The organism is Flavobacterium suzhouense, assembly GCF_042684765.1.
Classification (GTDB): domain Bacteria; phylum Bacteroidota; class Bacteroidia; order Flavobacteriales; family Flavobacteriaceae; genus Flavobacterium; species Flavobacterium suzhouense.
This window is the reverse complement of record NZ_JBHUMD010000007.1, coordinates 115,343-173,013: the sequence shown is the minus strand read 5'-3', so window position 1 is coordinate 173,013 and position 57,671 is coordinate 115,343. Positions and strand designations below refer to the sequence as shown.

The following is a 57,671-nucleotide window of genomic DNA, read 5'->3' as shown; positions in this document are numbered from 1 at the left end:
CTCGCAACGCCTTGCGGTAACCGTAAATCTTATCTTAGGCAATGACGATTTCATTTTTAATGGACTGCGTTATTATCCTAATCCTGCCAACAATGTATTGAATATTGAAAATGCCGTGGAAATAAATTCGGTTTCTATAGTGAATGCTTTAGGGCAAAAAGTAATTACCAAAACTGTAAATGGTAACGCAGTACAGATTGATGTTACCTCTCTTAGCAAGGGTATTTACTTTGTAACTGTAAATTCAGGTAGTGCATCTAAAACAATAAAGATTATAACAGAATAACACCAATACCTCTAAAAGGCCCTTCATGGGGCTTTTTTTATTTTAACACGCAACCATCGGGCAGTTTACACATCTAATAATAAACTACTAAATTTTACCACCTTACTTTTTATCTGCCGCAAGGCATCTATATATTGAAAACCCTGATGTTTGGCATCAGGGTTTTCGCTTTTATACTATTTCATAATTTTAATCCCGGTAGGGTATTTAAAAAGTAAATTGTTTCAATAGAGCATGCAAATTCATAATGAACATAAACTAACTTATATCTTACAATCATGAAAAGGAAAATATTACTCTTGCCTGCACTTTTACTTTTCGCGTTTTTCAGTGCCTGCGATTATGAACCTGTAGACATAGTTACCCCTGAAGAAAACATTCCCGAAAATCCATCAAACCCTAATCCGGAAGTTCCTGAAACTCCCGAAGCACCAACTGCAGCCGAATTTAACGCACTGCACCAGGAAGCTCTTGAAAACCTGAAACAGGAATTTACTTTCGATGCTTCTCAAAGCGTTGTGACATTTACATCTGAAAAAGGTGTTCAGATATCCCTATATCCGGCTTGCCTGACTAAAAACGGAGTAGCTGTTACCGGAAGCGTAGATCTTGAATATATAGAAGTTTTTAACCGCGGTAACATGCTTACAGCAAGCAAACCCACTATGGGACTTATGCCAAATGGCGAAAAAGGCCTGCTTATCTCCGGAGGTGAATTTTATATCAATGCCACACAAGATGGTGTTCAGCTTGAAATGGGTTGCGGAATGCAGCTGATGGTTCCCACAAACCTTACCGGAGGACAGGATAATGACATGACGATTTGGTTTGGTGCTGAAGATGAGAATGGCAACGTTGTATGGGATGAAGTTAATCCGGACAACCCGCAGGGACAACAGGAAGCCGGTGTAGGTGCCGAAGGCGGTAACTACTATTGTTACTTTAACCATTTTGGATGGACCAATATCGACCGTTTCTATAGCGACCCAAGACCAAAAACCACCATATATGTAGATGTCCCTGAGGGGTATGATGATACAAACAGCAAGGTTTTTGTTGCCTATGTAGGCGAAACCAATGCACTTGCCCTATTAGACGTATATGATGAAGATACCGAACTTTTCAGTGAGCATTATGGACAAATCCCTATCGGGCTGGAATGTTATGTGATCTTTGTATCCGAACAGGACGGAGAATGGGTATATGCCATTAAACCTGTAACCATTGTTGCCGATCAGATTATTGTTATAGACGATACTGAGCTCGACACTATTACCGAAGCTGAACTTATTGCCCTCATAGATGCATTACCTTAAAAAAATGATTTCTATTATTAATTGAGAGTAGCAAATCCCTGTACCCCAATACAGGGATTTTGTTTTTAAAGCACTGTAGATTTTATCTTACCGATAATCAACCACAAAAACTTTTCCTTAAATTGATTTTAATAAAACTTTAACGACTCATTTTCCTTACGCCGATAAAAAGAACCTTCTTAAAGAATATTTAGCTCTCCGTTTCATTACTTAACTACATTCGTTTCACAATTATTTAGTAAAATGCTAGCTACCTGCTATTTAATTGATCAATCATCCTAAAACTAAATTATTATGAAACACAATTTGTTCTTTAAAGCTGCTGCGGCAGCGATTCTTTTTGCTGCGTGCAGCACGGAAGAAAACGCAACATCAAACTCTACTACAAACTTAAAAGCTAAAGAAAACGGTCTTTCGGCTTTGCAGGCTAAAGCTGTAAACAAACTTACACAGCACTTTACGGTAAGTACAAATCAGGAACGTGCCGCAATTAAAACGAACAATGGCGTAATCATCAATTTCAATCCTCAGCAGCTAACTGTAAACGGACACCCTGTTAGTGGTAATGTGAACATTGAGTATGTTGAGATATTCAGCCTTGGAGACATGGTTACGGCCAACAAGACCACAATGGGCTTTATAGGAGAGAATAACCCTGACGATCCGCAAATGAACCGCTTGTTTTCAGGAGGTGAATTCTACATCAACGTAACAACAGAAGAAGGCCAGCAGGTAGACGAGGGGACTCCTGTAGTACTTGAGGTACCAAAAGACCTTACAAGTAACGAGGGAAGCGAAAACGACCCGGGACAAGACGGCATGACTACATGGGAGTCTGACGGAGAAGACACCAATGGTGATGGCGCACCCGATCCTGAAGGCGATACCAAATGGGACGAAAAAGAAGACGAGCAGGGCAATCCTGATCCGGTAGAAGAAAATGGCGACAAATACATCTTCCAAGTACTTAGCTGGGGCTGGTGCAACATCGATAAGCTAGATGCACTGCCGGGACAAAGAACTACTATCCAGATACAGGTCCCTACGGCTTATAACCCGTCAAACTCTAAATGTTATCTTGCTTATCAGGGAATCAGCAATTCAATATCTCCAATGGATACGTTCGACTACCCTAATAACAGGTTTAACGAACACTATGGACAGGTAATTGTAGGCATGAATGCTTATGCAATCTTTGTAACGCATGACCCTGTAACCGGAAACTGGAAATATGCTATAAAACCTGCTGTAATTGCTCCTAACGGATTAATAAACATTACAAATGCCGATATTTCAACAACAACTGATGCAGCTCTTATTTCCGCATTGAATGCGCTGCCATAACAACATACAAACCAATCAACCCTTAAACCCTGCTTGTAAAGCAGGGTTTATTTTATTACTAAATCAGGTACTTTTACCTGATTATCTGCTAATCGTTCTGGTTATATTGCACTCAACCCAAAAACCAATAACAAGTGGTTTAAAAGTAAACTGATTCCCCAATATCCCCATCAACGAAAACCCCCGCTCATTGAGCGGGGGTTTCTTTTTTTATAATGAGCTTAGAACTATAGTTCAAGCGCTTTTTTAGGATTGTTGTCCATAAGTAGTTCAACCGGATTCTCAAGAGCTTCTTTAACCGCTACAAGGAAACCAACTGACTCACGTCCGTCGATGATTCTGTGGTCGTAAGAAAGTGCCACATACATCATTGGGTGGATCTCAACTTTACCGTTTACAGCGATAGGGCGCTCGATAATGTTGTGCATTCCAAGGATACCTGACTGTGGAGGGTTAATGATTGGTGTAGAAAGCATACTTCCGAATACACCACCGTTAGTGATCGTAAATGTACCACCTGTCATATCATCTACAGTGATCTGACCATCACGTGCACGTAGTGCAAGACGTTTGATCTCTGCCTCAATACCACGGAATGTAAGTGTTTCAGCATTTCTTACTACAGGCACCATAAGTCCTTTAGGACCAGATACAGCAATAGAGATATCAGCAAAATCATAAGTCGTTTTAAAGTCACCGTCAATCATTGAGTTAACATCCGGGAACAATTGAAGTGCTCTTACAACCGCTTTTGTAAAGAATGACATGTAACCAAGGCTCACACCATTGTGTTTTGCTTTGAATGCATCTTTAAACTCGTTACGAACATTGTTTATAGGTGTCATGTTTACCTCATTGAACGTGGTAAGCATAGCTGTTTCATTTTTAGCAGCAACCAAACGCTCAGCTACCTTACGGCGAAGCATAGAAAGCTTAGTACGCTCAGAACCACGGTTACCACCTGTAGGAGTACCCATAGATGCTTTACCTGTAGCGTTTACAGCATCGTCTTTAGTTATTCTTCCGCCTTTACCTGTACCGGTAACATCAGCAGCAGGAATGTTTTTCTCGTCTAATATTTTTTTAGCAGCCGGAGATGGAGTACCTGCCGCATAGCTTGCAGGTGCAGCCGGAGCCGGAGCAGCAGCTTTAGGTTCTTCTTTTTTCTCTTCAGCTTTAGGAGCCTCAGGTGCTTTTGCAGCAGCCGGAGCAGCATCACCGCTTGGCTTACCATCAGTATCGATAAGGCAAACTACCTGCCCTACTTTTACTGCATCACCTTCTTCAGCTTTAAGGGTAATAATACCGCTAACCTCAGCAGGAAGCTCTAGTGTTGCTTTATCTGAATCAACTTCGGCAATTGCCTGATCTTTCTCTACATAATCTCCGTCTTTTACAAGCCATGTTGCGATCTCAACCTCTGTAATCGACTCCCCCGGTGAAGGGACTTTCATTTCTAAAATCATGTCAGTATAATTTTATTGGTGTTTCCTATCTTTTTTGAAAATCAAAAGTACGATAATTAATTAAATAAGTTTTTGTCAAAAACCATAGCGATAGCTGCTGCATGACGTTTTTTAGAACGTGTGTAGCTACCTGCCGCAGGTGCACTGTATGCTTTTGGAGCCGCAAGCCTGAACTTAACTTCGTTAAAGTTCATAAGCATGTAGCTGTAAGCACCCATGTTTCTTGGCTCTTCCTGTGCCCACACATAATCATTGGCATTAGGATACTGTGCTATGATTTCTTTGATCTGCTCTACCGGAAGCGGGAACAGTTGCTCTATCCTTACAAAGGCTACATCGTCACGCTTAAGGTTTTCTCTTTCAGCAATAAGGTCATAGTAGAACTTACCTGTACAGAACACAAGCGTTTTTACTTTCTTAGCGTCTGCTGCAGGGTCGTTTATCACTTCCTGGAAGCTGCCGTTTGCAAACTCATCAGCAGAAGAAACCACTAACGGGTGACGTAGTAAGCTCTTAGGTGTAAACACGATAAGTGGCTTACGGAATGTAGTTTTCATTTGTCTTCTTAACAAGTGGAAGAAGTTAGCCGGCGTTGTACAGTCTGCCACATACATATTGTGGTTTGCACAAAGCTGAAGGTAACGCTCCATACGCGCCGAAGAGTGCTCAGCACCCTGGCCTTCGTAACCGTGAGGCAATAGCATCACAAGTCCGTTTTGGTTGTTCCATTTATCTTCGGCAGCAGAGATATACTGGTCAAGCATGATCTGCGCACCGTTAGAAAAGTCACCAAACTGCGCTTCCCAGATGGTAAGTGTTTTAGGGCTTGCAAGGGCATAACCGTAATCAAAACCTACAACACCATATTCTGAAAGCAGCGAGTTAAATATGTGGAATTTACCTTTCTGGTCTTTCAGGTGGTTAAGAAGAATTACTTCTTCTTCTGAATCTTCAACTTTTACTACCGCATGACGGTGAGAGAAAGTACCCCTCTCTACGTCCTGTCCTGAGATACGAACATCATATCCTTCTGTCATCAATGAACCGTAAGCAAGCAATTCGGCCATAGCCCAATCCAGCTTATCGGTATCAAAATACATCGTCTTTCTGTCGTTGATAAGCTTTTGTATCTTATTAATGAATTTTTTATCAGAAGGAAGTTCTGTAATCACTTTTGCGATATCGGTAAGCATGTCTTTAGAGAAAGTCGTGTTTACCTTTTTAAGCATTTCCTGCTCGTCAGCCTGAGCATAACCTTCCCACTCGTTCTGCATGAATGGAGTGATGATAGTAAGCTCTTTCTTTCTTGAAGCCTCAAGATTCTCTTCAAGAACTGCTTTGTATTCTTTTTCAAGACCACCTACATAATCCGCAGCGATAATGCCGTCAGCTATAAGCTTCTCAGCATAGATATCTCTTGGGTTTTTATGTTTAGCAATGATCTTGTATAGTTTAGGCTGTGTAAAACGAGGCTCATCACCTTCGTTGTGGCCATATTTTCTGTATCCTAAAAGATCGATAAATACATCACTGCCAAATTCCATTCTGTAATCAAGCGCAAACAACATAGCATGTACAACAGCTTCTGCATCATCTGCATTTACGTGAAGTACCGGCGAAAGCGTTACTTTAGCGATATCTGTACAGTAGGTTGACGAACGTGCATCAAGATAGTTGGTTGTAAAACCAACCTGGTTGTTTACCACAACGTGGATTGTTCCTCCTGTTTTGTAACCATCAAGCTTAGCCATCTGAACGATCTCATAAACGATACCCTGACCCGCTACGGCAGCATCACCGTGTAACGCGATAGGAAGCACTTTAGAGAAATCGTCGGCATAATGCCTGTCTTGTTTTGCTCTTGCGATACCTTCTATAACCGCACCTACAGTTTCAAGGTGCGAAGGGTTTGGCGCAAGGTTGATATTTATCTGTTTACCGTTTCTTGTTTTCTTGTCAGCTGTAAGACCAAGGTGGTATTTTACGTCACCATCAAAAAGGGCGTCGTCATCATAGTCTTTACCATCAAACTCACTGAAGATATCTGAAGTCGACTTACCAAATACGTTAGCAAGAACGTTAAGGCGACCACGGTGAGCCATACCCATTACAAACTGCTCAACGCCTTTGTCTGCCGCACCTTCAATAAGTGCATCAAGAGCAGGGATAAGCGACTCACATCCCTCAAGAGAGAAACGTTTCTGACCTACATATTTAGTATGAAGGAAGTTCTCGAAAGAAACTGCCTCATTTAATTTACCAAGGATATTTTTTTTCTGATCAGCAGAGAAAGAAGGCTGGTTAGCGTTAACTGTAAGCCTGTTTTGAATCCACTGTCTTACCTGCGGATCACGTATGTACATATACTCAACACCAATGTGCTGGCAGTATACCTTACGAAGGTGATCTACGATTTGGGCAAGAGTAGCGTTTTGAAGACCTACCTCTTTACCTGCATCAAACACAGTATTAAGATCGGCATCTGAAAGACCGAAGTTCTCAAGTGCTAATGAAGGAGTAAAGATCCTCCTATCCCTAACCGGATTGGTTTTGGTAAACAGGTGGCCACGAGTGCGGTAGCCTTCAATAAGATTTAGCACCCTAAATTCTTTCTGAAGTTTTTCAGGGATACCTGAATAATCAGATACCGGCTGAGTTGCGGTAGCAGTAGCTGCTCCGGGAGCGTCAAGAGTTTCAAATCCGCCTCCGTACTCTACAGTACTACCAAAATCAAACCCCTGGAAAAAGCTTCTCCAGCTTGGTTCAACGCTGTCCGGATTCTCTATATATTGATCGTATAAATCTGCAAAAAAAGCAGTATGTGCTGCGTTTAAAAAGGAAAACCTGTCCATACCTATGTCTTTATGACCTTTGTTTTTAAAAAATTTTATGCAAAAGTACAATATTTGTAATAATCTTTCAGTGTTTTTTATATATTTATATTTCAAACCTCACATACTATCCGCCATGAAATCAGACATCTTAAGTTTTTTAACAAAAGCTGCACTAACCATAAGTTTTTTTATGTGTTTTACAGCCGTTAACGCACAACAAAATGATTTTTGGAGCAAGGTACGTTTTGGAGGCGCCATAGGAGCCGGTTTTGGAAGCGGTTATACCGATGTAACCCTTGCGCCACAGGCTATTTACCAGTTTAACCAATATGTTGCTTTAGGCGTAGGAATACAGGGAAGCTACTCCGAACAAAAAAACCTCTATTCATCATGGATGTATGGCGGGAGTGTAATAGGATTATTCAATCCAATCCCACAGGTGCAATTATCAGCAGAGTTAGAACAACTAAGGGTAAACCTCGATGTAGAACCGGATCGGTTTGGCATGTATGATGGTTACAGCAGGGATTTCTGGAACACAGGATTATTTTTGGGTGCCGGTTACAATACCGGAAATGTTATTATAGGCATCCGTTACAATGTATTGTTTAACGACAACGATTATGTATACAGTGAAGCCTGGATGCCGTTTGTAAGAGTTTATTTTTAATCCGACCCCCAATAAAACAGCTTTCCTGTTTTGAGGTCAATTTCAAAATAATCATGCTTTGCATAGGTTACATGCAATTTATCCTTATCGATATTTATATATCGGATTTTACGCTCTCCAATAACTTCAGATGTGAACTTCTCTGTAAAATTTACTTTCCATTTTACCTTACCACTTTGTTGATAAGCCGTAATCACATTAAGATCGTTTTCAACATAATAAACAACATCCTTATACTTTATCCCTCTCTTATCAGTCTGATAAAAGTTTAGTTCTTTTTTGGTTGTAAGCTTTGTTACATCATAAGGGAGTTTATCCTGAACCAGGATATTACCCAGAAGAACCAGAAAAAGAAGAATGTTTTTCATAGCATTAATACCTATTCCTAAACCACACTTTCTGCCATTCCCTTTTCAGTACCAAAAAAGCTACTTGCTCAGCAAGTTCGGCAATATCGCTGCCGTTTAAGGCTTTGATATCTTTTTCGGGTACATCTATAATATAGAGAAGGTTCAGGTATTCGGCAAACTTATGCTGAATGAGGTTGTAGATCTTATCCTGCACACCCAACTTTAGATTGATAGGCGTAATCTCAATAGCAAAATCTACGGGTTCGTTAGCCAGTGTAAAATCTTTATTCAATTGCTCTACAAGTTTTATGTAAAGCTGCTCTTTTTGTGCTTCCGAAAGCAAAAGGTCGGTATTAAGAGGTGCTGTAAACGTCATTATACATTTCTTTGCATCAGGCTTTCGCCAAAGTTTTTCAGTAATGCTTTTTTATCTTCGGCTATATCCAGCTTTTCTAAAGTTGCAAACGCTTTATAGGTATAGTCTTCTATAGCCTGTTTTATTGTAGCATCGGCACCGGTATGCCTGAAGATATTTTTAACCGCTACTACCTTATCACTATGATCTTCCGGCTGAACCGAGAACCATTGCAATAAATTTTGCTTTTCAAACTCGTTAGCCTGCGCCAAAGCCTTTAGATAAAGATATGTTTTTTTATTCTCGATAATATCACCGCCTATTTGTTTACCAAATGTTGCCGGATCACCAAAGGCATCCAGGTAATCATCCTGAAGCTGGAAGGCTATCCCAAGATTAAGTCCGAAGTCATATATAAGATCACAGTTTTCCTGAGATGTTTTAGCAACAATCGCCCCCATTTTCATGGCTGCACCTACAAGTACCGCTGTTTTATACTCAATCATTTTAAGATATTCCGGTTCGGTAACATCGTTTCGCATTTCGAAGTCAACATCCCACTGCTGGCCTTCGCACACTTCAAGTGCTGTTTTACTGAACAGTTTTGCCAGCGAACGGAAGGTTTCAGGCTCATACTCTTCAAAAAACTGATACGCCAGTATCAGCATCGCATCACCCGAGAGAATTGCCGTATTAAGATTCCATTTTTCGTGTACAGTCTGGTTACCACGTCGCAACGGAGCATCATCCATAATATCATCGTGCACCAGCGAGAAGTTATGAAACATCTCTACCGCCACAGCCGCCGGAAGCGCTTCTTTACAATCGGCACCAAAAATATCGGCCGTCATCAGCGTTAGCACCGGCCTCATACGTTTACCGCCCAGAGACAGTATATATTGTACAGGTTTATAAAGATCTACAGGTTCTTTTTCAAAGGATGTGTTTGCAAAGTAATCGGAAACTATTTGCTGGTAATGTGCTATAGGGAGCATTTATCTAATTTTTCTGCTAAAATACCCCTTTTTCCTTTTCCTTTCAAAAGTTTATGTAATTCTTAAAATCCTGTTTATTTTATAACATCATACCAAATGATTTGACCTTACAGTAGAGACGTTGCAGTGCAACGTCTGCCATTTTCACCCTAACATCGATGTGATAGACGTTGCAGTGCAACGTCTCTACAGAAAACAAAAATCTTCAAAGTCAAAACATAAACTGCAAAACATTGTCTTTTAACAGTTTAAAAACAATCTTCATTCTTAAAAAAATCAAAAACTTTGGAAACTTTTTTGGTTTTAAAAGTTTCCTTGTGTACATTTGCCCCGAAATTTGAATTTAATGAAAGAGACTATCCTACAGAAAGCCAATGAGATGTACATGACTTTAGGCTTTAAAAGTGTAACCATGGACGATATTGCTAACGAACTGGGCATATCTAAAAAAACCATTTACCAGCATTATGCCAATAAGAACGAACTGGTACAGGCAAGTACATTTTATCTTTTTGAACAAATATCTGACGGGGTAGACAAAATATGCGATTTAAATAAAAATGCCATAGAGGAGATCTTTACAATACGAACTTTTCTAAGCAGAAAACTGAATAACGAAACAACGTCCCCCTTTTATCAGCTCCAAAAGTTCTTCCCCCAGACCTTTTTTACTTTACACGCAAAACAATTTGAAAAAATGCACGGCTGTATGCTTCAAAACATACAAAAAGGAATTGAAAGTGGACTTTACAGACCCGATATAAACATTGATTTTGTATCCCGTATTTACTTTACCGGTCTTACCGGCATCAAGAATACGGAAATCTTCCCAACAGAAGTATATGAAGTAAATGCGTTGACAATACAATATCTGGAATATCATTTAAGAGCAATTTCAACCAGGAAAGGGCTTGATGTACTTATAGAAGAGTTGAAAAAATATTAACAAAATATTAACATATAACAAGGCGAAAAACGCATTAATTTTGCATTGACAATTTTGTCAAACATAAAAGTTAAACAAATATGTTAGTTAAGGAAACGGATCAGGATACAGAAAAGCTGATAATGGAAACCGCCAAGAACATATTCTTTGGCGAAGGACGCTTTAATGCGACCACACAGGAAATTGCCGATGCCGCAGGAGTAAACCGTACACTTATAAACTATTACTTCAGATCGAGGGATAAGCTTTTTGAGATTGTATTTGAAGATGCCCAAAGGCAGGAACAGGAATTAAGTGAGCAGATATTGAACACAAACCTCCCTTTAAGAGAGAAAGTAAGCCAGCATCTGGATAACTTTTTTGAACAATCAAAAAAGTACCCATACCTAGAGATATATATGGTAACGCAGGCCAATCAGGGATGCGCATTTAAGGACAAAGACAAGATGGGACCTCTGCTGGACAAATTTTACCTGGAGATTGCCCTTGAAATGGATAAAGGAAACATCGAAAAGATGAGGCCGGAACAATTTGTGTTGAATTTTATCTCGCTAATGTCTTTCCCTATTTCTATGAGACCACTGATTCAGGAATCCATGAGCCTTACCAAAGAATATTATGACACACTCCTTAGCGAACGTAAGGAAATTATAATCAGAACACTTTTTAAACAATAATCATCATCAATAAACACAGTTAGACCATGAAAATCATAAATGATTTTAAAAGCCTCACGGCAAAGGGACTTGCTTTGCTTACGGTTATATTGGCGATTCCGGGGATGCAGGCGCAAACAGCACCTGCCCAGGAACTCACGCTAAAGGACGCCGTAAACTATGCATTGCAAAACAAGCTCGAAGCAAGAAAGGCAAAATTAGCGGTAGAGAACGCTGAGTACCAGATTCAGGAGGTACGATCAAGAGCACTACCAAGCATTTCGGCAAGTGGAAACCTTACCTATAACCCAATCATACAGCAAACGGCTGTGGATTTTGGACAGGGCACGCAACTTTTGGCATTAGGCCAAAAATGGAGCTCGGTAGCAGGTGTAAGCCTTACCCAAAACATCTTCGACCAGTCGGTGTTTACAGGTTTGCGTGCTGCGAAGACCACGCGTGAATTCTATCAGGTAAATGCAGAACTTACCGATGAGCAGGTAATAGAAAGGGTAGCCAACAACTACTATAATGTATATGTGCAACGCATACAGGTTACTGTGGTAGACAGCAACTATGTAAACACGGTAAAAATTCGTGATATCATTAAAGGTCAGTTCGACAATGGCCTTGCAAAAAGAATTGACCTGGACCGAATTAATGTAACCGTTTCTAATCTTGATGCTGAACGTACACAACTACGCAGCAACCTTGAGCAACAGGAAAATGCGCTTAAATTCTTTATCGGTATGCCAATTCAGACAGCTATAGTTTTACCGGACACCCAATTTGAGGTTACACCGCAATCGCTAAACGATACTCCGGATACTACCCAGCTTCCGCAATATCGATTAATGCAAAAGCAAAAAGAGCTGTATGAGTTCAATAAAAAAGCAGTACAGGCAGCATATTACCCTACGCTATCGCTAACAGCAGGTTATAATTATATTGGTCAGGGACCTAAAATGCCTTGGTTTCAGCTTTCATCTGCCGGTGTATACTGGACTGACTTTTCGGCTATTGCAATGAATTTACATATCCCAATTTTTACAGGTTTTGGTACTCGTGCTAAAGTAAGACAGGCCGATATAGACATTCGCGAAACGGAAGAAGATCTTAAAGACACTAAGCTTTCGCTTGACCTGGCTTATTCGAATGCTAAATCACAAATGGTAGTAAGCCTTACCAATATTGCCAACCAGAAAGAAAATGTAAAGCTGGCTCAGGAAGTACTTGACGATGTTCAGAACAACTATCAAAACGGCCTTGCATCATTAACTGACCTGTTAGATGCAGAGACCAGTTATATCACGTCACAACGTAATTATACAAACGCACTGCTTACCTATAAACTGGCAGAAGTGCAACTTATAAAAGCTAAAGGAGAATTAAAAACCTTAACAAACTAATCCCCATGAAAAAAGTAATCTATATATTGGCAGGTGTAGGCGTAATCGCTCTTGGCGCCTTCATACTTAATAAAAACAAAGCAAAAAATGATGCCGAAACTGCTGTAGTTTCGCAAAAAAATAACTCGGTTGCTGTTAAGGCTACAACCGTTAAAAACGAAAAACCTAATACTGATTATATCGCTAACGGTACTTTTGAAGCTGCTCAGCAACTTGAATTCCCTGCCGAGAACAATGGCCGTGTGGTAAAGGTTTTAGTTGACGAAGGTGATGCCGTACGCGTTGGCCAGGTACTTGCTGTAATAAAAGGAGATAATCTTTCTATTGAACTTCAAAACACGCAAACCGCTTACCAAACTGCTGTTGCCGACAACGCCCGTTATGAAAATGCTTATAAAACCGGTGGTGTAACAAAACAACAACTTGATAATGCTAAGCTTAACCTTGCTAATGCAAAAGCACGTTATGACCAGGCTAAAGTAAACTTTGGTGATACTTCTATCAAATCAAGCATAAATGGTATTGTAAATAAACGTAACATCGAACCGGGATCGGTAGTATCTCCGGGTACTGTATTGTTCGAACTTGTAAACGTTTCTACACTTAAGCTAAGAGTTACCGTTACAGAACAACAGGTGGCAACTCTAAAACTTGGCACTCAGGTACCTGTAAGCGTAAGCGTTTATCCTGACAAGCAATTTACAGGAAAGATCACTTTCATCGCTCCTAAAGCTGATGCATCATTAAACTTCCCTGTTGATATTGAAATCACTAACAACCCTAACAACCAGATTAAAGCCGGTATGTATGGTTCGGCTACATTTGGCAATAAAGACAATTCTGGCCAGGCATCAGTACTTACCGTACCAAGGGTAGCTTTTGTGGGTGGTGTAGGAAACCGTCAGGTATTTGTAGTTAACGACAGTGTTGCCAAACTTATAAAAGTAACTCCGGGACGCATCTTTGGAGAAGAGGTAGAAATCCTTGGCGGCCTTAAAGAAGGCGATGTGGTAGTAACCAGCGGTCAGATCAATCTGCAGGATGGTACAAAAGTTAGTGTTATAAAATAACCACCCGCCTTAGCTTAAGCAAAAGGCAACCAATAAAAACTTAAAATGAAATTAGCAGAAATATCCATAAAACGTCCAACACTTATTATAGTGTTGTTCATCATACTTACGTTAGGGGGGCTATTTAGCTACAGCAACCTGAGCTACGAGCTTATCCCTAAATTTGAAATGAACGTGATAACCATTTCTACTGTATATCCGGGAGCATCGCCGGGTGAGATAGAAAACACGGTTACAAAGAAAATTGAAGATGCCGTATCATCTCTGGAACTTGTAAAAAAGGTAGAATCTAAATCGTACGAAAGCTTATCGCTTGTAATGGTAACATTAGAGTCTGAAGCAGATGCCGACTACTCCCTTAATGATGCACAGCGTAAGATAAACGCTATTGAAAAAGATCTTCCTGAAGATGCCGATCCTCCGGCTCTTGTAAAGTTCTCACTGAGTGACCTTCCGATCATTACTATGGGAGCAACTTCAAAAATGGATGAAGTTGAGTTCTATGACCTCCTTGACAAAAAAATTGAACCTATCCTTGCCCGTGTTCCGGGTGTGGCTCAGGTTACACTTGTAGGTGGCCAGGAACGTGAAATTCAGGTTAACCTGATAGAAGACAAACTGAAAGGTTACGGTCTAAGCATTGCCCAGGTACAGCAGGCTATTCTTGGCAGTAACCTTGACTTCCCTACCGGTAGCGTTAAAACACGTGAAAGCTCAATGCTTGTACGTCTTGCGGGTAAATACCGTAGCGTAGAAGAAATGCGTAATCTGGTAGTATCATCTAAAAATGGAATCCAGATACGTCTTGGACAGGTTGCCGATGTACAGGACAGCCAGAAAGAAGCGGATAAGATTGCCCGTGTAGACCAGGGTAGTGCTATTGCGGTTCAGATTACCAAACAAACCGAAGCGAATGCCGTTCAGGTGAGTGAGGATATTCGTATTGCCATTGCTAAAATTGAAAAAGATTATGCCAACCAAGGATTAAAACTTGTTGTAGCTAATGATACCTCTGAATTTACCCTTGTTGCTGCCGATGCGGTTATCCACGATTTATTTATCGCGGTTTTCCTTGTGGCTTTCGTAATGTTGTTTTTCCTTCACAGTTTAAGGAATGCACTTATTGTAATGGTATCAATTCCGGCATCGCTTATCGCTACTTTTATTGGTGTTTACCTTATGGGGTATACCCTAAACTTAATGAGTTTACTTGGACTATCGCTTGTGGTAGGTATTCTTGTGGATGACGCCATTGTGGTATTGGAGAACATTTACCGCCACATGGAAATGGGTAAAAGCAGGATTCGTGCTGCCTATGACGGTACTGCCGAAATTGGGTTTACCGTAATGGCTATTACTCTTGTAATTGTCGTGGTATTCCTTCCTATTGCAATGAGTTCGGGTCTGGTATCTAATATTATTACACAGTTTTGTGTTACTGTAGTTATCGCCACATTATTGTCACTATTATCATCGTTTACACTTATCCCATGGTTATCATCACGTTTTGGTAAACTGGAGCATATTACAGGAAAATCACTATTCGGACGTATTATCCTTGGTTTCGAGAAAGGTCTTGACCGTTTTACACACTGGGTTACCGACATTCTTAAATGGTCGCTTAAAAGCCGATGGACAAAACTTGCCAGCCTTGGTGTAGCAATTTTTCTTTTCATAGGTTCCCTTATGATTGCCGGAACCTATGTAGGTGGTGAATTCTTCGCTAAACTGGACAGGGGACAATTCATTGTTCAGATGGAACTCCCAAAAGATGCTTCGCTAGAGCAAACGAACTTTATGACTCAGGAAGCTGAAAAATTCCTTGCCAGCAGACCTGAAGTAAAAAGTATCATCACAACAGTAGGACAAACCAGTGAGGGTTTTGCAGGTGTACAGAGTACAGCTTATAAATCGGAAATTACCGTTACTCTTGTAGATGAAGAGCACCGTGCAGATAACTCTTTCGTATATGCTGCTAAAACCAAACGTGAACTTGAAAAAGTATTGGTAGGTGCTAAAATTAAAACCGTACCGGTAAGTATCATGGGTGGTGCCGATGATGCTCCTATTGCTCTTACCGTAACAGGTAACGACCTTGAAAGCGCTATGGAGTGGGCAAATAAAGCCGCTGCCGAACTTGCTAAAATTCCGGGTGCTACCGAGATAAAGCTAACATCTGAATCAGGTTCACCGGAGGTAAACGTTCAGGTAGACCGTGATAAAATGGCTGCTTTAGGCCTTGACCTGCAAACCGTAGGTATGACTATGCAAACTGCCTTTAACGGTAATACCGATGGTAAATTCCGTGCAGGACAGTATGAGTATGACATCAACATCCGTTTTGGTGAAGAGAACCGTATGGACATTAACGATGTACGTAACCTTACTTTTATAAATAATGCCGGACAGGAAGTGAAGCTATCACAGTTTGCAGCTGTAACAGAAGGTTCAGGACCATCATTACTTGAAAGACGTGACAAGAGTGCTTCGGTTACTGTACAGGGACAGTCGGTAGGACGTCCTGTAGGTGCTGTTATTGCGGACTGGCAAAAAGTATTTGAAAAAATGGAACGTCCAATGGGTGTAAGCTACGTATGGGGTGGTGATATGGAGATGCAGGAAGAAGGATTCGGTACATTGGGTATCGCGTTACTTGCCGCTATCGTATTGGTATACCTTGTAATGGTTGCACTTTATAACAGCTTTGTATATCCATTCGTGGTATTGTTCTCGGTACCGCTATCGTTCATCGGGGCATTGCTTGCACTGGCGTTAACAAACAACTCATTAAATATATTCACGATACTTGGTATCATCATGCTTATTGGTCTGGTATGTAAGAATGCGATATTACTTGTAGACTTTACCAACCACCGTAAGGAAGCCGGCGAGACTACTTTTAATGCACTTGTACAGGCTAACCACGCCCGTCTTCGTCCAATCCTGATGACGACTATTGCGATGGTTATCGGTATGATTCCAATTGCATTGGCAAAAGGTGGTGCTGCACAGATGAACAATGGTCTGGCATGGGTAATCATCGGAGGACTTGTGAGTTCGCTATTCCTTACCCTTGTAATTGTACCTGTTGTGTACTCTATATTTGATAGTTTGATCAGAAGATTCTCTAAAGGCGAACCTATTGATTATGAAAAAGAAATGGTAGCCGATTATGAGCACAGGGAACTGAGCGAAGATGGCTTTACCGCAAAACACTAAAGTTTAGAGTTTAGAGTTTAGATTTATATAAAAGGGGGGCTGTGTATAATACACAGCCCCCTGCTTTTTTGTTATTTTTTTGTGAACCGGAGAGAAAAAATTGATTAATCCTGCCCTTTTAGCTGAATTAAATCGAATATAAAGTTTCAATTTTTATGGTATCACAAAAAAAACTGCAAAATTTATAGATAGAAAACATTTTGAAAGAGGATAAACTTTTTATTTAGAATAATTAAAAATAATATTGTGTAATTGGTTATTGGCTATTACTTTTGCATGCGAAAACAAGATAACCATCATAAAAATGAACACAATTACATTTAAGAAAGTTTTGTTCTTCCTAATGACTTTTGTTACCATAACAATGGCAGCCCAGGAAAAAGGAAAAATAAACGGAACAATCTCTCTAAGCGGTAACACACCTGCCGAGAACATCTCTGTAGCTTTAAAAGGTACTGCTTATTCGGCCGTTACAGGTGCAAATGGTCAGTATGAAATTAGAAACATCAAACCGGGAACGTATACTTTACGTGTTTCTGCAGTAGGAATCTCTAATGTTGAAACCAGCGTTACTGTTGCTGCCGGAGAGAATGTTAAAAAAGATTTTACTCTTACAGAAAGCCAGGAACAACTTAATGAGGTAGTGATTAGCGGCAACGTTAACAGATATTCTAAAAAAGAAAGCGTAACAGTATCCCGCTTACCACTAAAAAATCTTGAAAACGCTCAGGTTTACAACGTAGTTACTAAAGAATTAATGACCGACCAGCTGGTAACAAACCAGGATGATGCTATTAAAAACATACCGGGTGTATATCAACTTTGGGGTTCTACAGGCCGTGCCGGAGACGGTGGTTCATATTTTGCATCGAGAGGATTCGTAACTCAGGCGTTGGTAAGAAATGGCGTTGCAGGAACTGTAATCGCTAATAACGATGCTGCTAACATTGAAAGCATTGAAGCTATAAAAGGCCCATCGGCTACACTATTTGGTAGTATACTTACTTCTTACGGTGGTCTTATAAACCGTGTTACTAAAAAACCTCATGAAACTTTTGGCGGTGAGGTTACATACCAAACAGGAAGTTTTGGATTTAACCGTGCTACTATAGATGTTAACACACCGGTTAGTGAAGACAAAAAAGCACTTTTCAGACTGAATGCGTCTACAACTAAATCACAGACCTTCCAGGATTATGGAATGAATAAAAGCTTCTTTTTTGCTCCATCCTTTACATATAAATTCAGCGACAAACTAACTGCAACGATTGAAGGAGAATTCTTTAACCAGGATGCAACAGGAATGCACCTTATCTATCTGGACTGGACAGCAACTCCATCACAAATAGGTATTACTAATGCTAAGGATTTAAAATACGACTTTAAACGTTCATTAAACGGAAGCGATTTTATAACACAAACTAAGAGCCGTAACATCTTTGCAACAGTAGATTACAAAATCTCAGACAGCTGGAAATCGCAATCGGTAATTACATCTGCCAACAATGAAGCTGAAGGTCCGGGTGTATGGTTATACCTGCTAAACACCACACAGATGTCAAGAAACGCATGGGGCTTCCAGGGTTCTTCTAATGCTATCGAATTCCAACAAAATTTTATAGGAGACTTTAGTATAGGTAAAATGAGAAACCGAGTAGTAATTGGCGGAGACATTTACCACACTAAAGGATATACTAATATTACTTATCTTCCAAGCGGAGGTTACCTATTTGACATCGTAGATTACAATGGTACAATACCAAACTACAATGCATTTAATCAGAATAATGTTCAGGCTCAGCTTGACCAGTCAACTAACGTATACAACAGCGGAACAAACCTGAGCACACATAGCGTTTATGTAAGCGATGTACTTAATATTACACCTAGTCTTCTTATCTCTGCAGGTGTACGTTTTGATAATTTTGAAAACAGAGGTAGCTATAGTGCGGTTACAAACACAACATCGGGCGGATTCTCTCAAAATGCTTTCTCTCCTAAATTTGGTATCGTTTACCAAATCATAGAAGAACAGGTATCTGTATTTGGTAACTACCAAAACAGTTTTAAAAATGTGCTTAACCCTAACCAGGGGAGTACACAGCCTAATGTCAATACCGATACATTTAAACCGGAACACGCTAACCAGATTGAGGTGGGTGTAAAACTTAATGCCTTTAAGAACAAGCTTAATGCTAACATAAGCTATTACAATATCAAGGTAGAAGATATTGTAAGGACTAACGCTTTGAACCCTAACTCATCTATTCAGGATGGAACACAAAAAAGTGAAGGATTTGAACTGGAAATAAATGCTAACCCAATTCCTGGATTAAACATTGTTGCCGGTTATGCTTATAATGACAGTAGACTTGAAAAAACAGAAGCTAACGTAAATGGCCTTCGCCCTACTACAGCGGGTCCTCAAAGCTTAGCTAACCTTTGGATAAGCTACAAACTTCCAGTAGAAACTATCGACGGCCTTGGTATCGGTTTTGGTGGTAACTATGCTGACGAAACTCTTATTTACAACCAATATGTTTCAACCGGAGCAAGAGAGACATTCAAGCTTCCATCATATACTGTGCTTAATGCATCATTATTCTATGACAAACCTAAATACAGGGTGTCATTAAAAGTAAACAACCTTACAGACGAGCTTTACTTTAACGGTTACACAACAATCAATGTTCAGGCACCACGAACATTTATGGGAGGTGTTACTTATAAATTCTAAAACAATTTAAAAACATCTTCCTCCGGGAAGATGTTTTACTTTTGTCTCCACGTTTAGTTCCGATTAATGGCAAAGAATAAACCGAAGAAAAAAAAGACTTTAAAGCAATGGATTGGCAAAATCCACTTATGGCTCGGGCTTTCCTCCGGGCTTATTGTCTTTATAGTGAGCATTACCGGTTGTATATTTTGCTTTCATGACGAAATAAAAGACCTTACCCGCGACTGGCGAAAGGTAGAGGCTGTAAATGCTCCTTACCTTATGCCTTCGGTATTACAGGCAAAAACAAAAGCCTTGTACCCTAATGCAACTGCCGATATGGTAGTATACCATGGTTCTGACAGAAGTGCTTTGGTTTACAGCACCGAAGCCGGTGAAGCCTATAATGTGTACTTTAACCCCTACTCCGGAAAATTCCTGCACCGCGAAAAAACCTCAGACGATTTTTTCCTGTTCATCGAAGACCTGCACATGCATTTATTGCTTCCTGAAGCAATTGGCAAACAGTTAGTAGGTATAGCCACCATTATTTTTATCATCATGCTCTTATCGGGTATTGTGCTTTGGTGGCCAAAGAAAAAAACCGACCTGAAGAAAAGACTGAAAATAAAATGGGATGCCAAATGGCGAAGGGTAAATTATGACTGGCACAACGTTACCGGATTTTATGTTGCACTCATAGCACTAATTGTTGCCCTTACAGGTTTGACATTCTCATATGAATGGATGCATAAAACCATGTACTTTGTGGGCAACATGGGTAGTGATTATCCTGAAGAAAAAGCAACTGTTACAGTAGATACACTTTTAGCAACGTCAAAAACTGTTATCCCTGTAGATATAGCTTACACAACCGCAAGAAAGGCAAGACCTGAAGACCAAATGTGTTTTGTTTGGCAACAGGATCATAAAAACGCGATAATTACAGGATCGTATCCTGAATCGCTTGATTTTGACCACCAGTCTAATATGTTCTTTCACCCTGCAACCGGAGAATTGCTGAAACAACAATTGTACGATCAAAAAAGTGCCGGAATGCAATTACAGGAAATGAACTATGGTTTGCATACCGGACAATATTTTAACCTGCCGGGTAAAATCATTGCTTTTATAGCCAGTCTGATTGCTGCCGCTCTGCCTGTATCTGGATTAGTGATATGGATAGGCCGCAACAATAAAAAATCCAAAACAAAAATTGCTGCATGAAAAAAAACAAAAAAAATACTTTTAAACAATTTATAGGCCAGTTGCACTTATGGCTTGGCCTTACTTCGGGACTTGTCGTGCTCTTCCTTTCTATCACCGGCTGCATATTTGTTTTTAGTCAGGAGATAAGCGACTGGCAGCGTGAAGATGCCCTTTATGTTCCTGAAGTAAAAGCAAACCGTTTGTCTATAAGTGCCATCTGGAATGAAACCTATAAGGCTATCGGCGACAGTATTGCGTTCAACGATATGCACGTATATAAAGACCCGAAAAGATCGGTTGAATTCCATTGTTATAAAGCGGCAGAAAATGAGAAAGACTGTTTTTGGTATTTTGACTCTATAGACTACTACTACAATGTATATGTAGATCCGTATACGGGTAAAATACTGGCTATTTATGATCAGGAAAAAGATTTCTTCAATGTGGTAAAAATGCTGCATTGGAGCCTGCTGATACATCACCCTTTAGGGCAACAGATTATCGGATGGTCTACCTTTATCTTTGTTATAATGCTAATTACAGGTATCATCCTTTGGTGGCCAAAGAACAAAGCAGCACGCAAGCAACGTTTTTGGTTTCAGTGGAAAGACTCAACTAAATGGAGAAGAAAGAACTACGACCTCCATAATATATTTGGCTTTTACATAGCAAGCATAGCCATTATTATTGCTTTTACAGGCATGGTTTGGGCTTTTACCTGGTTTCAGGCTGTAGTATATGTTGCCGGTTCGCAAAGCCTTACCCCTCCTGAGATCGTAGAAAAAGAATCTGTAATCAGCGATGGCAACAGGGACATAGCATTCGAAAAAGCTTTTGCTTACACTAATGCTAAATATAAAGATGCCGATGCCCTTAGTATTGGTAAACCTGCCGATACTGCCAAAACTGGGCATATTGAAGTTTATGTACAGCAATACCCGGGTAAATATTATGTATATCACCAGTTACAGTTTGATCAGTATAGCGGAAAGTTGCTGTATGAGAAAAACCACAGCGACAGGAATTTTGGCGAAAAGCTCATTAATGCCAATTACGATATTCATGTAGGTGCAATATTGGGCATTCCGGGCAAGATAATAGCTTTTATTGCCAGCTTTGTATGCATGCTATTGCCAATATCAGGCTTTTTGATATGGTGGGGCCGCAGAAACAAAAAAAAGGCTAAAACGTAAAATAAAAAAGGCTGTTAGTTTAAAACTAACAGCCTTTCTCAAATAATAAACAGTTATTACTATTTATTATTTACTACCACAGCTTCCTGAGACCATTTTTTAACTTCAGCAATCCTGCTGTTGTTATAATCTACTTCGTTTAGAACAGCTCCAGTCCAGAAGAACCATTTTCCGGTTTTTAGACCGTTAGTATATTCTCCTATAGATTGCTTTGTACCGTCTTCGTTATAAGCGGTCCAGTTTCCGTGTAGTTTACCGTCTTTGTATGTTCCCTCCTGTTTGATATTACCATTTTTGTAATAATAAACAGCTTTTACTATATTGTTCTCTACTGAGTAATCGTGATCTTTATTTTGTGCAGATAAAACACCTGCTGACAATAGTAATCCGGCAAATAATATCTTTTTCATTTCAATTTGTCTTTTAGGGTTATTGTAAATCTTTTAATCTCTTTACAAATTTATCGAATATAATTTACACAAACATTACATTTAGGTAACAATTTCGTAACATAACTAAAAACTTAACATTGGAAAATTCAAAAATCCTTGCAAAGTCTTTATTTTACTATACTTTACAGAGATAACCTAAAATCAACGTTTTATAAGAATTATACTTTTTTAGCCCATTAAAAAGACTTTCTGAGGCTAAAAAACAAAAAACCATCCGCCGTGGCAGACGGTTTGGTAACACTGAGTTAACATTAAATTTACATTAAAGTAACTTTTAGATTATTTTAAAAGAGAATCTAGCTGTGCCTGCAACGCAGTATCTGATGGTCTTAAAGCATCTGCATTTATAACCTTTCCATCGGGACCTATTAAGATAAACCTTGGAATTGAATCGATTCCATAAGCCAATATAAAATCAGAGCTCCAGTCTTTATCTGCAAAAAGCTGAACCCCTCCAAGTGACTTATCCTTTACCATTTTTTTCCATTTCTCATGATCTTTCGCTTTATCAATTGAGATGCTTACAAACGCTATATTTTTGTCATGGTACTTCTCTTCTACTTTCTGAAGAAAAGGTATTTCCTGACGGCAAGGTCCACACCACGTAGCCCAAACATCTATGTAAACATATTTGCCTTTAAAGTCTGCCAGGCTGGTGTTACCACCTTTAAAATTCTCATACGTAAATAAAGGCGAAGGCTGTCCTGTCATTTTCATCATCTTCGCAACCTGTTCACCCATTGCAGTCAATTCCTTACGATCGGCTTCCAGTTCCTTTGTCATGATACCTGCAAAAGATGCATCAAGCCCTGGATCTTTAAGCTGCTGTTCAGAACCACTTATAAAAGCATCGATTAAAGCTTTTTGGTCGGCTGCTTTTTCAGTTTTACTAAGTTTTTCATAAAGCACTTCTGTATCCAAAGCCTTTTTTGCCAGATAATTATTTTCTTTTTCACCTTTGCCTTTATACACAATAGATTCGTCAAACATTTTAGCATCCATTGTAAGCGCAAGGTCGAAACCATTTTTCAGGTACACTGTAGTACTTTCGGTTCCGTCATATAACTGATAAAAACCTGTTTCAGCAGCAAAAGAATCTTTAAAAGCCCCTTTGTTATCGGCTTTAAGTACTTTCTTAAAAGTCTTTGAACGTACCAATAGCGAGTCAGTATTTCTGTTTTGTATTTTGGCACTGAATTTTACTTCAGTCTGCGCATATGCTCCTGTTATAGCCAGCAGGAATAAAAATGCAATCTTTTTCATATTTTAAATATTGTTTTTAATCACAAATATAACTTTACTCAAGACACATATATTATAAAGTAAGTCTTTTTCTTTAAACAATAAAGCCACTTTACAGTGGCTTTATTGTTTTTACATAACGATGTTATTTTAATAAGTTATCAAGTTCTGCCTGAAGCGCAGGATCTGACGGTCTTTTAGCATCTGCATCAACAATTTTACCATCAGGACCAATAAGGATAAACCTTGGAATTGAATTAATACCATATGACTGTACAAACGTAGAGCTCCAGTCTTTATCTGCAAAAAGCTGTGTTCCGCCTAGTGCCTGGTCTGTTACCATCTTTTTCCATTTATCATGATCTGTAGCTTTATCAATAGATATACTTACAAACTCGATATTTTTACCGTGGTATTTTTCTTCGATCTGTTTCAGGAAAGGTATTTGCTGACGACAAGGACCACACCATGTAGCCCAAACATCTACATAAACATATTTACCTCTTAGATCTTCAAGTTTGGTTTTACCCCCTTTGGCATTTTCATAGTCAAATGATGCCGAAGCTAAACCTTTTAATTTTGATGATTTTTCAGCCTGAGCAGCCATAGCTTCCATTTGCTTACGTTGACCTGCAATTTGCTGCCCTAAACTGGTACGAAAACCTTCATCCAATGTTTTGTCCTGAAGCCCGGCATCTAATTTGGCCAGTAATTCATTTATAAGTTTAAACTGGGTCAATTGATCTGAAGTAGTTTCAAGTTTTTTACCCAAAGCCTCATTATCTACGGCCATTTTGGCAAGGAAATTATTTTCCTTCTCTCCTTTTCCTTTATAGGTAAGTGTCTCGTCAAATTTTTTTCCATCAACAATCATAGTCAGGTCATACCCGGGTTTAAGGTACAAGTTTGTCTGTTCTGTACCGTCAGAAAACTGGAAAAAACCGGCATCAGCAGTAAAAGAATCTGTAAAATTCCCTTTAGCATCTCCTTTAATCACTTTATTCACCTTCTGACTCCTTACTATCAGTGAGTCGCTGTTGCGGTTTACTATCTTGGCCGTAAATTTAATCGGCTCTGTTTGTGCATAAGCTCCTGCAATAGAAAACAGCAGCATCAACGCAATCTTTTTCATAGTTATTGATTTATTTCCCGTAAAAATAAACTTTATTCTGATACCATCGGCAGCTTTGTACATATAGCCCGTTAAAGGAATAAAAAAACGACAAACCTATCAATTATTACGTATTTATACTTAAATTGCTAATACCAACTTAAATAACAATCATATGACCCGATATATACTCTTATTATTACTTTGTGTTTCTCTGTTCATTTCGTGCGAGCAAACCACAACAACTGCCCATGTTGGTAATCGCTACACGCTGGAGTTGCCTAATCATTTTATAAGAACAGGAGATATTAATAAAGATGCATCGGTTCAATATGAGAATAAAGTCAAGAATATTTTTGTCATCGGGATTGACGAAACCAAGGATGACATTACCGCTAAAATTGCTGAAAAAAAATTGTCTGCAAAATACCCAACTACTCTCGAAGGTTATTCACACATAATTCTTGATGGCATGGAGACCTCTATTGCCAAAAAACAGCTCCCTCCTTTTGAAGAAACCAAAATTGGCGGACTCAAAGCCCGCATCATTTCGTTTGAAGGTGTTTCATCTGGCAACCGTGTATATTGGAAAATCGGCTTTATTGAAGGAGCCAATCGTTTTTACCAGATAATGGTGTGGACCGATGCCGAAAACCGAAACAGCTACGAGAAAGAAATGGCCGGTATAATTAACTCATTTAAAGAGACCGGAGGAAGATAAAAAGATAGTGTCATGTTTTTGTGCTTTGTAAACATTAGTTGCTAAATTTGCATTCGTAAAATTTTCAAGTAATGTATAGAAGCCATAATTGCGGTGAGCTTAACGCATCGCATATCAACCAGGAAGTAACTCTAGCCGGATGGGTACAAAAATCACGTAACAAAGGATTCCTTATATGGGTAGATCTTAGGGATCGTTACGGTATAACCCAGCTTATATTTGACGAAGCGCGTACTCAAAAAGAGGTTTTTGAAAAAGCTGCTACACTTGGCCGTGAATTTGTTATTCAGGTTAAAGGTACTATTATAGAGCGTGAGTCTAAAAATGCTGCTATGGCTACAGGAGATATTGAGATCCTGGTTAGTGAGCTTACTATACTTAACGCTGCTATCATCCCTCCTTTTACTATTGAGGACGAGACTGACGGCGGTGAAGATATCCGAATGAAATACCGTTACCTGGACATCCGTCGTAACCCGGTTAAGAACAGCCTTATGTTCCGTCACAAAGTGGCAATGGAAGTAAGAAACTACCTTTCTAACCAGGGATTCATCGAGGTAGAGACTCCGGTACTTATAAAATCGACTCCTGAAGGCGCACGTGACTTTGTTGTACCATCAAGGATGAACCCGGGGCAATTCTATGCTCTTCCGCAATCACCACAAACTTTTAAGCAGCTGCTAATGGTAGGCGGTATGGATAAATACTTCCAGATCGTTAAATGTTTCCGCGACGAAGATCTTCGTGCTGACCGTCAGCCTGAGTTTACACAGATTGACTGTGAGATGGCATTCGTAGAGCAGGAAGACATCATGGGTGTATTTGAAGGCCTTGCGAGCTACTTATTAAAAGAACTTAAAGGTATCGAAACAGGTAAATTCCCAAGAATGACCTATGCCGATGCCATGAGAAAATATGGTAACGACAAACCGGATATCCGTTTCGGGATGGAGTTTGGAGAACTAAACGAAGTAGCACAACACAAAGACTTTGCAGTATTCAACAGTTCAGAACTTGTTGTAGGTATTGCAGTTCCGGGTGCCGCTGCTTATACGCGTAAACAGATCGACGAGATTATCGAGTGGGTAAAACGCCCTCAGGTAGGTGCTACCGGTATGGTATATGCAAAATATGAAGCTGATGGTTCAATAAAATCGTCAGTTGATAAATTCTACGACCAGGAAGACCTTAAAAAATGGGCTGAGATTACTGGTGCTCAACCAGGCGACCTTATTTTAGTACTAAGCGGTGATGCACACAAAACACGTACACGCCTTAGCGCACTTCGTATGGAGCTTGCAATACGCCTTGGCCTGAGAAACCCTGAGGTATTCGCTCCGCTATGGGTTGTAGACTTCCCACTATTGGAATGGGACGAGGAAAGCGAGCGTTTCCACGCGATGCACCACCCGTTCACATCTCCAAAACCGGAAGATATGACACTTCTTGAAACAAACCCCGGTGATGTAAGGGCAAATGCTTATGACCTTGTACTTAACGGTAACGAAATAGGCGGTGGCTCTATCAGGATACATGATAAAGAAACACAGGCACTAATGTTTAAATACCTTGGCTTTACCGAAGAGCAGGCAAAAGCTCAGTTTGGCTTCCTTATGGACGCGTTCCAGTTTGGTGCGCCACCACACGGTGGTCTTGCTTTTGGTTTCGACAGGCTTGTTGCCATCCTTGGTGGCCAGGAAACCATTCGTGACTTTATCGCGTTCCCTAAAAACAATTCAGGACGTGATGTAATGATCGATGCTCCATCAACAATTGATGACGCACAGCTTACCGAACTAAGCATTAAATTAAATGTAGCAGAATAAACGTTTCATCATAAAACAAAAAAGCGGGTATCATTTGATATCCGCTTTTTTGTTTTTAAAGCTTTTCCTAATGGTAAAAGAATTACCACCTCTTATCCAGTTCCTCCCTGGTAATCATTTCATTCTTGTTCAAAGGCTCTTTGATAACTATAGCTCCTTTAACGATCTCAATATCCGTTAGGGAAATTTTATATTTATTATCCATATTAACCTCTATAATTAATCCCGGAAGACCCCAATAAAAAGAAGGCCCATCGCTTACCGGTATCGCTTCACAATACCAAGCATACACAGGAAAGGAGCGATTAAGGTATTTAGATGTCACGGCAGCAGTTGCTTTTTTACATTTATAGCCTTTTATTACAGCCGTTTCGCCGGTTAACTCCCAATTGAATTCTCTCAGTTTATCTTTGAGACTATATCCCCCTTCCGGATCAGAACATTCCTGCCTGAACACATTATTTCTGATATCCTTATAATAAGTATCCTCAACAGGAAGAATGACTTTATGTACCGATTGATATTTGACTCCATGTGTCTCCTTGTCAACCAGCTTCACAGATGATTTTTCGGATGAGATAATTTTGTAAATCGATTTACCGTCAGAATATTCAAAACTATGTAGAGAAGGCTTCAGTTCGCTTGGAACATCACTCTCATCCCCAATCATATTCAGAGTGGTTTTAGTGTAGGTAGCCCTAATGTTTTGAGCAATCGAAAAATTTGCAAACAACAATAGAATTATAATTAAGCTTTTTTTCATTCTTTCATATAGTAAGTTAGATTACAGATTATAAACGCTGTAAAGGTTTTCTTATTTTAATCAAACTTAATTTACCAAAAAAAATAAACCTTTCCCTATTTTTGTGCCACTTAAACCAAACCAATGAAAAAACTACACCTACTATTACTGCTCGCCTTACCCCTAATATCATCAGCTCAGGAAGAAATAAAATATGGCATTAATGCCGGCCCGACATTTTCAGCCATAAGAGGCGATGGCTATGCAAAAGATTTTGGCTATGCAACAGGTTATCTCGCCGGGATTACTATGGAGAAACCACTTAATCAAAGATTCTCCTTATGCGCGGCTATCAATTACGAAAACAAAAGGTCGACCAAAAAAACAAGCTACAACTATACCGAAACCATAATTGGTCCTGATGGCACAGGAATAGACCAGACTGTAACCGGAAGTTCTAAAATAACAACCTCACTGGATTATATATCGGTTCCAGTCACTATAAAATACTATCTTGATATTTATGAAAGTTATTACGTAACGGGAGGAGGTTTTATAGCTTATGCATTTAACGACAGTTACACAATTAAGGGTGATAAGCCCATGAATACTTATATTCAGGATTATAAAGCATTGGATTATGGCATAAGCCTTAGCTTCGGTACTAAATTCAAACTTACGAGATGGCAGTATCTCAATATTGAAGTTAGGGATAATTTTGGTGTCGCAAATATTACTTCTATAGACTCTGATAAAATCACCACGAACAGTATAAATCTTATAGCCAACTGGCAATTTACCCTGTAAATACAGACAGAGTATTACTGTAATTAAAAAACTTACAAATAAGCTAAATAGTTAAGAAAACAACATATTTATACTGATTAATGTGTATTTATATTAATTTTTTTAACATTTTTCTTTGATGTGTCAGAATAAATTTTATCTTTGAAACCATTATTAATTTTTTTTATTACAGAAATGCGAACAGGCAAAGTTAAATTTTTCATTGAGTCCAAAGGTTTTGGATTCATAACTGATGACGAAACAGGAAAGGATATTTTCGTTCATGCTACGGGCCTAAACACAGAGAATCTGCGCGAAGGAGACAAAGTGAGCTACGTTGAAGAAGAAGGAAAAAAAGGTAAAGTAGCCGCTCAGGTTGCATCGCTATAAGCTTAAAATATATTACCATATCACCTACCAATCAACCAACCGCCCTTAATAAGGGCGGTTTTTTTATTCAGAATCCCACATGGAATACTAGTTTTTTAGGTGTTTTTTTAAGAATTTGACAACCGAAAAAAATTTATAATATCAATTTTTCACATAGTGTTAAAATTTGTTAATTCGGTTTTTATTTAGAACCAATAAAAATTAAGGTTATATTCTTTTTCTATCACAAAAACGTTGAATTTGTTCAGCTATGACGTGTATATTTGTGAATTGTTTTATAAATTAAACACATAATATGCAGACAAATCAGGCGGATTATTTCCCAATTTTAATGCAAATCCTTCTTGCTGTTGGCTTTGTAGGCACTACAATTTTTGTATCGAGCCTGCTTGGCCCTAAAAGACATTCTGTAAACAAAGACAAAAACTTTGAGTGCGGTATAGAATCTGTTGGTAACGCCCGTATACCGTTTTCGGTAAAATACTTCCTTGTTGCCATCCTGTTCGTACTTTTTGACGTTGAAGTTATATTCATGTATCCATGGGCGGTTAATTTCCGCGAAATGGGCGTTGAAGGACTTATAAAAATGGGAATCTTTATGCTTCTTCTTGTGGTAGGTTTCTTCTACGTGATGAAGAAAAAAGGTTTGGAGTGGGAATAAATGAAGGAGAAAAAGGAAGATTAAAAAGTTCCTTATAATCAAAAACTTAAATTACAATGAGCAAGTCATCAGATATAAAAATGGTTGAAGCACCTGAAGGATATTCAGGAGAAGGCTTTTTTGCAACAAAACTGGATACCGTAGTAGGTATGGCGCGTGCTAACTCTATGTGGCCATTGCCTTTCGCTACTTCTTGCTGTGGTATCGAATTCATGGCTACAATGGCATCGCATTATGATGTGGCACGTTTTGGATCAGAGCGTATGAGTTTCTCTCCGCGTCAGGCCGATATGCTACTGGTAATGGGAACCATCGCTAAAAAAATGGCGCCTATCTTACGTCAGGTATACGAACAGATGGCTGAGCCACGCTGGGTTATCGCAGTAGGTGCATGTGCATCTTCAGGCGGTATTTTCGATACTTATTCTGTTCTTCAGGGAATTGACAAGGTGATACCGGTAGATGTTTACGTTCCGGGATGCCCGCCAAGACCAGAGCAAATTCTTGACGGTATCATGACACTTCAGGATATCGTAAGAAACGAATCGGTTAGACGAAGAAGCTCAGAAGAATACAAAGAACTATTAGCTTCTTATAATATTTCATAAGTTAAAAATGGCTTTAGAAACAACAGTTATACAGGATAAACTTACCGGCCAGTTTGGCGATAAGGTTTCTGATTTTATCCAGATCAAAGATATGTTCACTTTTGAAGTAGCTTCAGATTCTCTTTCTGAAGTTATGGGCTTTTTAAAGAATGACCCTCTGCTTCGTTTCAATTTCCTTACCGATGTATGTGGCGTGCACTACCCTGACAACGAAGTTGACAGGCAATTTGCTACGGTATACCATATGCACAACTGGTACGACAATGTAAGGATACGCTTTAAGTGCTACCTTAACGGTGAAAATCCGGAAGTAGCATCGGCAACTGAGCATTTTTTAAGTGCCAACTGGCAGGAACGCGAAACCTATGATTTCTTCGGAATCATATTTAAAGGGCACCCGCAACTGAAAAGAATCCTGAACATGGATGAGATGGTATCTTTCCCGATGCGTAAGGAATTCCCAATGGAAGATGGAGGAAGAACCGATAAGGACGACCGTTTCTTTGGACGTACTCCGGACAACTCGACTGTTAAATAATAAAGAACAAGGAAAAATTTTTATATAAAATGTCAGACCTGTTATTACCACCAGAGCATCGTTATGCCAAGATGATCGAACAGAAGCAGAATGAAGACGGCAGCGAGCTTTCAATACTAAACCTTGGGCCTACGCACCCTGCAACCCACGGTATTTTCCAGAATATCCTGCTTATGGATGGTGAGAGAATACTTGATGGCGAAGGTACTGTAGGTTATATTCACCGTGCTTTTGAGAAAATTGCCGAAAACAGGCCATTTTACCAAATAACACCACTTACCGACAGGATGAACTACTGCTCGGCTCCTATCAACAATATGGGTTGGTGGATGACACTTGAAAAAGCACTGGATATTGAAGTACCGAAAAGGGTACAGTACATGAGGGTAATTATCATGGAGCTGGCTCGTATCGCTGACCACATTATCTGTAACTCAGTATTGGGTGTAGATACGGGAGCGCTTACAGGTTTCCTTTACGTTTTCCAGTACAGGGAAAAAATATATGAGATCTATGAAGAGATTTGCGGTGCACGTCTTACTACTAACATGGGGAGAATTGGCGGTTTCGAAAGAGACTGGAGCCCTGCAGCCTTCAAAAAAATACATACTTTCTTAGAAGAATTCCCTGCCATATGGACAGAATTCGAAAACCTGCTTACCCGTAACAGGATTTTTATGGACCGTACCATCAATGTAGGTCCGATCTCTGCTGAAAAAGCAATGAGCTACGGATTTACAGGACCCAACCTTCGTGCAGCCGGTATTGACTATGATGTTCGCGTTATGCAGCCATACAGCTCATACGAAGATTTTGAATTTGATGTTCCTGTAGGTAAATCAGGAGATACTTATGACCGTTTCTGCGTTCGTAACGCAGAGGTTTGGGAAAGTTTAAAAATCATCCGCCAGGCACTTGATAAAATGCCTGAAGGACCATACCACGCGAACGTGCCTGATTATTACCTTCCTCCTAAAGAAGAAGTGTACACAAACATGGAGGCACTTATCTATCACTTTAAAATTGTAATGGGCGAAGTTCCTGTACCGAAGACCGAAGTATACCATCCGGTAGAGGGCGGTAACGGTGAGCTTGGCTTTTACCTTATAACTGACGGAAGCCGTACTGCTTACAGGCTACACTTCCGCAGGCCGTGTTTTATTTATTACCAGGCCTTTAACGACATGGTAAAAGGACAGATGTTGTCTGACGCCATTGCAACATTATCAAGCCTCAATGTTATTGCAGGCGAACTAGACGCTTAAGATTATGAAAATTTCACACGTAAAACAGGATATAAACATCACACCCGAGCTTCAGGCAAGGATTGATGAACTGATAAGCCACTACCCTGCTGACAAAAGAAAATCGGCATTGCTGCCGGTGCTTCATGAAGTACAGGATGCACATGACAACTGGCTGAGCATTGAGCTTCAGGATAAAGTTGCCGAAATCCTTAACATCAAACCGATTGAGGTATATGAGGTGGTATCATTTTATACCATGTACAACCAGCAGCCTATAGGCAAGTATATGTTTGAGTTTTGCAGGACTTCATGCTGCGCTATACGCGGAGCAGAAAACCTTATGGATTACACCTGCAACAAACTGGGCATTAAAGAAGGCGAAACCACTCCGGACGGTATGTTTACCGTGGTAGGTGTTGAGTGCCTTGGTGCCTGCGGATATGCCCCTATGCTTCAGCTGGGTGATTATTACAGAGAAAACCTGACAGAAGAGAAGATGGATGCGCTTATTGAAGAGTGCAAAAACGGACAGGTTAAATTACACTAATTAGAGACCATTACACCAAGTAACGATGGGACAGAAAATATTATTAGAACACGCAAACGTACCGGGGATAAAAACCTATGAAGTATACCGCCAGCATGGTGGGTACCGCTCTGTAGAGAAAGCGCTGAAAAGCATGACTCCGGACGAAGTGGTAGAAGAAGTAAAAACTTCAGGACTTAGAGGCCGTGGAGGAGCAGGTTTCCCTACCGGTATGAAATGGAGTTTCATAGATAAAAAATCAGGCAAGCCAAGACATCTGGTTTGTAATGCCGATGAGTCGGAGCCGGGAACGTTTAAAGACCGTTACCTTATGGAGTACATCCCTCACCTTTTGATTGAGGGTATGATCACTTCGAGTTACGCTCTTGGTGCTAACCTGTCATACATCTACATCCGTGGCGAGTATATGTGGGTTTTCCGCATATTAGAAAAAGCTATTAAAGAAGCTTATGCAGCAGGATGGTTAGGTAAAAACATTTTAGGTTCTGGTTTCGACCTGGATCTTCACGTTCACTGTGGTGCCGGTGCTTATATCTGTGGTGAGGAAACTGCACTTATCGAATCGCTTGAAGGTAAAAGAGGTAACCCAAGGATTAAGCCGCCATTCCCTGCGGTAAGCGGACTTTGGTCTAATCCAACTGTGGTAAACAACGTAGAGTCTATCGCTGTTGTGCCATGGATCGTAAACAACTCAGGAGAAGACTATGCTAAAATTGGTATAGGACGTTCTACTGGAACAAAATTGATATCAGCTTCAGGACACATTAAAAACCCTGGGGTTTATGAAATAGAATTAGGCCTTAGCGTAGATGAGTTTATGAACTCTGACGAATACTTAGGCGGTATGATGAATGACAGGCCATTAAAAGCATTAGTTCCCGGAGGTTCTTCGGTGCCAATCCTTCCTGCGCATCTTATCTATAAAAATGCTGAAGGCGGCGACCGATTGATGAGCTACGAATCACTTTCTGAAGGTGGTTTTGCTACAGGTTCGATGCTGGGTTCAGGTGGTTTCATCGTATATAACGACACTACCTGTATCGTAAGAAATACATGGAACTTTTCTCGTTTTTACCACCACGAAAGCTGCGGACAGTGTTCGCCATGTCGTGAAGGTACAGGATGGATGGAAAAAGTACTGCACCGTATCGAAAATGGTCACGGCCGTGAAGAAGATATCGAGCTGCTTTGGGATATTCAGCGTAAGATTGAAGGAAATACCATCTGCCCTCTTGGTGATGCAGCAGCATGGCCGGTGGCAGCAGCGATACGCCACTTCAGGGATGAGTTTGAATACCACGTTCGTTTCCCTGAAAAAATCAAGAACAGAGACCACTTTGTAGCTGAACCTTTTGAAAAAGTGAAGCATTTAGTGGCAAAACAAACAGTATAAGTTAAAAGTTATAAAGTTGAATGTTTAAAAGTTCTCTCGAAAGCCTGAAAGGCGACAAACTTTAAAACAGTATAGCATTCAACTTTCAAACATATAGAATAATGAAAGTAACAATAGACGGACAGGAAATAAACGTAGAACCGGGGACCACCATCCTCCAGGCTGCGCGAATGATAGGCGGCGAATCCGTGCCGCCGGCAATGTGCTACTATTCTAAACTTAAAGGAAGCGGTGGTAAATGCCGTTGCTGCCTTGTAGAAGTTTCTAAAGGTAGCGAGGCCGATCCAAGACCTATGCCTAAACTGGTAGCATCATGCGTTACCGGTGTTATGGATGGTATGGAGGTTAAAAGCATCACTTCTGAAAGGGTTGTTGATGCACGTAAATCGGTTACGGAATTCCTACTTATAAATCACCCGCTGGATTGCCCTATATGTGACCAGGCCGGAGAGTGTGACCTGCAAAACCTAAGCTTTAAGAACGGTTCTGCAAAAACACGCTTTGTTGAAGAGAAACGTACATTTGAACCTGAAAATATTGGTGACAATATTCAGCTTCACATGAATCGTTGTATCCTTTGCTACCGTTGTGTTATGACAGCTGACCAGCTTACGGATAACCGTGTTCACGGCGTTCTTAACCGTGGTGACCATTCACAAATCTCTACTGCTATCTCTAAAGCTATCAATAACGAATTCTCAGGAAACATGATCGATGTTTGCCCTGTAGGAGCGCTTACCGATAAGACTTTCCGATTCAAACAAAGGGTATGGTTCAACAAACCATACAATGCTCACAGGGATTGTGACAAATGCTGTGGTAAAACTACGCTTTGGATGTTTGGTGAGGAGATTCAAAGGGTTACTGCACGTAAAGATGAATACCACGAAGTGGAAGAGTTTATCTGTAACGAGTGCCGTTTTGACCACAAAGACACTAAAGACTGGGTAATTGAAGGTCCTCGTAAATTTGAAAAAGATTCTGTTATCAACCAGAACAACTATACAAGGAAACTTGATACTGTTACTATTGAGACAGAAAAACAGATACTTTTAGGCCGCGAACAGGACAGGAAGAAAATCAGTATGCCTGCCGTTCCGCTAAAAAAAGACGAAGTTCAGGTATTTAAAGAAGGAAATATATAACTATGGATCAGGCAATAATTATAGAAAAAGGCATTTTCATAGTGGTAATCTTCGCGATCACCATGCTTTTTGCCATGTATGAAACCCTTGCAGAACGTAAAATTGCTGCATGGCTTCAGGATCGTATAGGTCCGAACCGTGCCGGAAAAGGTGGGATCCTTCAGCCACTGGCCGATGGTTTGAAACTTTTCTCTAAAGAGGAGTTCATGCCTAATACGCCAAACAAATTCCTTTTCATAGTAGGCCCTGCCATATCTATGAGTACAGCCCTTATTACAAGTGCCGTTATTCCGTGGGGGGATAAGCTTCATATCTTCGGGCGTGATGTTATCCTTCAGGCTACTGATATTGATGTTGCCATGCTTTATGTATTTGGCGTACTATCTGTAGGTGTATACGGTATCATGATCGGTGGATGGGCTTCTAACAACAAATTCTCGCTGATGAGTGCCATGCGTGCTTCATCACAAATGATATCATACGAGGTTGCAATGGGTCTTTCACTTATTGCACTGGTAATGATGACAGGAACATTGAGCCTTCGCGACATGGCTTTACAACAGCACGGAATGAACTGGAACATTTTCTACCAGCCGGTAGGTTTCCTTATCTTCCTGGTTTGTTCGTTTGCCGAAACCAACCGTACTCCGTTTGACCTTGCAGAATGTGAGGCCGAGCTAATCGGTGGTTACCATACGGAGTATTCTTCAATGAGAATGGGCTTTTACCTGTTTGCTGAATATGCGAGTATGTTCATTTCTTCAACTATCCTTGCGGTATTGTACTTTGGTGCTTACAACTATCCGGGTATGGACTGGGTTGCTGAAAATGCAGGAGCTAATGTTTCAAACATCGTCGGAATATTCGTATTGTTTGCTAAAATATGTGCCTTCATATTCTTCTATATGTGGATACGCTGGACAATCCCAAGATTCCGTTACGATCAGCTTATGAGACTTGGATGGCAAATGCTTATTCCGCTTGCCATTGCAAACATTATCATTACGGGAATTGTAATCCTGTTAAGCGACGGAAAACTTTAATTAAGTACGAAAAGAACGCCTTAGGGCAAAAAGAAATACAAAATGTCAATAGAAACCATATCATTATCGGGAAGGAAAAAGGAGGTATCTAACAAAAAGATGACCTTTCTAGAGAGCCTTTACCTTGTAGCGATCTTCAAAGGTTTGATGATCACGATCCGACATTTATTCACCAGGAAGGTAACTATTAAGTATCCTGAACAAACAAGGGAACTTAGCCCTGTGTACCGCGGACAGCATATGCTGATGCGTGACGATGAAGGCCGTGAGCGTTGTACCGCCTGCGGACTATGTGCGCTGTCTTGTCCTGCCGAAGCGATTACTATGAAAGCTGAAGAAAGAAAACCGGACGAAATGCACCTGTACAGGGAAGAGAAATATGCTTCTATCTACGAGATAAACATGCTTCGTTGCATCTTCTGCGGACTGTGTGAAGAAGCTTGTCCTAAACAGGCAATTTACCTTACCAAATCAAGAGTTATGGTAAAATCGAACAGCGACAGGGAAGACTTTATTTATGGTAAAGACAAACTTGTAATGCCGCTTGATATGGCTATTAATAACACTAAACAAATGGCGAACTAAGATGCTTTTAACTATATTCTATATACTATCGGCCATTACATTAGCAACTGCGTTTTTAACTATTCTTAGTAAAAACCCAATTCACAGTGCTATTTACCTTGTATTATGTTTCTTCTCAATTGCCGGGCATTACCTTATGTTTAATGCGCAGTTTTTGGCAATAGTGCATATTATTGTTTACTCAGGTGCTATCATGATCCTGATGCTCTTTACGATAATGCTCATGAACCTTAATAAGGAAGACGAAAAAAACAAATCAATGCTAAGCAGGATTGCTGCTGTTGTATCATTCTGCCTTGTGGCATTTGTACTTTTAGCGACATTTATCAAAGCACAGCCAACGATAACCCAATATGCTGTTTCAGGTAAGGATTACCAATCTATTAAAGTACTTGGACAGGTATTACTTAACGAGTATATGCTGCCGTTTGAATTTGCGTCAGTACTGCTATTGGTTTCGATGATTGGTGCCGTATTGCTATCTAAAAAACAACACATCAACAACTAGTATGGAAAATATATTACAGGAAATAGGCATCGAAAACTACATTTACCTTTCTACACTACTGTTTTGTGTTGGTATATTCGGTGTGCTTTACAGACGAAATGCTATCGTAATGTTCATGTCAATAGAGATTATGCTTAATGCGGTTAACCTTTTGCTGGTAGCTTTTTCTACCTACCACCAGGATGCCACAGGACAGGTATTCGTATTCTTCTCTATGGCAGTAGCTGCAGCAGAAGTAGCTGTAGGTCTTGCTATACTTGTAGCAGTATACAGGAACCTGAACAACATTGACATTGATAATTTGAAAAATTTAAAAGGATAACGCCTGATGGATACAAATTTGGCTTTACTATTATTATTCGCCCCGTTTGCAGGTTTCTTGCTTAACGTTTTCTTTGGCAAAAAACTTGGCAAAGGTGCATCGGGCACATTAGGAACCCTTGCAGTAGCAACATCATTTGTTGTAACACTAACGTTCTTCTTACAGGTAATAAATACCGGAAAACCGGTAATGGTTGACCTGTTTGAATGGCTAACACTAGCTAACTTCAATGTAAACTTCGGTTTCCAATTAGACCAGCTTTCGCTACTATGGTTAATGTTTGTTACCGGTATCGGTACACTTATCCATGTATATTCTATAAGCTATATGCATGACGATGAGAACATGCACAAATTCTTCGCTTACCTTAACCTTTTCGTATTCTTTATGATTACGCTTGTAATGGGAAGCAACCTTCTTATAATGTTTATCGGCTGGGAAGGTGTTGGACTTTGTTCTTACCTGCTAATTGGTTTCTGGTACAAAAACCAAGACTACAATGATGCTGCGAAAAAAGCATTCATTATGAACCGTATTGGTGACTTAGGTTTCCTTATCGGTATCTTTATCATCGGATATTTATTCCACTCATTAGACTATACCACTATCGCTACTGCCCTTTCTTCCGGCGCAGAGGTAGATGCAACCTGGTTAAGCATTGCTGCATTATGCCTTTTCATAGGTGCTTGTGGTAAGAGTGCACAGTTGCCATTATACACATGGTTACCGGATGCGATGGCAGGACCTACACCGGTTTCAGCCCTTATTCACGCAGCTACGATGGTAACAGCCGGTATCTTCATGGTTACGAGAATGAACTTCCTGTTTAACCTAACACCTGATGTACAAACTGTAATTGCAGTGGTAGGAGCTATTACTTCACTAATTGCTGCAGCTATAGGCCTTGTTCAGAATGACATCAAAAAAGTGCTTGCTTACTCTACAGTATCGCAATTAGGACTAATGTTCCTTGCCCTTGGTCTTGGTGCTTATGAGATTGCTGTTTTCCACGTAATAACACACGCATTCTTTAAAGCATGTTTATTCCTTGGTTCAGGTTCTGTTATCCACGCGCTTCATGGCGAGCAGGATATGCGCAACATGGGCGGACTTAAAGGTGTAATGAAGATAACTTACATTACATTCCTTATCTCAACACTTGCTATCTCAGGATTACCTCCATTTTCAGGTTTCTTCTCTAAAGATGAGATCCTGATGACGGCTTTCCACCAAAATAAAGTGCTTTGGGTAATCGGATCGTTAGCGTCAATCATGACAGCTTTCTATATGTTCCGTTTACTATACCTCACTTTCTACAAAGACTTCAGAGGTACAGAAGAGCAAAAACACCATTTACACGAATCTCCGGGACTAATTACATTCCCTCTTATCGTTTTAGCAATTCTTGCTTTAGTTGGAGGAGTTATCAGCCTTCCGGGCAACAGCTGGCTAAATCATTATCTTGCGCCTGTTCTTGCTAAGCCGGCGCATCACCATGAACTTGACGGTACTGCATACATGCTTATGGGTATTGCTGTAGTAGGTGCGCTAATCGGTATCGGAGTAGCTTATTCAAAATACATCAGACAATCGGCTGTACCTGCACAGGATAGTGAGATTACAGGCTTTGCTAAAGTATTGTATAACAAATTTTATGTAGACGAGATTTACACTGCCATAATTGTAAACCCAATTTATGCAATCGGAAGTTTCTTCAGAGATGTTACCGAGGCAGCTTTTTCAGGCTTCATATTCGGTCTGGGCAAAGTGGCAAATATGCTGGGCAGCGAAGGAAAAACCCTTCAGACGGGAAGTATCGGCTTTTACCTTTTTGCATTCGTGCTGGGTATCTGCTCAATAGTAGTTTATATATTTTTGGCAAAATAATTCATAACTGATGGACATATCATTTGTACTTATTATCTTATTATTCGGGGCAGCAGCAAGTTACTTTGTAGGCGACAAATGGGCCTCTAAAGCAGCACTTATTTTCAGTACGGCTGCATTTGCTGCGACTGCTTACCTTACTTATAAATATACAGGGGGGGCCTCTGTTAGCTACATTAAAACGTGGGTTGAAAATCCTATGATCATTTTAGGATTCCAGGCAGATTCGCTATCGCTTACCATGCTTTTGCTAACTACAGCGCTTACCCCAATAATTATACTGGCAACCTTCAGAAATTCGATTAATAATTCAAGAACTTTTTATGCACTTATCCTTTTCATGGCATTTGCCATGGCAGGTACATTTGTAAGCGTTGATGGTTTTGTTTATTATATCTTCTGGGAACTTTCGCTAATTCCAATTTACTTTATTTCACTTCTGTGGGGTAATGGCGACTGGGAAAGCAGAAAAAAGGCTGTTGTAAAATTCTTTATCTACACATTTGCAGGTTCACTTTTCATGCTGGTAGCCTTTATATACCTGTATCAAAAAGGTGGAAACTTCCTGAACACAACGCTATACAGAGCTATATTAACTGACAAAGAACAGTTTTTTATATTCCTGGCATTCTTCTTAGCTTACGCTATAAAAATTCCAATCATACCTTTCCATACATGGCAGGCTAATGTATACCAAAAGTCACCTACCGCTGGTACCATGCTTTTATCGGGTATCATGCTTAAGATGGCTATTTACAGTATCATCAGATGGCAATTACCTATTGCCCCTAAACCTGCAACTGAATATATGTATGTTTTTGTTGGCCTTGGTATTGCCGGTGTTATATATGGATCCATCCTTGCACTGAAACAGACAGACATCAAAAAACTACTTGCTTATTCATCGCTTGCTCACGTAGGACTTATCGCTGCCGGTGCTTACACACTTACGCTTGATGGTATCCGTGGTGCTTTCCTTCAAATGCTTGCTCACGGTTTCGTAGTAGTAGGACTATTTTATGCTGCTGAGATTATTTCACGCAGGTATGCTACAGGAGAGATTAGCGAGATGGGGGGAATAAGAGTACAGACGCCTAAGTTTGCTTCAATGTTCATGATATTGGTACTGGCATCGGTAGCCATGCCGTTAACTTTTAACTTCATTGGAGAATTTGAATTGCTGTACAGTATGGCACAAACGCATATATGGTTTGCCGTAATTGCAGGAACAACAATTATACTGGGTGCTTTTTACATGCTAAAAATGTTCCAGCAGGTAATGCTTGGTGAGCAAAATGCTAAACCGTTTGCAGATGTTACTTTTGGCGAAGCTTTTGTTTTCATAGCAATTATTGCCGTATTGATATTCTTTGGTATCTATCCGAAACCAATTACCGAATTTATTACTCCGGAACTTGAGAGACTTGTTCGAATTATAAACAGATTTAATTAAGCCCGATATAAGATGTATACATTAATAGCTATTGCAGGATTAGGGATTATATGCCTTATAGCTGAGATTTTTAACTTAAGAAAGGCTATCGTTCCTATCACTATTTTGGGATTATTAGGATCGCTTGCGCTTACAGTGCCGGATTTTGGACATTACTACCGCTATTTTAACAGCATGGTGATCACCAATAATTTTTCGGCAGCATTTTCGTGCTTATTTATAATACTTACGATTTTCCTTATTGCACTTACTCCGGATTTTCACAAAGAGCATAAAGCCAAACTATCTGATTTTGTAGCCATAAAACTTTTCCTTTTAACGGGAGCTATTGCAATGGTATGTTTTGGAAACCTTGCGATGTTCTTCCTTGGAATCGAGATTCTTTCTATCGCACTTTATGTACTGGCAGCCAGCCAGCCTAAAAACCTGAAAAGTAACGAAGCAGGTATGAAATACTTCCTTATGGGAGCTTTTGCCTCAGGTTTCATTCTTTTTGGTATAGCACTTATTTATGGCGCAACAGGTTCATTTGACACTTCTGTTATCTATGGTAAGATTCTTGAAAACCAACCTATGCCCGCATGGTACTTTATCGGTATTGTAATGATGTCAATAGGTTTGTTATTCAAAATTGCAGCTGTTCCGTTCCATTTCTGGGCACCGGATGTATATGAAGGATCACCTGCACTTACAACAGCAACAATGAGCACACTAACAAAGGTTGCTGCCATTGCTGCCTTCTTTAAGCTTATGACAAGCCTGAACCTTACGGTTCCGGGTACTTATATTACAATAATAAGTATTGTTTCGATACTGTCTATGACAGTGGGTAACATTACCGCTTTAGTACAGACTAACGTAAAACGTATGCTTGCATTTTCGGGTATATCACATGCCGGATTCATGCTAATGGTATTCTTTAACCCTATCGAAACTCCTGCTACACTATTATACTATACTGCTGCTTATGCATTTGCAGGGATTGCTGCCTTTGCTGTTATCCTTTCTGTTTGTGGTGATAAAGGAAACGAAGAGGTATATAACTTTAACGGACTTGGAAAACGCAACCCTCTTATGGCTGCAGTATTAACGTGTTCGTTATTATCAATGGCTGGGATTCCTATTTTCTCAGGTTTCTTTGCTAAATTCTTCCTGTTCAACCAGGTTTTAAGCACAGGCCATGTGGCAATCGTTATCATAGCTATTCTTAACTCTATCGTGAGTGTTGGATACTACTTCAAACTGATTCTGGCCATGTATACTAAAGAAGCTACTTCTGAGGTTCAGCCTACACCGGTTATGTATACAATCGTAGCTGTACTTTCTATAGCTCTTAATATTGCTATGGGACTTCAGCCTGACTTTGTACTTGGGCTATTGAAAATATAAAACAAAAACTGACATAATGCTAAAAGGCCACCGTTTTACCCCGGTGGCCTTTTCTTTTATAACTAACCTGAATTAAATAGAAGTATATCCTCCGTCGGCAATAACATAACTGCCTGTGGTAAATGAGGATTTATCTGAACTCAGGAACAATACCAGCTCTGCAATCTCCTGAGGTGTACCCAGCCTTTTCATAGTACTCTTATCGGCAACTGCCTGCATCATATCTTTATTAAGATGATCTGTCAGCAGCGGAGTTTCGATATAACCCGGCCCAACAGCATTACAGCGGATATTTTTCTCGCCATATTCAGATGCAATATTTTTAGTAAGACCCACTACCCCATGCTTAGAAGCCGTATAAGCCGGACTGTTAGGGGCGGCCACAGTACCATGTATAGAAGCAATATTTACAATGCTTCCTCCTCCGTTCTTCATCATCTGTTCAATCTCATAACGACAGGCATAAAACACACCATTAAGGTTCAATGCAATTACCCTGTCCCATGCAGCAGGATCGTATTCTCCTGTTGGCGCTGCAGGTCCGCCCATACCGGCATTATTGCAGGCGATGTCCAATCTGCCGTATTTAGCAACAACGGCTTCAACCAGTTTTTTGTTCTCTTCGGCAACAGACGAATCAGCTTTAACAAAAAAAGCCTCTCCTCCGGCTTCCTGTATTGCTTTTACGGTAGCATTACCGTGTTCTTCGTTAATATCTGTGATTACTACTTTAGCTCCTTCGCGTGCATATGTTTCTGCAACTGCACGTCCTATACCCGATCCGGCACCTGATACTACAGCTACCTTATCTTTTAATAATGACATAATGTATGAATTTTAAAATGTATACTAAATTTACGAATAAAGCAGCCAAAAGCCTGTTACCCAGAGGTTACTTAACACTACTTTAACGAACCTGTACAGCATTTTAAAACATAGCAGAAATCAAAATTTACTGAAGTCAGGAAGCGTTAAATCTTCACCTCCTTTTTTATTCGGATCTAACAGGTTTTTATAGTCAATTCCCTGTAAAACACGTTTGGTATCTTTGGTTTCCCATTCGTATACCTTTTCATGTGATTCTTTTCTTTTATTAAGAATTGCCCTTTCAGAAGGGAGTTCGCTTAAAAACATTTTCCCACCAAACGGTTTAAATTTTTCATTGGATTCGCTAACAAAATAGTATTGAAAATTATCCCTGAATAGAACTTCTTCTTCGATTGTTTTCACCACATCTTCCACAGGCGCTTCTATTGTTTGATTATTGCTGCACGGATAACAAACTTCAAAGGCTTTATACATAGTGTCTCTGCCATTCATACCTACATTATGCACGGTGGCTTCCAGAATCACACCCGGCAAACCAAACAGCTTTAAAGGCCCATACGGCAATGGTATACTATCAGTATACCAAACGGTATATTTTGTACCCCTGAAAACAGTCGTAGCCTTCTTAACGTTGTATCCGGCAATCACTTTGGTTTTTTCAGACAGTTCCCATTTCATCTCTACCCAGTTATCCTTAACTACATAGGGCGGAAAACTGGCAAGTTTAAGCTGGTTATAGGTAATCTCTTTAGTTATGAAATTCCTATAGACCATAAACCCTTTTTCAGATGATGTCGGGCCGACATAACCTATTCCTGCCGAATCACCCATTAATTCACCTGTATTATGTTTTTCTTCCATGCCAAACCTTCCGGTAACAAAAACAGTTTCGCCAGAATTGAAATTGAGAAAAGCCGGAGCATCAACGTACTCCTGGCTAAAAGGAGAAACCTGTCTTGTAAAAATATACTTTACGTAACCTGACTGCAGGCTGTCCGCCACCTGCATGTCCTGTGCAATACCTTTAAAGGTCAAGCAGAAGAAAACTAAAAATATTATTTGTTTCATATAACCAAAATCTTACAAGATTAAAAATAACTAATTAACCAATACCGCTAACACCTCATCACGTTTTTAACAACAAATCAATCCGTTTTTGAACTAACTTTGTAGCATGTATGCCCTCGTAGACTGTAATAACTTTTATGTATCCTGTGAAAGGGTTTTCCAGCCGCAATGGCAGGGTAAACCTGTTGTGGTATTGTCTAACAACGACGGCTGCATCATTTCCCGAAGCGATGAGGCTAAAGCTATGGGCATACCTATGGGAGCCCCTGAATTTAAAGTAAGGGAACAGCTTAAAGCAGACAACGTAAAAGTATTCTCAAGCAACTATTCGCTCTATGGCGACCTTAGCGACCGTGTTTTTGGCATCCTGCGTACCTTTACCCCTAATGTCGAAGAATATAGCATAGATGAAGCATTTCTGGATTTTTATGGGGTTTCTATTGAAGACTATCATGCGTATGGCACCACAATGAAAAAGCGCATAATGAAATGGCTCAGTATACCGGTCTGTGTAGGCATCGCACCAACAAAAACCCTTGCCAAGGCTGCAAACCGCATTGCACGAAAATATCCCGACAGGACGCTGGGCACTTATGTTATCGACTCTGAAGAAAAACGTATAAAAGCACTAAAATGGCTTAAAATAGAGGATGTCTGGGGCATTGGGTACCGCACCGTAAAAAAGCTCAAAGCCCGTAATGTACTTACTGCTTATGATTTTGTACAGCCTCATATGGAGCAGTGGATACAAAATGAAATGGGCGTGGTAGGCAAACGCATTAAATGCGAACTTGAAGGCACACCTACCCTGGGCAGCGGTGAAGTTCCGGAAAAGAAAAAGAGCATTGCAACTACACGCAGTTTCCCTAAACAACTTACGGATTATGATCTTATCCGTGAACGCGTATCCACTTTTGCAACGGTTACAGCCGAGAAGTTACGCAAGCAAAACTCACTATGCCATACCATTATTGTAATGCTTGTTGCCGATAAGCACAGCATCAATAATCCAAAATACTATTACAGCAGATCGGTTACCCTGCCTTATGCCACAGCCTCTGCACTTACCATTAGCAATGCCGCGGTAGAACTGCTAAAAAATATGCTGGAAAATATTGACACCATAAAATTTAAAAAAGCCGGTGTAGTGGTTACGGAACTGATTCCTGACAATGCAAAACAGTTTAACATGTTCGATGACGAAGACCCAAGACACCAGGCCCTGATGAAGGCCATGGACAAAGTAAACACAAAACATGGCGGACGCAAAATACGACTGGCCACTCAGGCAAAAAAAACCTGGGATATGAACCAGAAAATGTTATCGCCCCGCTATACCACTGATATTAATGATATACTTGTAGTACAATGCCGATAAAGAAAAATCATATCCCTAAAGTTTCTGTACATCCACCCGATCTTGAGAGTGGTACGTCGCAGCCTTTTGTATCTCATGGGGTAAAGGCCGGTTTTCCATCTCCGGCACTGGATTTTATGGAATACAAGATTGATCTTAACAAAGTGGTATCAGACAGAAATCCCCTGGCTACCTTTTATATAAAAGTTGATGGAAACTCCATGACCGGAGCGGGTATAGATGATGGTGATATTTTAGTTACCGACCGTAGCCTTGAACCCGCCGACGGAAAAATAGCCGTTTGCCTTATTGATGGTGAATTTACGGTAAAGCGTTTAAAAATTGATACCGACTGCCTTTACCTTATGCCCGAAAATCCGGACTACCCTCCGGTAAAAGTTACCGAAGATAACCAGTTTGTTATCTGGGGTATAGTCACTTACATTATTAAGAAGGTAGGATAACCAAAAGTTAATGAGGTGTGACATCAGTACTTATGGTATGATTGTGGATATTTCTAACAGGGAACATTGATAAATTCCCGACCTTTATAGTTCCAAAAAACACACACAATTTTATGCAGGATACTCCTATCACCAAAACACAGCTTTTGGTCATGTCGGCTGCAGCAGGTATTTGCGTAGCCAATATTTATTACAACCAACCCATACTTAAAGACATAGCACACGATTTTAGCGTTAGCGAAAGCCACGCCGGAATTCTATCAGTGTTAGCGCAGGCAGGCTATGGACTTGGGCTTTTCTTCATCACCCCTCTTGGCGACAAGATAAACCGAAAGAAACTCATACTACTGCTTCAGTTAGTATTGGTTGGCACCTTAGTAGGTACAACCTTTGTTCAGAACTTTTTCTGGGTGAGTGTTTTCAGCCTTCTTATTGGTTTGCTAAGCGTAGCAGCACAGGTGATACTGCCGTTAGCTGCCAGTATGGATAGCGTGAACCGTGGGCGTAATGTAGGTATTATCATTACCGGTATACTTATAGGGATACTGGCCGCAAGGGTATTTAGCGGCCTTATTGCCGAATGGGCCAACTGGCGTTGGGTATATGGCATATCGTCTGTTATGGTAATGCTTGGCGCATTAACCTTCCAGTTTACTATTCCTGACCGAAAACAGGTTATGTTTGAAGGCAATTATATACAGCTTTTAGGATCAGCATTACAGCAGTTTAAACGTTTTGCCTTATTACGAAGAACGGCTCTTTTAGGCGGACTTGCCTTTGGTATCTTCTGTTCGTTCTGGACGACACTAACGTTTCACCTCAGCGGAGCACCTTTTAACTTTGGTACAGATATCATCGGACTATTTGGTATACTGGCTATAGGTGGTGCCATGATAGCCCCATTGGTAGGAAAACTGGCCGATAAAGGAAACCCTGCACGTTCGCAGGCAATTTCCATTGGCCTTGTACTTATCTCAATACTGCTTGTAATGATAATGCCCGAATCGGTAGTGGCATTCATCATTACGGTATTGCTGCTTGATGTAGGTGTACAGGCTACACAGGTAACCAATATTGCAACTATATATACCCTTGATGCCACTGCGCATAGCCGTATCAATACTGCTTATATGACCACTTATTTTATTGGTGGTGCACTGGGCACATTTGTAGGTATCCGTTGTTGGGACGCCGGAGGATGGCCTGTTGTTACATGGCAATTGCTGTTATGGTGTATTGCATGTTTAGTAATTGCGGTTTGGGGGTTGAGGAAAACATAATAGCCAACACTACAGGTTTTTAGCATTTTTTTAACAAAAATATAGCGACATATTTTTAATTTAGCTACTCATCCTCAATTACTAAAACTTTTATTATGAAAAAAATCTTATTCATGGCAATGGGATCCAAATTGGACTCCAATTGAAAATACACAACAAATTTTATGTTATGTAAAAAGGGGTGATGGAGGTAATACTTCTTACAACGTGAATACTAAACTTAGTTTAAATGCAGCAGGGGAATTTTCTCCCGAAACAACTATGACTGTAACTCATACAGGATCTGTAAGCAAATCCTATTTTAAAGGTAATAGAGAACTAGACAGAAGCCAAGTGCTGACTACAATTATTGGCGGATCAGAACCAGATAATGCAATATATACACATAATAATGCTATTATTATGTTCGAAGAATTGACAGATTTGAATATTTTTTTGAACATTATTATACTTTCCTAGGTGATTAATTAATATGGGGAGGGAATTTCCCCTACCCCTTACAATATGCTAAATACTTCAAAATTTTTATTAGTTATCTGTCTCTACAGTTTCGTATCACTATATTCTCAAGAAAAAAAATCATCTGTAAGCCTTACAGGTTATTATGTAGATTTTGATGATTATCTTTCAGGTTTTGGCTACAATATAGGATATCAATATAAACTTACTGGTTATTTATTACTTGAAGCATCATTAACACATGTAAGCGGAAGTGATTTTCCTAATGATTTTACATATAACACGGCCTCTAATAACAACGAAGATAAATGGTATACCAAAACAGCAATGACTACAGCTGGTACTAATCTTCATCTGACATTTGTAAACGAAGGTCATAACTATTTATCTTTCTACACCGGAATAGGGTGCCTTTGGCTTGATGGAACCGACTTTGTACAAATTAAAATTCCTGCATTTATAGATGGTCAGGATGTGACTATTGTGTCATCGGAAATGCTATCAAAAAAATCTTCGTACTTGTCCCGAACAATAGGATTAAGATATAAGTACAAATTAAATAATAATTTCAGTGTAGGGATTGATTTGAATATTACCCAAACCTTTAAAGGCAAAAATAATTACATATTACCCGATAACTTTAGAGCAATCGGCCTTACACTATCAAAATCGTTTTAAATCATATATGACTCAAAAAATCACTTTACTTTTATTATTTATTTCTGCTTTTTGTTTCTCTCAACAGGATACAACATTAAACCATAAATATAGAATCTATTTTGATACTGGCCTCTATAAAACATCATATCGCTATGCTGATAAACCTGGTATGTTCTTACAGGCTGGTACGGGCTTAAAACTCAACAAATACTTTTGGTTTAATTTCGACATTATTCACTATGAATCAAAAGGAGATTATGAAAATAATTTGTTTTCGACAACAACAACTGCAACTTCAGGATGGATGTTTATGCCAAATTTTTCAAAAGATTTTATTTTTTCACAAAAGCATCATTTAACAGCCTCACTTGGCTTTTTCTATTTAAGAGAATATTCAAGTAGACCTGAATTTGTATCTTACACAGATGGAACCCAAACTTATATTGATTTATATATGAGTAATCAAAAAGTTGACGATTTTGGTCTATTTTTAAGCGCTGCCTATAAGTACAAACTGAATAAAAATGTATTTATTGGTCTACAATTATCATCATATGTACAACTATATATCTCCCCAGAAGCTTTTATGATAGGCCCCTCACTAGAATTCAGACTCTAATAAAAAAGCCTCACTTTCGTGAGGCTTTTTCCATAAATCACAAGTGTGATTTGGATTAGAAACTTGGGGGAATCTAATATCGCTATATCTTAGTGTGTACCATTGGTACAAGGACAGTCGCTAATACCCTGGAAAATATCAAGACCAATGGTTACCATATGTGTTCCGTTGTTATAAGCTAACAGTTCGTTGGTAGTTACCTGGTACGAGTAGGCAAAATAAAAGTTATGGTACTTAAGCCCAACCATTGGGCCTATGTTTAACGGATCTCCAAACTGGTCATTCAGGAAACGGTAGTTGATACCCGCCCAGTAATAATTCTCATTATCCATATAACGGAACTTAAGGTTAAAGTCGGTACTCGACCTTCCATCAGCTTCAAAATAGTGGAAGTAAGCCGAAGGCTCAACTTCAAAATTACTGCTTCCTCTAAAAGTATAACCGGTATATACCTGATAGTTCCTTAATTTCTTAGGCTCATTGATCCCGTAAATGTCAATGTCTTTGTTTAGGATATTACCGGCAGTGAAGCTTGCATAAAAAGCGCCCTGGCGGTAAAGCGCCGACACATCGAAGTTGTGGTTTACTGTATAACGGTTGTTGTTAACCGAACCATCAGGAGTTTGCATGTCTTCAATATCAATCTTAAACTGGTTCATGTTATACGATAAACCTAGCGAAAGATACTGCTCATAGTAATCATCGAGAATAAGGTGGTGAGCATACGAAATCCTTCCACCATATTGTCTTGTATAACCATTCTTATCATTGTAAAGGAATATCCCTACCCCATCGTGAGCCGTTATCCTTGCGTCGGCAGCCAGCGACTGGTTATCGGGAGCATCTTTTAAACCTACCCACTGCGTAAGGCCATTGGCTCTTATTTTAACATAGTCCCCAATCCCGGCATAGGCAGGAGAAATAACAAATGGGTTGTCTGCCAGATATTGTGTAAATGTAGGTATGTTAAGCTCCTGTGCATTTACAAACGGGAAAGCTATGATTAGTACTAGCAGGGTAATTATTTTTTTCATTGTGTCCTTATGTTTTTGTCCAAATTGAAATTTTTAAATCAGGCCACGCCATGTAGTAAGCGTGGCCGTCATTAATTTTTATCTGTAAATAGTGAAGTGTCCTACAAAGCTTCTGTCGTCTGCATCTCCAAGTTTAACAAGGTACCAGTAATCTCCTGTTGGCATCGGATGTCCGTCATAAGTACCATCCCATTCCTGGCCTTGTCTTAGTGTAACAAGTTTACGTCCGTAACGGTCAAATATCTCCGACTTGATATCTGGGTAATTTTCAGTGTTACCCGGTGACCATGTATCGTTTTGTCCGTCTCCGTTCGGGCTAACCACATCCGGAAGTATTACATCAATAAACTCAACAGTTATATTAACTACTCGTGTACATCCTCTGGCATCGGTTACAGTTATTTCATAAGTACCGCTCGCATAGTATACAAATGTGTTTTTAGTACCCATGCTGTTACCGTCAAAAGTATACTGGTAAGGACCCTCGCCACCTACTACAATAGCTTTAACCTCGTTCAGTCCGCTTTCTGTTACTGATAATGCCAGATCCGGAACACTTGTAATATTGAATGATACAATATCCGTACATCCTGTTACTGTATTTACAACCTCTACTTCGTAGTTACCATCCTCCAGGTTAGTAAACACGTTTGATGTTTGCGTAGGGCTATTACCATCTTTAGGACCTACTATGTTATAGTTAAGTTCTGCCGGATTAATAGCGCTGTTAGTAACAATAGTAACCGTGTTCTGATCACAATTATAAACTACCTCTGCTCTTGCATCGATATCATCTGGAGAAATCAATACAACATCATGTGTAGCCGTACAGCCATTTGCATCCTGAATATATACAGTATATGTACCTCCGTCAAGGTTATCAAACAATGTCTGACCCGAAACAAACGGACCGTTAACATCAAGGCTGGTTGCATAAGGAGCGTTTCCACCCGCTATGGCAATCTCGAATGCCGCATCGTTATCGTCAACACAAGTCTCTGGAAGGTTCATCACGTCAGTAACCGTTATTACTGCCGGCTCGCCTATTGCAGGGAAGTTAGTAAAGTCTACATAACATCCGTACTGATCCTGTACCCTGATAGTATAAGTTCCGGCAGGTAATCCTGTAAACACAGGGTTGCTTGTCATTACATAATCCGGAGAGATTCCGTAGCTAAGTGAACCTGTACCTCCTGTTGCGACAACAGTTAGTGTACCATCGGCATTACCGTTACATGTTGCATCTACCGGTGTAACCGAAGTTACTGTGATAGGCACACGTGGCTGAACTGTAAATGCGAAGTCTTTTTGACATCCGTTAATATGTCTCACAGTATAAACATAGCTGCCTGGTGCAAGTTCCCATGTATGGTTAGGATCAAAATCCTGAATCAGCGTTCCTGTAGATGTCTCAAGTTTGTATTCCACATCGTTGATAATCGCATTAAGAGTGGCTGTTACCGTATTTACCGGTGCATTGTTTACACAGCTTAATACAGTCTGGATATTAGGAACAAGGTTTACACCTTTTTCTATAGTTACCTGAACTTTAGCATAACAACCATTAGCATCTCTTACATAAACATCATATGGTAATGCACGACCGTAAAGACCAGCGAAGTCAGGAGTTGCACCCGCATTGTATGGCTGGAAGTTAGCCGGAGAGTCTAGTGCCACATAATATGGAGGCACACCACCAGTAATCGACGTAATATCGATAGCACCATCGTGAGCATTCACACAGCTTTCATGCTGTCCTACTGCTGCTGCAATAACAAGTTGCTGAGCAGGTTCAGTTATGGTAATCCATACCGAAGTGTGACATCCCATAGCATCTTTAACATGAATCTCATAATCACCGGCTAAAAGGTCGGTAAATGTATTCGACGGGCCATAGAATGCTGTAGGCCATATATCCCATGTAATTGCATATTGAAGCGGACCTGTACCTCCTGTTGCATTAACTACAGCAGAACCAACATCCTGACCGTGACACGCAATATTAGTTACGGTTACATCAGCCGGAGTAAGGTTAATAGGTATTACCGGAGCAATTGTAAACGGTGCCGTTGTTCTCGAACATCCCTGAGTATGTACAACTGTTACAGTGTGTGGCACTGCAGGGTTAAGCTGCTGAACAAAAGTATTTGATGCCTGAGGTGCTCCTCCATCAAGTGAGTAGGTTACCTGACCTACAACCGATGGATCTACACTTACCACTACTGTTACCATATCACACTCCTGTGTTGTTGAAACAGTTGGATTAATCACTATACCCGTAAGTACTGTTGTTGTAGAAGAAACGGTACAACCGTTAGCATCGGTTACAACAATAGTATAGTTACCTCCACCAAGTCCGTTGAACACGATTGGTGTTCCCGCAGGTGCTGCAGGTACAGGTGTAGCTGCTCCCCCGTTAAGGCTTGCAGTATATGGTGCAGTACCACCCTGAGGCATTACTGTAATACTACCATTATTATCTCCTAAACACTGCTCATCAGTATGTGTTGTCGTAGCAGTTACTGCCGAAGCAGGCTGCGTAATTGTGAACGACTGTGTAGTTGTACAACCGTTAGCATCGGTTACCATTACGGTATAAGTACCGGCTGTAAGGCCTATAGCCGTAGCGGTAGTTTGTACAGGAGTTGTATTCCAGCTATAAGTATAGGCTCCTGTACCTCCTGTTACGTTTACTGTAGCCGAACCTGTTGCAGCAGCATAACAAAGAACATTTGTTTGTGCTCCTGCTGTAGCAGCAAGCGCTGCTGTAGGTTGTGTTATCGTGAACGACTGGGTAGTCGTACATCCGTTAGCATCGGTTATTGTTACTGTATATGTACCAGCTGTTAGGCCTGTAGCCGTAGCGGTAGTTTGTACCGGAGTTGTATTCCAGCTATAGCTATATGTTGGAGTACCTCCTGTTACATTTACCGTAGCTGAACCCGTAGCATTACCAAAACAAAGAACATTTGTTTGTGTACCACCTGTTGTAGCAGATAGTGGTGCCGCAGGCTGCGTAATGGTGAACGACTGCGTTGTCGTACAACCGTTAGCATCGGTTACCGTTACTGTATATGTACCTGCTGTAAGGCCGGTAGCAGTAGCAGTTGTCTGAACCGGAGTTGTATTCCAGCTATAAGTATAAGCTGCTGTACCTCCGGTTACGTTTACCGTAGCCGAACCTGTTGCATTACCATAACAAAGAACGTTTGTTTGTGCTCCTGCTGTAGCAGCAAGCGCTGCTGCTGGTTGTGTTATCGTGAACGACTGGGTAGTCGTACATCCGTTAGCATCGGTTATCGTTACCGTATATGTACCTGCTGTAAGGCCGGTAGCCGTAGCGGTAGTTTGTACCGGAGTAGTATTCCAGCTGTAGCTGTATGCTCCTGTACCACCCGTTACATTTACTGTAGCGTCACCTGTAGCATTACCATAACAAAGTACGTTTGTTTGGGTTCCTGCCGTTGCAACTAATGCTGCGGCAGGTTGTGTTATTGTGAACGACTGGGTAGTCATACATCCGTTAGCATCAGTTACTGTTACTGTATACGTCCCTGCTGTAAGGCCTGTAGCCGTAGCGGTAGTTTGTACCGGAGTAGTATCCCAGCTGTAGCTGTATGTTGGAGTACCTCCTGTTACATTTACCGTAGCTGAACCTGTAGCTGCACCAAAACAAAGAACATCTGTTTGGGTAGCACCGATAGCAGCTGATAGCGGTGCAGCAGGTTGTGTTATCGTAAACGACTGTGTAGTCATACATCCGTTAGCATCTGTTACAGTTACTGTATATGTTCCTGCTGTAAGGCCTGTAGCTGTAGCAGTTGTTTGTACCGGAGTAGTATCCCAGCTATAGCTGTATGTTGGAGTACCTCCCGTTACATTTACTGTTGCATCTCCTGTTGCATTACCATAACAAAGAACGTTTGTCTGAGTTCCTGCCGTTGCAACTAGTGCCGCAGCCGGCTCTGTAATGGTGAACGACTGTGTTGTTGTACAACCGTTATCATCAGTAACTGTTACTGTATACGTACCTGCTGTCAGTCCGGTAGCCGTAGCATTTGTCTGAACCGGTGTAGTATCCCAACTGTAAGTATAAGGCACTGTACCTCCGGTAACGTTTACGGTAGCATCTCCGGTAGCATCTCCGTAACAAAGGATGTTTGTCTGAGAGTCTGCTGTAGCCGCAAGCGGCGCAGCCGGTTCAGCAATAGTAGCTGTTACCTGAGTCTCACAACCAAGGTTGTCATCCATTATGCTCACTGCATAGTTACCTGCTGCAAGATCTGTAAACACTCCTGTAGCCTGGTAAGTACCAAAGACAAGCGGAAGAACATCTGCATCTGCAATAGCATAGCTAAGTGTTCCTGTACCGCCTGTTGCTGTTACAGTGATCTCTCCTGTAGCATCACCAAAACAGTTTACATCTGTTGTTGCTGTTACCGAAGCAGAAATAGCAATATATGTATCAATTACAAAATTATCTGTTTGTATACAGGTAAGGTTCGAAACCGGAACAATGTGTCTTGCATAAGCAACATAAGTACCCGGTGCAAGGCCAACATTTGTAAATATATTAGACGCCTGATAGTTAATACCATCTATAGAGTAGGTTACGTTAGCCGGATCTACTCCAGGAATAATAGTAATGGTAACATCGTTATTAGGCGAGTTAGCCACACATGTTGGTGTTACCGTAGCCTCAGGAGCCATATCTACTCCCGGTAGGATAGGCTGCTCCATAGGAGGGTTAAGGCTACATCCGTTCTGGTCTTTTACATATACTGTAGTAAGTCCTGAAGGTAGTCCTGTCAGCGTATATGAAGTACCCGTTACAGGAACATAAGTAATATCATCGGTACTGATCTCATAAGTACCTGTACCACCCATAAGTGATACCTCAATAATACCATCACCGGCACCAAGACATGCTTCATCCTGAACATAATCAATGGTAGCCTCAATCGGATCCGGTTGCGTGATCGTAATAGTCTCTAAATAGAAACAGCCATTCGCATCCTGAGTAAGTACATCATAAGTTCCTACTGTTAGCGGATAGAATACATTACTATCAAAGAACTGGTCAAGATTTGGCGAAATTGCATATTGCATAGGGGCAGTTCCTCCTGTTGTATTAACGGTTATACGTCCGTTAGTACTGTTAGGACCATCGAAACATAATATATTTTCAACAGTGAAAGTCACAACCAGCGGATCCGGCTCTGTAATATTTATTACTGGAGATGTAAGTTCACAATCGCCGCTGTTTACACGAACATAATATGCTCCTGCCCCAAGATCTTCAAATTCACCTGTAATATTAGGTCCTGCCACAACAGCGTTCGCTGCGTCTACAAGAGTATACTGATAGTTACCTAAACCACCTGTAGCCAGTGCAAGTATGTAAGCATTGTTTACACCGTTACAGTTAACTTCGGCAGCATCAAGGTTAAGGTCAATATTTAATGCCGGAACAGGATCGATAGTAACTTCATTTGTAAGTACTACATCACAACCGTTATTGTCTCTTACCTGGTACTGATATGTACCTGCTCCGTTAACCGGAATTGTAACTAAATAAGTACCACCTGCATTGTTTGAAGGGTTCCAGGTTGTACCACCGTCAGTACTAAACTCATACGGAGCTGTACCGCCTACACCTTCAATTGTAAGTTCGGCCCCTGTAAGACATGAAAGCTCATCTGTAAGCGAAAGTGTGCCTATCAGCTGATCCGGTTCTGTAATCGTTACAGTCGGAGTTTCAAATGGTCCACAGTTCCATCCGTCAATAACCGTTATGCTGTATGTTCCTGCGCCATTATTATTAAATATTGGGCTTAACTGAGCACCTGTGCTGCTCTCTATTGCAGTACCCGCAGCGTCGTAAGTATTAAGTATGTACTCATACGTACCCTGTCCGCCTGCTACTGTTATAGCTTCAATAGTTACAGTCTGGTCATCTTTACAAGCCACAGCTGTAGCTGAAGCCGAAATATTAGCCGTGATAGGGGCAATCGGAGCTAATGTAACTGTATCAACAGCATTATCACATCCGCTTGAATCCCTCACCGTAAGTTCATAATCTCCCGCAGGAAGACCTGTAAACTGGTTGTTTGTGGCAAATGCCTGAATAGTCGTAGATGTTGTTGTGTTTACCAGCTGGTATTCATATCCACCCCATCCACCTGTAGCAGATACGGTTATTTCACCCTGGTCGTTAGTACACTGAACGCTGCCTGTTTGTGTTGCAATTGCAGTAAGTACATCGGCAGGTGCATCAACATTTATAGCTGCTGAAACAGCATCACAGAAAGGAGTTCCTGTTGCTATAACCCTTACCGTAAGGTTGCCCGAAGGTACACCTGTAATAGTAAACGGATTCGCTACAGTTACATCACCACTTCCTGAAGCTACTATTGTAGTACCGTCAAGTACTTCATAGTTGTAAGCATCATTATAATTCTGAACATCTATAGTTATAGTACCTGTACTAGACCCCTGACAGTCTACCGGAGTAGATGCCGTAGCCTCAACTTCTATCAGGTCAAAATCATTAATAATATAAGGATCAGTAGTTATTTCACATCCTGTACCACGGTCGGTTACCCTAAATACATAAGTACCCGGTTCTGTAAGGTCAAAGTTCTGGCTGCTTACGCCAGCGCCCGGTTGTTCTATCTGGCTACCATCAGGAAGAAGCTCAAATGTGTAGTTGCCCGACCCACCTGTTACAGTAACTGTAACTGTTTCATCGTTATTACACGTTATTCCCATTCCCGGAACAAGAGTTACAACAGCATCCGTCATAACCGGAAGCGGATCGATAGTTACCGTTTCAGTAACCACACAACCATGAGCATCCATCAGGTATAATGTTACGGTCTGTTGTGCTCCTGTATCTGTAACATTAAAAGTATTATCCGGTGCATCGTTGTATACTGAACCATTTATACTGTATTTGTACGGAGCTGTTCCTGTAGTTGCAACTGCATCAAACGTAACTGTTGCAACAGTAGGTGTATTGTCTGCCGGATTACAAGCAGATGGTGTTACTACAATTCCAGGTACATCTATAGCCAGCTGAGAAGGCTCAACTATTGTTACTGTAATTTGTTCTGTACATCCTTTACCCGATGTTACATCAATAGTATAAGTATTTGCTGCTAAACCTGTAAACTGAGGTGTTGTTTGTGGCGTACCTCCGTTTAGCGAGTAAGTATAAGGAATATCAGTATTGGTAGCTGCTAAATAAACATTTATAACACCATCTGATTC

49 protein-coding genes (2 of these 49 running past the window's edge) are annotated in these 57,671 nt (G+C 40.3%); 36 read left to right on the top strand and 13 right to left on the bottom strand.

Going from position 1 to position 57,671, the window contains the following annotated elements; translation table 11 throughout:
• The 3 genes from ACFSR3_RS06040 to ACFSR3_RS06030 form a co-directional block, all read left to right on the top strand.
• On the top strand, positions 1–286 hold the end of the coding sequence (locus tag ACFSR3_RS06040) for a T9SS type A sorting domain-containing protein (protein WP_379820165.1). 881 nt of this gene lie to the left of the window's left edge; 286 of the gene's 1,167 nt are visible here — the last part of the coding sequence; the start codon falls outside the window, past its left edge; the stop codon is at positions 284–286.
• 278 nt (positions 287–564) lie between these two features.
• Entirely contained in the window at positions 565–1,602 is a 1,038-nt protein-coding gene (locus tag ACFSR3_RS06035; RefSeq protein ID WP_379820164.1) for a hypothetical protein, read from the top strand.
• 294 nt (positions 1,603–1,896) lie between these two features.
• Positions 1,897–2,946: a hypothetical protein gene (locus tag ACFSR3_RS06030; protein ID WP_169519864.1), complete on the top strand. Its 1,050-nt coding sequence runs from the start codon at positions 1,897–1,899 to the stop codon at positions 2,944–2,946.
• A 227-nt stretch (positions 2,947–3,173) separates the two neighbouring features.
• Here the strand turns inward: ACFSR3_RS06030 and odhB are convergent, their stop codons facing one another.
• Both odhB and ACFSR3_RS06020 read right to left on the bottom strand, forming a co-directional pair.
• Entirely contained in the window at positions 3,174–4,412 is a 1,239-nt protein-coding gene (gene odhB / locus ACFSR3_RS06025) for a 2-oxoglutarate dehydrogenase complex dihydrolipoyllysine-residue succinyltransferase (RefSeq protein ID WP_379820163.1), read from the bottom strand.
• Positions 4,413–4,468: 56 nt separating this feature from the next.
• Positions 4,469–7,264, bottom strand: a complete 2,796-nt coding sequence (locus ACFSR3_RS06020) for a 2-oxoglutarate dehydrogenase E1 component (RefSeq protein WP_379820162.1) — start codon at positions 7,262–7,264, stop codon at positions 4,469–4,471.
• A gap of 115 nt (positions 7,265–7,379) precedes the next feature.
• Between ACFSR3_RS06020 and ACFSR3_RS06015 the strand changes: the two genes are divergently transcribed.
• Positions 7,380–7,916 carry a hypothetical protein gene (locus ACFSR3_RS06015; RefSeq protein WP_379820161.1) on the top strand — a complete coding sequence of 179 codons (537 nt, stop codon included), beginning with the start codon at positions 7,380–7,382 and terminating at the stop codon, positions 7,914–7,916.
• On the opposite strand, the gene ACFSR3_RS06010 is transcribed toward ACFSR3_RS06015, so the two are convergent.
• Genes ACFSR3_RS06010 through ACFSR3_RS06000 form a run of 3 tightly spaced genes read right to left on the bottom strand, consistent with a single transcriptional unit; the run spans position 7,913 to position 9,616 of the window.
• Complete coding sequence (locus ACFSR3_RS06010; RefSeq protein WP_379820160.1) at positions 7,913–8,284, bottom strand: hypothetical protein; 372 nt, start codon at positions 8,282–8,284, stop codon at positions 7,913–7,915. The genes ACFSR3_RS06015 and ACFSR3_RS06010 overlap by 4 nt on opposite strands.
• 4 nt (positions 8,285–8,288) lie before the next feature.
• Positions 8,289–8,642, bottom strand: coding sequence for a hypothetical protein (locus ACFSR3_RS06005; RefSeq protein WP_114758163.1), 354 nt, complete (start codon positions 8,640–8,642; stop codon positions 8,289–8,291).
• On the bottom strand, positions 8,642–9,616 hold the full coding sequence (locus tag ACFSR3_RS06000; RefSeq protein ID WP_379820159.1) for a polyprenyl synthetase family protein: 975 nt from the start codon (positions 9,614–9,616) through the stop codon (positions 8,642–8,644). The genes ACFSR3_RS06005 and ACFSR3_RS06000 overlap by 1 nt, the downstream gene beginning before the upstream one ends.
• Positions 9,617–9,962: 346 nt before the next feature.
• Here ACFSR3_RS06000 and ACFSR3_RS05995 point away from each other — a divergent pair, with 346 nt between their 5' ends.
• From ACFSR3_RS05995 to ACFSR3_RS05960, 8 genes are all read left to right on the top strand, one after another.
• Positions 9,963–10,562 carry a TetR/AcrR family transcriptional regulator gene (locus ACFSR3_RS05995; RefSeq protein WP_379820158.1) on the top strand — a complete coding sequence of 200 codons (600 nt, stop codon included), beginning with the start codon at positions 9,963–9,965 and terminating at the stop codon, positions 10,560–10,562.
• An 80-nt stretch (positions 10,563–10,642) separates the two neighbouring features.
• A complete protein-coding gene (locus ACFSR3_RS05990) occupies positions 10,643–11,239 on the top strand; it encodes a TetR/AcrR family transcriptional regulator (RefSeq protein ID WP_379820157.1) in 597 nt (198 codons plus the stop codon).
• A gap of 26 nt (positions 11,240–11,265) precedes the next feature.
• Positions 11,266–12,627, top strand: a complete 1,362-nt coding sequence (locus tag ACFSR3_RS05985) for a TolC family protein (RefSeq protein ID WP_379820156.1) — start codon at positions 11,266–11,268, stop codon at positions 12,625–12,627.
• Between the two features lie 5 nt (positions 12,628–12,632).
• Positions 12,633–13,697, top strand: coding sequence for an efflux RND transporter periplasmic adaptor subunit (locus tag ACFSR3_RS05980; RefSeq protein WP_379820155.1), 1,065 nt, complete (start codon positions 12,633–12,635; stop codon positions 13,695–13,697).
• A 45-nt stretch (positions 13,698–13,742) separates the two neighbouring features.
• Positions 13,743–16,916 (top strand): efflux RND transporter permease subunit, encoded by a 3,174-nt coding sequence (locus ACFSR3_RS05975; protein WP_379820154.1) that lies wholly within the window; start codon positions 13,743–13,745, stop codon positions 16,914–16,916.
• Between the two features lie 304 nt (positions 16,917–17,220).
• Positions 17,221–19,653, top strand: coding sequence for a TonB-dependent siderophore receptor (locus tag ACFSR3_RS05970; protein WP_379820153.1), 2,433 nt, complete (start codon positions 17,221–17,223; stop codon positions 19,651–19,653).
• 66 nt (positions 19,654–19,719) lie between these two features.
• A complete protein-coding gene (locus ACFSR3_RS05965) occupies positions 19,720–20,859 on the top strand; it encodes a PepSY-associated TM helix domain-containing protein (protein ID WP_379820152.1) in 1,140 nt (379 codons plus the stop codon).
• Positions 20,856–22,034, top strand: a complete 1,179-nt coding sequence (locus tag ACFSR3_RS05960; RefSeq protein ID WP_379820151.1) for a PepSY-associated TM helix domain-containing protein — start codon at positions 20,856–20,858, stop codon at positions 22,032–22,034. The genes ACFSR3_RS05965 and ACFSR3_RS05960 overlap by 4 nt, the downstream gene beginning before the upstream one ends.
• A gap of 59 nt (positions 22,035–22,093) precedes the next feature.
• Here the strand turns inward: ACFSR3_RS05960 and ACFSR3_RS05955 are convergent, their stop codons facing one another.
• From ACFSR3_RS05955 to ACFSR3_RS05945, 3 genes are all read right to left on the bottom strand, one after another.
• On the bottom strand, positions 22,094–22,444 hold the full coding sequence (locus ACFSR3_RS05955) for a toxin-antitoxin system YwqK family antitoxin (RefSeq protein WP_379820150.1): 351 nt from the start codon (positions 22,442–22,444) through the stop codon (positions 22,094–22,096).
• Positions 22,445–22,765: 321 nt separating this feature from the next.
• Complete coding sequence (locus ACFSR3_RS05950) at positions 22,766–23,749, bottom strand: TlpA family protein disulfide reductase (protein WP_379820149.1); 984 nt, start codon at positions 23,747–23,749, stop codon at positions 22,766–22,768.
• A gap of 124 nt (positions 23,750–23,873) precedes the next feature.
• Positions 23,874–24,860, bottom strand: a complete 987-nt coding sequence (locus ACFSR3_RS05945) for a TlpA family protein disulfide reductase (RefSeq protein ID WP_379820148.1) — start codon at positions 24,858–24,860, stop codon at positions 23,874–23,876.
• Positions 24,861–25,014: 154 nt separating this feature from the next.
• Between ACFSR3_RS05945 and ACFSR3_RS05940 the strand changes: the two genes are divergently transcribed.
• Together ACFSR3_RS05940 and aspS are read left to right on the top strand one after the other, a co-directional pair.
• Complete coding sequence (locus tag ACFSR3_RS05940; protein WP_379820146.1) at positions 25,015–25,560, top strand: hypothetical protein; 546 nt, start codon at positions 25,015–25,017, stop codon at positions 25,558–25,560.
• A gap of 71 nt (positions 25,561–25,631) precedes the next feature.
• Positions 25,632–27,386, top strand: coding sequence for an aspartate--tRNA ligase (gene aspS, locus ACFSR3_RS05935; RefSeq protein ID WP_379820145.1), 1,755 nt, complete (start codon positions 25,632–25,634; stop codon positions 27,384–27,386).
• Between the two features lie 82 nt (positions 27,387–27,468).
• Here the strand turns inward: aspS and ACFSR3_RS05930 are convergent, their stop codons facing one another.
• Positions 27,469–28,149 carry a GLPGLI family protein gene (locus ACFSR3_RS05930; protein WP_379820144.1) on the bottom strand — a complete coding sequence of 227 codons (681 nt, stop codon included), beginning with the start codon at positions 28,147–28,149 and terminating at the stop codon, positions 27,469–27,471.
• A gap of 123 nt (positions 28,150–28,272) precedes the next feature.
• Between ACFSR3_RS05930 and ACFSR3_RS05925 the strand changes: the two genes are divergently transcribed.
• The 16 genes from ACFSR3_RS05925 to ACFSR3_RS05850 all read left to right on the top strand — a co-directional run bounded on the left by ACFSR3_RS05925 (position 28,273) and on the right by ACFSR3_RS05850 (position 42,630).
• Positions 28,273–28,935 carry an outer membrane beta-barrel protein gene (locus ACFSR3_RS05925; protein WP_379820143.1) on the top strand — a complete coding sequence of 221 codons (663 nt, stop codon included), beginning with the start codon at positions 28,273–28,275 and terminating at the stop codon, positions 28,933–28,935.
• A gap of 174 nt (positions 28,936–29,109) precedes the next feature.
• On the top strand, positions 29,110–29,304 hold the full coding sequence (locus tag ACFSR3_RS05920; protein WP_114758180.1) for a cold-shock protein: 195 nt from the start codon (positions 29,110–29,112) through the stop codon (positions 29,302–29,304).
• A gap of 295 nt (positions 29,305–29,599) precedes the next feature.
• Entirely contained in the window at positions 29,600–29,965 is a 366-nt protein-coding gene (locus ACFSR3_RS05915; protein ID WP_114758181.1) for an NADH-quinone oxidoreductase subunit A, read from the top strand.
• 56 nt (positions 29,966–30,021) lie between these two features.
• Positions 30,022–30,573 (top strand): NADH-quinone oxidoreductase subunit B, encoded by a 552-nt coding sequence (locus ACFSR3_RS05910; RefSeq protein WP_169519888.1) that lies wholly within the window; start codon positions 30,022–30,024, stop codon positions 30,571–30,573.
• A 7-nt stretch (positions 30,574–30,580) separates the two neighbouring features.
• The gene (locus tag ACFSR3_RS05905; protein WP_379820142.1) at positions 30,581–31,111 is read left to right on the top strand and encodes an NADH-quinone oxidoreductase subunit C; all 531 of its coding nucleotides are present in this window, start codon (positions 30,581–30,583) and stop codon (positions 31,109–31,111) included.
• A gap of 29 nt (positions 31,112–31,140) precedes the next feature.
• Positions 31,141–32,376, top strand: a complete 1,236-nt coding sequence (locus ACFSR3_RS05900; RefSeq protein ID WP_114758184.1) for an NADH-quinone oxidoreductase subunit D — start codon at positions 31,141–31,143, stop codon at positions 32,374–32,376.
• A gap of 4 nt (positions 32,377–32,380) precedes the next feature.
• On the top strand, positions 32,381–32,905 hold the full coding sequence (locus ACFSR3_RS05895) for an NADH-quinone oxidoreductase subunit NuoE family protein (RefSeq protein ID WP_114758185.1): 525 nt from the start codon (positions 32,381–32,383) through the stop codon (positions 32,903–32,905).
• Positions 32,906–32,930: 25 nt separating this feature from the next.
• The gene (gene nuoF, locus ACFSR3_RS05890) at positions 32,931–34,298 is read left to right on the top strand and encodes an NADH-quinone oxidoreductase subunit NuoF (RefSeq protein ID WP_114758186.1); all 1,368 of its coding nucleotides are present in this window, start codon (positions 32,931–32,933) and stop codon (positions 34,296–34,298) included.
• 101 nt (positions 34,299–34,399) lie between these two features.
• Positions 34,400–35,443: a 2Fe-2S iron-sulfur cluster-binding protein gene (locus ACFSR3_RS05885; protein WP_114758187.1), complete on the top strand. Its 1,044-nt coding sequence runs from the start codon at positions 34,400–34,402 to the stop codon at positions 35,441–35,443.
• 2 nt (positions 35,444–35,445) lie between these two features.
• Complete coding sequence (nuoH, locus tag ACFSR3_RS05880; RefSeq protein ID WP_379820141.1) at positions 35,446–36,486, top strand: NADH-quinone oxidoreductase subunit NuoH; 1,041 nt, start codon at positions 35,446–35,448, stop codon at positions 36,484–36,486.
• A gap of 42 nt (positions 36,487–36,528) precedes the next feature.
• Entirely contained in the window at positions 36,529–37,071 is a 543-nt protein-coding gene (gene nuoI / locus ACFSR3_RS05875; protein WP_114758189.1) for an NADH-quinone oxidoreductase subunit NuoI, read from the top strand.
• Between the two features lies 1 nt (position 37,072).
• Positions 37,073–37,579, top strand: a complete 507-nt coding sequence (locus ACFSR3_RS05870; protein ID WP_169519895.1) for an NADH-quinone oxidoreductase subunit J family protein — start codon at positions 37,073–37,075, stop codon at positions 37,577–37,579.
• A gap of 1 nt (position 37,580) precedes the next feature.
• Positions 37,581–37,901, top strand: a complete 321-nt coding sequence (gene nuoK / locus ACFSR3_RS05865; protein WP_379820140.1) for an NADH-quinone oxidoreductase subunit NuoK — start codon at positions 37,581–37,583, stop codon at positions 37,899–37,901.
• 6 nt (positions 37,902–37,907) lie between these two features.
• Positions 37,908–39,788, top strand: a complete 1,881-nt coding sequence (gene nuoL, locus ACFSR3_RS05860; protein ID WP_379820139.1) for an NADH-quinone oxidoreductase subunit L — start codon at positions 37,908–37,910, stop codon at positions 39,786–39,788.
• A gap of 10 nt (positions 39,789–39,798) precedes the next feature.
• Positions 39,799–41,241 carry a complex I subunit 4 family protein gene (locus tag ACFSR3_RS05855; protein WP_114758193.1) on the top strand — a complete coding sequence of 481 codons (1,443 nt, stop codon included), beginning with the start codon at positions 39,799–39,801 and terminating at the stop codon, positions 41,239–41,241.
• Between the two features lie 12 nt (positions 41,242–41,253).
• On the top strand, positions 41,254–42,630 hold the full coding sequence (locus ACFSR3_RS05850) for an NADH-quinone oxidoreductase subunit N (protein ID WP_379820138.1): 1,377 nt from the start codon (positions 41,254–41,256) through the stop codon (positions 42,628–42,630).
• Between the two features lie 72 nt (positions 42,631–42,702).
• Here ACFSR3_RS05850 and ACFSR3_RS05845 read toward each other — a convergent pair whose 3' ends face one another.
• Positions 42,703–43,455: an SDR family NAD(P)-dependent oxidoreductase gene (locus ACFSR3_RS05845; RefSeq protein WP_379820137.1), complete on the bottom strand. Its 753-nt coding sequence runs from the start codon at positions 43,453–43,455 to the stop codon at positions 42,703–42,705.
• Between the two features lie 120 nt (positions 43,456–43,575).
• Positions 43,576–44,526 (bottom strand): GLPGLI family protein, encoded by a 951-nt coding sequence (locus tag ACFSR3_RS05840; RefSeq protein ID WP_379820136.1) that lies wholly within the window; start codon positions 44,524–44,526, stop codon positions 43,576–43,578.
• Between the two features lie 106 nt (positions 44,527–44,632).
• On the opposite strand from ACFSR3_RS05840, the gene ACFSR3_RS05835 reads away from it, so the two are divergent.
• The 6 genes from ACFSR3_RS05835 (at position 44,633) to ACFSR3_RS05810 (ending at position 49,365) form a co-directional block, all read left to right on the top strand.
• Positions 44,633–45,904, top strand: coding sequence for a Y-family DNA polymerase (locus tag ACFSR3_RS05835; RefSeq protein WP_379820135.1), 1,272 nt, complete (start codon positions 44,633–44,635; stop codon positions 45,902–45,904).
• Positions 45,895–46,347 carry a LexA family protein gene (locus ACFSR3_RS05830; protein ID WP_169519902.1) on the top strand — a complete coding sequence of 151 codons (453 nt, stop codon included), beginning with the start codon at positions 45,895–45,897 and terminating at the stop codon, positions 46,345–46,347. Before ACFSR3_RS05835 ends, ACFSR3_RS05830 begins: the two co-directional genes overlap by 10 nt.
• Positions 46,348–46,460: 113 nt before the next feature.
• On the top strand, positions 46,461–47,627 hold the full coding sequence (locus tag ACFSR3_RS05825; protein WP_379820134.1) for an MFS transporter: 1,167 nt from the start codon (positions 46,461–46,463) through the stop codon (positions 47,625–47,627).
• A gap of 207 nt (positions 47,628–47,834) precedes the next feature.
• The gene (locus ACFSR3_RS05820) at positions 47,835–48,086 is read left to right on the top strand and encodes a hypothetical protein (RefSeq protein WP_379820133.1); all 252 of its coding nucleotides are present in this window, start codon (positions 47,835–47,837) and stop codon (positions 48,084–48,086) included.
• A 45-nt stretch (positions 48,087–48,131) separates the two neighbouring features.
• Complete coding sequence (locus ACFSR3_RS05815) at positions 48,132–48,764, top strand: outer membrane beta-barrel protein (RefSeq protein WP_379820132.1); 633 nt, start codon at positions 48,132–48,134, stop codon at positions 48,762–48,764.
• Between the two features lie 7 nt (positions 48,765–48,771).
• Positions 48,772–49,365, top strand: a complete 594-nt coding sequence (locus ACFSR3_RS05810) for a hypothetical protein (protein WP_379820131.1) — start codon at positions 48,772–48,774, stop codon at positions 49,363–49,365.
• Between the two features lie 89 nt (positions 49,366–49,454).
• Here ACFSR3_RS05810 and ACFSR3_RS05805 read toward each other — a convergent pair whose 3' ends face one another.
• Both ACFSR3_RS05805 and ACFSR3_RS05800 read right to left on the bottom strand, forming a co-directional pair.
• Positions 49,455–50,399 (bottom strand): PorP/SprF family type IX secretion system membrane protein, encoded by a 945-nt coding sequence (locus tag ACFSR3_RS05805; protein WP_379820130.1) that lies wholly within the window; start codon positions 50,397–50,399, stop codon positions 49,455–49,457.
• Between the two features lie 78 nt (positions 50,400–50,477).
• Positions 50,478–57,671 carry the 3' portion of a T9SS type B sorting domain-containing protein gene (locus tag ACFSR3_RS05800; RefSeq protein WP_379820129.1) on the bottom strand. It continues 6,744 nt past the right edge of the window, so the window shows 7,194 of its 13,938 coding nt (coding positions 6,745–13,938); its start codon lies off the right edge, out of view; it ends in the stop codon at positions 50,478–50,480.

Excerpts from the sequence above, each read along its gene's own strand:
- ACFSR3_RS05850 (WP_379820138.1), top strand. The coding sequence starts at position 41,254 with ATGTATACATTAATAGCTATTGCAGGATTAGGGATTATATGCCTTATA.
- aspS (WP_379820145.1), top strand. The coding sequence starts at position 25,632 with ATGTATAGAAGCCATAATTGCGGTGAGCTTAACGCATCGCATATCAAC.
- ACFSR3_RS06030 (WP_169519864.1), top strand. The coding sequence starts at position 1,897 with ATGAAACACAATTTGTTCTTTAAAGCTGCTGCGGCAGCGATTCTTTTT.
- ACFSR3_RS05840 (WP_379820136.1), bottom strand. The coding sequence starts at position 44,526 with ATGAAACAAATAATATTTTTAGTTTTCTTCTGCTTGACCTTTAAAGGT.
- nuoK (WP_379820140.1), top strand. The coding sequence starts at position 37,581 with ATGGAAAATATATTACAGGAAATAGGCATCGAAAACTACATTTACCTT.
- ACFSR3_RS05905 (WP_379820142.1), top strand. The coding sequence starts at position 30,581 with ATGGCTTTAGAAACAACAGTTATACAGGATAAACTTACCGGCCAGTTT.
- ACFSR3_RS05910 (WP_169519888.1), top strand. The coding sequence starts at position 30,022 with ATGAGCAAGTCATCAGATATAAAAATGGTTGAAGCACCTGAAGGATAT.
- ACFSR3_RS06010 (WP_379820160.1), bottom strand. The coding sequence starts at position 8,284 with ATGAAAAACATTCTTCTTTTTCTGGTTCTTCTGGGTAATATCCTGGTT.
- ACFSR3_RS06035 (WP_379820164.1), top strand. The coding sequence starts at position 565 with ATGAAAAGGAAAATATTACTCTTGCCTGCACTTTTACTTTTCGCGTTT.
- nuoH (WP_379820141.1), top strand. The coding sequence starts at position 35,446 with ATGGATCAGGCAATAATTATAGAAAAAGGCATTTTCATAGTGGTAATC.
- ACFSR3_RS05995 (WP_379820158.1), top strand. The coding sequence starts at position 9,963 with ATGAAAGAGACTATCCTACAGAAAGCCAATGAGATGTACATGACTTTA.
- ACFSR3_RS05955 (WP_379820150.1), bottom strand. The coding sequence starts at position 22,444 with ATGAAAAAGATATTATTTGCCGGATTACTATTGTCAGCAGGTGTTTTA.
- ACFSR3_RS06000 (WP_379820159.1), bottom strand. The coding sequence starts at position 9,616 with ATGCTCCCTATAGCACATTACCAGCAAATAGTTTCCGATTACTTTGCA.
- ACFSR3_RS05885 (WP_114758187.1), top strand. The coding sequence starts at position 34,400 with ATGAAAGTAACAATAGACGGACAGGAAATAAACGTAGAACCGGGGACC.
- ACFSR3_RS05825 (WP_379820134.1), top strand. The coding sequence starts at position 46,461 with ATGCAGGATACTCCTATCACCAAAACACAGCTTTTGGTCATGTCGGCT.
- ACFSR3_RS05845 (WP_379820137.1), bottom strand. The coding sequence starts at position 43,455 with ATGTCATTATTAAAAGATAAGGTAGCTGTAGTATCAGGTGCCGGATCG.
- ACFSR3_RS06020 (WP_379820162.1), bottom strand. The coding sequence starts at position 7,264 with ATGGACAGGTTTTCCTTTTTAAACGCAGCACATACTGCTTTTTTTGCA.
- ACFSR3_RS05970 (WP_379820153.1), top strand. The coding sequence starts at position 17,221 with ATGAACACAATTACATTTAAGAAAGTTTTGTTCTTCCTAATGACTTTT.
- ACFSR3_RS05945 (WP_379820148.1), bottom strand. The coding sequence starts at position 24,860 with ATGAAAAAGATTGCGTTGATGCTGCTGTTTTCTATTGCAGGAGCTTAT.
- ACFSR3_RS05940 (WP_379820146.1), top strand. The coding sequence starts at position 25,015 with ATGACCCGATATATACTCTTATTATTACTTTGTGTTTCTCTGTTCATT.
- odhB (WP_379820163.1), bottom strand. The coding sequence starts at position 4,412 with ATGATTTTAGAAATGAAAGTCCCTTCACCGGGGGAGTCGATTACAGAG.
- ACFSR3_RS05830 (WP_169519902.1), top strand. The coding sequence starts at position 45,895 with ATGCCGATAAAGAAAAATCATATCCCTAAAGTTTCTGTACATCCACCC.
- ACFSR3_RS05975 (WP_379820154.1), top strand. The coding sequence starts at position 13,743 with ATGAAATTAGCAGAAATATCCATAAAACGTCCAACACTTATTATAGTG.
- ACFSR3_RS06005 (WP_114758163.1), bottom strand. The coding sequence starts at position 8,642 with ATGACGTTTACAGCACCTCTTAATACCGACCTTTTGCTTTCGGAAGCA.
- ACFSR3_RS05965 (WP_379820152.1), top strand. The coding sequence starts at position 19,720 with ATGGCAAAGAATAAACCGAAGAAAAAAAAGACTTTAAAGCAATGGATT.
- ACFSR3_RS06015 (WP_379820161.1), top strand. The coding sequence starts at position 7,380 with ATGAAATCAGACATCTTAAGTTTTTTAACAAAAGCTGCACTAACCATA.
- nuoL (WP_379820139.1), top strand. The coding sequence starts at position 37,908 with ATGGATACAAATTTGGCTTTACTATTATTATTCGCCCCGTTTGCAGGT.
- nuoF (WP_114758186.1), top strand. The coding sequence starts at position 32,931 with ATGGGACAGAAAATATTATTAGAACACGCAAACGTACCGGGGATAAAA.
- ACFSR3_RS05920 (WP_114758180.1), top strand. The coding sequence starts at position 29,110 with ATGCGAACAGGCAAAGTTAAATTTTTCATTGAGTCCAAAGGTTTTGGA.
- ACFSR3_RS05990 (WP_379820157.1), top strand. The coding sequence starts at position 10,643 with ATGTTAGTTAAGGAAACGGATCAGGATACAGAAAAGCTGATAATGGAA.
- ACFSR3_RS05810 (WP_379820131.1), top strand. The coding sequence starts at position 48,772 with ATGACTCAAAAAATCACTTTACTTTTATTATTTATTTCTGCTTTTTGT.
- ACFSR3_RS05960 (WP_379820151.1), top strand. The coding sequence starts at position 20,856 with ATGAAAAAAAACAAAAAAAATACTTTTAAACAATTTATAGGCCAGTTG.
- ACFSR3_RS05855 (WP_114758193.1), top strand. The coding sequence starts at position 39,799 with ATGGACATATCATTTGTACTTATTATCTTATTATTCGGGGCAGCAGCA.
- ACFSR3_RS05950 (WP_379820149.1), bottom strand. The coding sequence starts at position 23,749 with ATGAAAAAGATTGCATTTTTATTCCTGCTGGCTATAACAGGAGCATAT.
- ACFSR3_RS05900 (WP_114758184.1), top strand. The coding sequence starts at position 31,141 with ATGTCAGACCTGTTATTACCACCAGAGCATCGTTATGCCAAGATGATC.
- ACFSR3_RS05805 (WP_379820130.1), bottom strand. The coding sequence starts at position 50,399 with ATGAAAAAAATAATTACCCTGCTAGTACTAATCATAGCTTTCCCGTTT.
- ACFSR3_RS05915 (WP_114758181.1), top strand. The coding sequence starts at position 29,600 with ATGCAGACAAATCAGGCGGATTATTTCCCAATTTTAATGCAAATCCTT.
- ACFSR3_RS05925 (WP_379820143.1), top strand. The coding sequence starts at position 28,273 with ATGAAAAAACTACACCTACTATTACTGCTCGCCTTACCCCTAATATCA.
- ACFSR3_RS05980 (WP_379820155.1), top strand. The coding sequence starts at position 12,633 with ATGAAAAAAGTAATCTATATATTGGCAGGTGTAGGCGTAATCGCTCTT.
- ACFSR3_RS05895 (WP_114758185.1), top strand. The coding sequence starts at position 32,381 with ATGAAAATTTCACACGTAAAACAGGATATAAACATCACACCCGAGCTT.
- nuoI (WP_114758189.1), top strand. The coding sequence starts at position 36,529 with ATGTCAATAGAAACCATATCATTATCGGGAAGGAAAAAGGAGGTATCT.
- ACFSR3_RS05870 (WP_169519895.1), top strand. The coding sequence starts at position 37,073 with ATGCTTTTAACTATATTCTATATACTATCGGCCATTACATTAGCAACT.
- ACFSR3_RS05985 (WP_379820156.1), top strand. The coding sequence starts at position 11,266 with ATGAAAATCATAAATGATTTTAAAAGCCTCACGGCAAAGGGACTTGCT.
- ACFSR3_RS05930 (WP_379820144.1), bottom strand. The coding sequence starts at position 28,149 with ATGAAAAAAAGCTTAATTATAATTCTATTGTTGTTTGCAAATTTTTCG.
- ACFSR3_RS05815 (WP_379820132.1), top strand. The coding sequence starts at position 48,132 with ATGCTAAATACTTCAAAATTTTTATTAGTTATCTGTCTCTACAGTTTC.
- ACFSR3_RS05835 (WP_379820135.1), top strand. The coding sequence starts at position 44,633 with ATGTATGCCCTCGTAGACTGTAATAACTTTTATGTATCCTGTGAAAGG.